Source organism: Streptomyces sp. NPDC059169 (genome assembly GCF_042755225.1).
Taxonomy (GTDB): domain Bacteria; phylum Actinomycetota; class Actinomycetes; order Streptomycetales; family Streptomycetaceae; genus Streptomyces.
In genome coordinates, this window is the sequence record NZ_JBHZCF010000025.1 from 55,905 (window position 1) to 108,667 (window position 52,763).

General features: G+C 69.1%; 48 protein-coding genes (1 of these 48 only partly in view). 21 read left to right on the forward strand and 27 right to left on the reverse strand.

Features of this window, described 5'->3' with window-relative positions; translation table 11 throughout:
- From ACFXOM_RS32990 to ACFXOM_RS33040, 11 genes are all read left to right on the forward strand, one after another.
- Positions 1-730, forward strand: the 3' portion of a protein-coding gene (locus ACFXOM_RS32990) for a WD40/YVTN/BNR-like repeat-containing protein (RefSeq protein ID WP_385040961.1). The gene continues 161 nt to the left of window position 1, outside the view; only the last 730 of its 891 coding nucleotides appear in the window; its start codon lies beyond the left edge, outside the window; it ends in the stop codon at positions 728-730.
- 286 nt (positions 731-1,016) lie between these two features.
- Positions 1,017-1,589, forward strand: coding sequence for a WD40/YVTN/BNR-like repeat-containing protein (locus ACFXOM_RS32995; protein WP_384939652.1), 573 nt, complete (start codon positions 1,017-1,019; stop codon positions 1,587-1,589).
- 47 nt (positions 1,590-1,636) lie between these two features.
- Positions 1,637-2,260, forward strand: a complete 624-nt coding sequence (locus tag ACFXOM_RS33000) for an RraA family protein (RefSeq protein ID WP_384939550.1) — start codon at positions 1,637-1,639, stop codon at positions 2,258-2,260.
- 124 nt (positions 2,261-2,384) lie between these two features.
- Positions 2,385-3,359: an MFS transporter gene (locus ACFXOM_RS33005; protein WP_384939552.1), complete on the forward strand. Its 975-nt coding sequence runs from the start codon at positions 2,385-2,387 to the stop codon at positions 3,357-3,359.
- 319 nt (positions 3,360-3,678) lie between these two features.
- Positions 3,679-4,533, forward strand: a complete 855-nt coding sequence (locus tag ACFXOM_RS33010; RefSeq protein ID WP_385040964.1) for a HipA family kinase — start codon at positions 3,679-3,681, stop codon at positions 4,531-4,533.
- Positions 4,530-4,925, forward strand: coding sequence for a DUF3037 domain-containing protein (locus ACFXOM_RS33015; RefSeq protein WP_384939556.1), 396 nt, complete (start codon positions 4,530-4,532; stop codon positions 4,923-4,925). Before ACFXOM_RS33010 ends, ACFXOM_RS33015 begins: the two co-directional genes overlap by 4 nt.
- Positions 4,926-5,117: 192 nt before the next feature.
- Positions 5,118-5,879 (forward strand): 3-oxoacyl-ACP reductase FabG, encoded by a 762-nt coding sequence (fabG, locus tag ACFXOM_RS33020; protein WP_384939558.1) that lies wholly within the window; start codon positions 5,118-5,120, stop codon positions 5,877-5,879.
- A gap of 16 nt (positions 5,880-5,895) precedes the next feature.
- Positions 5,896-6,669 (forward strand): SDR family oxidoreductase, encoded by a 774-nt coding sequence (locus ACFXOM_RS33025; protein ID WP_384939560.1) that lies wholly within the window; start codon positions 5,896-5,898, stop codon positions 6,667-6,669.
- Between the two features lie 118 nt (positions 6,670-6,787).
- The gene (locus tag ACFXOM_RS33030) at positions 6,788-8,368 is read left to right on the forward strand and encodes an ABC transporter substrate-binding protein (RefSeq protein ID WP_384947930.1); all 1,581 of its coding nucleotides are present in this window, start codon (positions 6,788-6,790) and stop codon (positions 8,366-8,368) included.
- Positions 8,369-8,481: 113 nt separating this feature from the next.
- On the forward strand, positions 8,482-9,165 hold the full coding sequence (ung, locus tag ACFXOM_RS33035; protein ID WP_385040967.1) for a uracil-DNA glycosylase: 684 nt from the start codon (positions 8,482-8,484) through the stop codon (positions 9,163-9,165).
- A 59-nt stretch (positions 9,166-9,224) separates the two neighbouring features.
- Positions 9,225-9,749, forward strand: a complete 525-nt coding sequence (locus tag ACFXOM_RS33040; RefSeq protein ID WP_384947933.1) for a hypothetical protein — start codon at positions 9,225-9,227, stop codon at positions 9,747-9,749.
- An 83-nt stretch (positions 9,750-9,832) separates the two neighbouring features.
- Here the strand turns inward: ACFXOM_RS33040 and ACFXOM_RS33045 are convergent, their stop codons facing one another.
- Positions 9,833-10,477, reverse strand: coding sequence for a TetR/AcrR family transcriptional regulator (locus ACFXOM_RS33045; RefSeq protein ID WP_384939568.1), 645 nt, complete (start codon positions 10,475-10,477; stop codon positions 9,833-9,835).
- 81 nt (positions 10,478-10,558) lie between these two features.
- On the opposite strand from ACFXOM_RS33045, the gene ACFXOM_RS33050 reads away from it, so the two are divergent.
- Both ACFXOM_RS33050 and ACFXOM_RS33055 read left to right on the forward strand, forming a co-directional pair.
- Entirely contained in the window at positions 10,559-11,776 is a 1,218-nt protein-coding gene (locus tag ACFXOM_RS33050) for an FAD-dependent monooxygenase (protein WP_384939570.1), read from the forward strand.
- Positions 11,777-11,794: 18 nt separating this feature from the next.
- Positions 11,795-12,700 (forward strand): Gfo/Idh/MocA family protein, encoded by a 906-nt coding sequence (locus ACFXOM_RS33055; protein ID WP_384939572.1) that lies wholly within the window; start codon positions 11,795-11,797, stop codon positions 12,698-12,700.
- Here ACFXOM_RS33055 and lnt read toward each other — a convergent pair.
- The 8 genes from lnt to bioB form a co-directional block, all read right to left on the reverse strand.
- Positions 12,624-14,252, reverse strand: a complete 1,629-nt coding sequence (gene lnt / locus ACFXOM_RS33060) for an apolipoprotein N-acyltransferase (RefSeq protein ID WP_385040970.1) — start codon at positions 14,250-14,252, stop codon at positions 12,624-12,626. The genes ACFXOM_RS33055 and lnt overlap by 77 nt on opposite strands.
- An 85-nt stretch (positions 14,253-14,337) precedes the next feature.
- Complete coding sequence (locus tag ACFXOM_RS33065; RefSeq protein ID WP_385040973.1) at positions 14,338-14,799, reverse strand: nuclear transport factor 2 family protein; 462 nt, start codon at positions 14,797-14,799, stop codon at positions 14,338-14,340.
- A 49-nt stretch (positions 14,800-14,848) separates the two neighbouring features.
- Complete coding sequence (locus ACFXOM_RS33070; protein ID WP_385040976.1) at positions 14,849-16,861, reverse strand: APC family permease; 2,013 nt, start codon at positions 16,859-16,861, stop codon at positions 14,849-14,851.
- The gene (locus ACFXOM_RS33075) at positions 16,800-17,159 is read right to left on the reverse strand and encodes a hypothetical protein (protein ID WP_385041051.1); all 360 of its coding nucleotides are present in this window, start codon (positions 17,157-17,159) and stop codon (positions 16,800-16,802) included. The genes ACFXOM_RS33070 and ACFXOM_RS33075 overlap by 62 nt, the downstream gene beginning before the upstream one ends.
- 72 nt (positions 17,160-17,231) lie before the next feature.
- Positions 17,232-17,885: a transcriptional regulator gene (locus ACFXOM_RS33080; protein WP_385040979.1), complete on the reverse strand. Its 654-nt coding sequence runs from the start codon at positions 17,883-17,885 to the stop codon at positions 17,232-17,234.
- A 432-nt stretch (positions 17,886-18,317) separates the two neighbouring features.
- The gene (gene bioD, locus ACFXOM_RS33085; protein ID WP_385040982.1) at positions 18,318-19,082 is read right to left on the reverse strand and encodes a dethiobiotin synthase; all 765 of its coding nucleotides are present in this window, start codon (positions 19,080-19,082) and stop codon (positions 18,318-18,320) included.
- On the reverse strand, positions 19,079-20,371 hold the full coding sequence (locus tag ACFXOM_RS33090; protein WP_385040985.1) for an adenosylmethionine--8-amino-7-oxononanoate transaminase: 1,293 nt from the start codon (positions 20,369-20,371) through the stop codon (positions 19,079-19,081). Before ACFXOM_RS33090 ends, bioD begins: the two co-directional genes overlap by 4 nt.
- Positions 20,371-21,549 (reverse strand): biotin synthase BioB, encoded by a 1,179-nt coding sequence (gene bioB / locus ACFXOM_RS33095; protein WP_385040988.1) that lies wholly within the window; start codon positions 21,547-21,549, stop codon positions 20,371-20,373. Before bioB ends, ACFXOM_RS33090 begins: the two co-directional genes overlap by 1 nt.
- A gap of 150 nt (positions 21,550-21,699) precedes the next feature.
- Between bioB and ACFXOM_RS33100 the strand changes: the two genes are divergently transcribed.
- The 4 genes from ACFXOM_RS33100 (at position 21,700) to ACFXOM_RS33115 (ending at position 27,668) form a co-directional block, all read left to right on the forward strand.
- Positions 21,700-22,842, forward strand: coding sequence for an 8-amino-7-oxononanoate synthase (locus ACFXOM_RS33100; protein ID WP_385040991.1), 1,143 nt, complete (start codon positions 21,700-21,702; stop codon positions 22,840-22,842).
- 136 nt (positions 22,843-22,978) lie between these two features.
- On the forward strand, positions 22,979-24,493 hold the full coding sequence (locus ACFXOM_RS33105; protein ID WP_385040993.1) for a PucR family transcriptional regulator: 1,515 nt from the start codon (positions 22,979-22,981) through the stop codon (positions 24,491-24,493).
- Between the two features lie 237 nt (positions 24,494-24,730).
- Complete coding sequence (locus tag ACFXOM_RS33110) at positions 24,731-26,347, forward strand: purine-cytosine permease family protein (RefSeq protein WP_385040996.1); 1,617 nt, start codon at positions 24,731-24,733, stop codon at positions 26,345-26,347.
- A gap of 91 nt (positions 26,348-26,438) precedes the next feature.
- Entirely contained in the window at positions 26,439-27,668 is a 1,230-nt protein-coding gene (locus ACFXOM_RS33115) for a cytochrome P450 (protein ID WP_385040998.1), read from the forward strand.
- Positions 27,669-27,783: 115 nt separating this feature from the next.
- Here the strand turns inward: ACFXOM_RS33115 and ACFXOM_RS33120 are convergent, their stop codons facing one another.
- Complete coding sequence (locus ACFXOM_RS33120; RefSeq protein WP_385041001.1) at positions 27,784-29,853, reverse strand: SpoIIE family protein phosphatase; 2,070 nt, start codon at positions 29,851-29,853, stop codon at positions 27,784-27,786.
- 39 nt (positions 29,854-29,892) lie between these two features.
- Between ACFXOM_RS33120 and ACFXOM_RS33125 the strand changes: the two genes are divergently transcribed.
- Positions 29,893-30,030 carry a hypothetical protein gene (locus tag ACFXOM_RS33125; RefSeq protein WP_385041004.1) on the forward strand — a complete coding sequence of 46 codons (138 nt, stop codon included), beginning with the start codon at positions 29,893-29,895 and terminating at the stop codon, positions 30,028-30,030.
- Positions 30,031-30,378: 348 nt separating this feature from the next.
- Here the strand turns inward: ACFXOM_RS33125 and ACFXOM_RS33130 are convergent, their stop codons facing one another.
- The 8 genes from ACFXOM_RS33130 to ACFXOM_RS33165 all read right to left on the reverse strand — a co-directional run bounded on the left by ACFXOM_RS33130 (position 30,379) and on the right by ACFXOM_RS33165 (position 39,277).
- Positions 30,379-30,594 carry a biotin/lipoyl-binding carrier protein gene (locus tag ACFXOM_RS33130; RefSeq protein ID WP_385041007.1) on the reverse strand — a complete coding sequence of 72 codons (216 nt, stop codon included), beginning with the start codon at positions 30,592-30,594 and terminating at the stop codon, positions 30,379-30,381.
- 9 nt (positions 30,595-30,603) lie between these two features.
- Positions 30,604-31,968, reverse strand: a complete 1,365-nt coding sequence (locus ACFXOM_RS33135; protein ID WP_385041010.1) for an acetyl/propionyl/methylcrotonyl-CoA carboxylase subunit alpha — start codon at positions 31,966-31,968, stop codon at positions 30,604-30,606.
- A complete protein-coding gene (locus ACFXOM_RS33140) occupies positions 31,965-32,732 on the reverse strand; it encodes a LamB/YcsF family protein (RefSeq protein WP_385041013.1) in 768 nt (255 codons plus the stop codon). The genes ACFXOM_RS33135 and ACFXOM_RS33140 overlap by 4 nt, the downstream gene beginning before the upstream one ends.
- On the reverse strand, positions 32,732-33,718 hold the full coding sequence (locus ACFXOM_RS33145; protein ID WP_385041016.1) for a 5-oxoprolinase/urea amidolyase family protein: 987 nt from the start codon (positions 33,716-33,718) through the stop codon (positions 32,732-32,734). Before ACFXOM_RS33145 ends, ACFXOM_RS33140 begins: the two co-directional genes overlap by 1 nt.
- Positions 33,718-34,680 (reverse strand): carboxyltransferase domain-containing protein, encoded by a 963-nt coding sequence (locus ACFXOM_RS33150; RefSeq protein WP_385041018.1) that lies wholly within the window; start codon positions 34,678-34,680, stop codon positions 33,718-33,720. The genes ACFXOM_RS33145 and ACFXOM_RS33150 overlap by 1 nt, the downstream gene beginning before the upstream one ends.
- A 12-nt stretch (positions 34,681-34,692) precedes the next feature.
- Positions 34,693-36,213: a purine-cytosine permease family protein gene (locus ACFXOM_RS33155; RefSeq protein WP_385041021.1), complete on the reverse strand. Its 1,521-nt coding sequence runs from the start codon at positions 36,211-36,213 to the stop codon at positions 34,693-34,695.
- A gap of 562 nt (positions 36,214-36,775) precedes the next feature.
- A complete protein-coding gene (locus ACFXOM_RS33160) occupies positions 36,776-38,278 on the reverse strand; it encodes a PucR family transcriptional regulator ligand-binding domain-containing protein (protein ID WP_385041024.1) in 1,503 nt (500 codons plus the stop codon).
- A 276-nt stretch (positions 38,279-38,554) separates the two neighbouring features.
- Complete coding sequence (locus ACFXOM_RS33165; RefSeq protein WP_385041027.1) at positions 38,555-39,277, reverse strand: NUDIX domain-containing protein; 723 nt, start codon at positions 39,275-39,277, stop codon at positions 38,555-38,557.
- On the opposite strand from ACFXOM_RS33165, the gene ACFXOM_RS33170 reads away from it, so the two are divergent.
- Positions 39,260-39,577 carry an NAD(P)-dependent oxidoreductase gene (locus ACFXOM_RS33170; protein WP_385041030.1) on the forward strand — a complete coding sequence of 106 codons (318 nt, stop codon included), beginning with the start codon at positions 39,260-39,262 and terminating at the stop codon, positions 39,575-39,577. The two genes, ACFXOM_RS33165 and ACFXOM_RS33170, sit on opposite strands and share 18 nt — an antisense overlap.
- A gap of 65 nt (positions 39,578-39,642) precedes the next feature.
- Here the strand turns inward: ACFXOM_RS33170 and ACFXOM_RS33175 are convergent, their stop codons facing one another.
- The 8 genes from ACFXOM_RS33175 to ACFXOM_RS33210 are packed head-to-tail and all read right to left on the reverse strand — an operon-like array spanning position 39,643 to position 48,320.
- Positions 39,643-40,140 (reverse strand): flavin reductase family protein, encoded by a 498-nt coding sequence (locus ACFXOM_RS33175; protein WP_384943109.1) that lies wholly within the window; start codon positions 40,138-40,140, stop codon positions 39,643-39,645.
- A gap of 48 nt (positions 40,141-40,188) precedes the next feature.
- Positions 40,189-41,436, reverse strand: a complete 1,248-nt coding sequence (locus ACFXOM_RS33180) for an ATP-grasp domain-containing protein (RefSeq protein ID WP_384943110.1) — start codon at positions 41,434-41,436, stop codon at positions 40,189-40,191.
- Between the two features lie 44 nt (positions 41,437-41,480).
- Positions 41,481-42,737 carry a methylaspartate mutase gene (locus ACFXOM_RS33185; RefSeq protein WP_384943112.1) on the reverse strand — a complete coding sequence of 419 codons (1,257 nt, stop codon included), beginning with the start codon at positions 42,735-42,737 and terminating at the stop codon, positions 41,481-41,483.
- 1 nt (position 42,738) lies between these two features.
- On the reverse strand, positions 42,739-44,241 hold the full coding sequence (locus tag ACFXOM_RS33190) for a PqqD family protein (protein ID WP_385041032.1): 1,503 nt from the start codon (positions 44,239-44,241) through the stop codon (positions 42,739-42,741).
- Complete coding sequence (locus ACFXOM_RS33195) at positions 44,238-45,479, reverse strand: acetyl-CoA carboxylase biotin carboxylase subunit family protein (RefSeq protein ID WP_385041034.1); 1,242 nt, start codon at positions 45,477-45,479, stop codon at positions 44,238-44,240. The genes ACFXOM_RS33190 and ACFXOM_RS33195 overlap by 4 nt, the downstream gene beginning before the upstream one ends.
- A complete protein-coding gene (locus ACFXOM_RS33200) occupies positions 45,479-45,967 on the reverse strand; it encodes a cobalamin B12-binding domain-containing protein (protein WP_384943118.1) in 489 nt (162 codons plus the stop codon). Before ACFXOM_RS33200 ends, ACFXOM_RS33195 begins: the two co-directional genes overlap by 1 nt.
- The gene (locus ACFXOM_RS33205; RefSeq protein WP_385041036.1) at positions 45,964-47,214 is read right to left on the reverse strand and encodes an MFS transporter; all 1,251 of its coding nucleotides are present in this window, start codon (positions 47,212-47,214) and stop codon (positions 45,964-45,966) included. The genes ACFXOM_RS33200 and ACFXOM_RS33205 overlap by 4 nt, the downstream gene beginning before the upstream one ends.
- Positions 47,211-48,320 carry an LLM class flavin-dependent oxidoreductase gene (locus tag ACFXOM_RS33210; RefSeq protein ID WP_385041039.1) on the reverse strand — a complete coding sequence of 370 codons (1,110 nt, stop codon included), beginning with the start codon at positions 48,318-48,320 and terminating at the stop codon, positions 47,211-47,213. Before ACFXOM_RS33210 ends, ACFXOM_RS33205 begins: the two co-directional genes overlap by 4 nt.
- 459 nt (positions 48,321-48,779) lie before the next feature.
- Between ACFXOM_RS33210 and ACFXOM_RS33215 the strand changes: the two genes are divergently transcribed.
- Both ACFXOM_RS33215 and ACFXOM_RS33220 read left to right on the forward strand, forming a co-directional pair.
- Positions 48,780-49,775: an asparagine synthetase A gene (locus ACFXOM_RS33215; RefSeq protein WP_384943123.1), complete on the forward strand. Its 996-nt coding sequence runs from the start codon at positions 48,780-48,782 to the stop codon at positions 49,773-49,775.
- Positions 49,772-51,046, forward strand: coding sequence for a glutamate synthase-related protein (locus ACFXOM_RS33220; protein WP_385041042.1), 1,275 nt, complete (start codon positions 49,772-49,774; stop codon positions 51,044-51,046). The genes ACFXOM_RS33215 and ACFXOM_RS33220 overlap by 4 nt, the downstream gene beginning before the upstream one ends.
- Before the next feature lie 93 nt (positions 51,047-51,139).
- Here the strand turns inward: ACFXOM_RS33220 and ACFXOM_RS33225 are convergent, their stop codons facing one another.
- Positions 51,140-52,060 carry a ketopantoate reductase family protein gene (locus tag ACFXOM_RS33225; RefSeq protein ID WP_384943126.1) on the reverse strand — a complete coding sequence of 307 codons (921 nt, stop codon included), beginning with the start codon at positions 52,058-52,060 and terminating at the stop codon, positions 51,140-51,142.
- Positions 52,061-52,763 lie beyond the last annotated feature (703 nt).

Genomic DNA, 52,763 nt, shown 5'->3' on the forward strand with positions numbered 1-52,763 from the left:
CGTCGGCCAGGACGGCACCGTCCTCACCACCACCGACCACGGGGCCGTCTGGCGCACCGGCACGGGGACCGACGGCCTCCTGCTCTGGTCCGTCCACGTCCTCGAGGACGAACGGCATGCCTGGGCCGTGGGTGCCGGTGGCGCGGTGCTGGTGACGGACGACGGTGGTGCGAGTTGGCGGCGGTGCGAAGTGCCGGTCGAGGCCGATCTGTTCGGTGTGTGTCTGGGGCCGGGCGGGCGTGTGGGGTATGTGGTGGGTGCCGGTGGCGCGGTGCTGGTGACGGACGACGGTGGTGCGAGTTGGCGGCGGTGCAAAGTGCCGGTGGGCGCGGACCTGACGTACGTGCACGCCGTCGACGACGACACCGCGTGGGCCGTAGGACGGACCGGCACCCTGCTGGCCACCCGGGACGGCGGAGCCACCTGGTCACCGCGGGACGCCGGCACCGACGCGGCACTGTGGGCCGTCACCTTCACCTCGCAGGGGGACCGCGGCTGGGCAGTCGGAGACCTCGGCACCGTACTCGCCACCGACGACGGCGGACAGGTGTGGAAGCCCCAGGACAGCGGAACCTCCGGCAACCTCAAGAGCATCTGGGCGTCCCCCGACGGCAGCCGGGCGCACATCGTCGGCGACGGCAGCCTGGTGCTCGCCACTTCGGACGGCGGCGCCTCGTGGACGCAGCAGTCGCCGGCACCGGCAAGAACCTGTACGGCGTCCGCATCCTGACTGACACGGGGCAAGGCTGGGCGGTCGGTGACGGAGGGACAATCCTTGGTTCGCGCGGTCTCGGCCGGTGGGCCCCGCAGCCCAGCGGCACCACGGCGAACCTGTACACCCTCGCGGCCGCCTCCCCGAAGACGGCATGGACGGTCGGCCGGGGCGGCGTCGTCCTGGTCACGCATGACGCGGGCGCCTCCTGGCGGCCGCAGGCGAGCGGCACCGACAAGGACTTGCTCGCCGTCAGCCCGCGGACGAGGCCGCCGCCTGGGACGCCGGCGACCTCGGCACGATCATCGCCACCCGGGACGGCGGCACGACCTGGCGCACCCAGCCCACGCCTTGCGGCGACGTCCTGTGGGGCCTCGACTTCACGGACGCGCACACCGGTTGGGCCGTGGGCCTCGGCGGCACGATCCTGCACACCCTCGACGGCGGGGACACCTGGCAGACACAGGACGCGGGCACCGACGACGACCTGTTCGGGGTGTACGCCGCCGACGGTCAAACCTGCTGGGTGGTCGGCGACCGGGGCGCGGTTCTGCACACCCGCGACGGCGGCCACACCTGGGAGCGAAAGCCGACCGACACCCAACAGATGCTCCACGCCATCGCGTTCACGCCCGACGGAGGCACCGCCCTCGGCGTCGGCCGCAGCGACACCGTCCTCATCTCCCGGGACGGTGGCGCCACTTGGCGTACCGGCTTCACCGGCACCGGTATGTCGCTGTGGGCCGCGCAGCCGACCACGGCGCACCGGGCATGGATCGTCGGCGACGAGGGGACCGTGCTCTCGACTTCGGACGGCGGTGCGACCTGGGACCGCCATCCCTACAGTCCGGAGAAGGACGCAGTGATCTACTGGTAGCGCGCACGGACACCCGGAGAGAAGAACGCCCAACACAGGAGAAGCGTATGAGCAGCATCGCCGCATTCGCGAACATCCCCACCACGACGCTCGCCGACATCCTGGGCCACGAGCAGGTCATGGACATCAGCATCCGCCCGCTGTGGCCGTCGATGCCCCGTATCGCCGGCCCGGCCTTCACGGTGCAGTGCCCGCCCGGCGACAACCTCATGCTGCACGCGGCGATCCACCGGGCCGCGCCCGGCTCGGTCATCGTTGTGGAGTCCGGCGACGTGGACTTCGCGCTCGCCGGCGGCAACGTCTGCGCCGTCGCCCAGCGCCGCGGGGTCGTCGCGTTCGTCGCCGACGGAGTGATCCGCGACATCGACGAGGTGCGCGAGGCCCGCTTCCCCGTACACGCGCGCGGAGTTGTCCCCATCCCCGGGGCGAAGAAGGTTGTCCGGCCGCTGAACGAGCCGGTGCGCTGCGCCGGTGTCCGGGTCGAGGCCGGTGACGTCGTGGTCGCCGACGAGGAAGGCGTCGTCGTCGTACCCGCCGCACGCCAGGAGGAGGTGCTGCGCACGGCGGAGGCGAAGCTGGCCAAGGAGGCGGACGAGACCCTCGACGCCTGGGAGGAGGCGCACCGCACGCGCATCGACAAGATCCTTGCCGAGTCCGGCTTCGAGAGCTGATCGGCGGTCCTCCTCAGATGCTCAAGCGTGGCCTCTCGGCGCTCAAGGGCGCCGTCCCCGAACATCCCCCGGTCCGTACCTTCCTCGGAATCGTCCTGCTCCTCACTCTGGACAGGGACTGTGGATGGCGCTCAACGCCGTCTACGCGACCACCATTCTCGGCCTGTCCCCAGGCCAGTTCGGCGTGGGCGTGGGGATCGCCGCCGGTGTGGCGCTCGCGCTGAGCACTCCGGCCGGCCACCTCGCGGACCGGATCGGCCCGCGCCGCGTACAGATGTGGTCCCTGGTGGCCATGGCTCCGCTGTCGGCCGCGCTCCTGCTGGTATCCGGCTACTCCGCCTACCTGGTGGTGATCAGCGTCCAGGCGGTGGCCTACAGCACCAGCCGCAGCGCCCGCCTGGCGATGATCGCCGGGATCGCCCCACCCGACCAGCGGGTCGCCGTGCGGGCGTACGTGCGGACGGTGAGCAATGTCAGTGCGATAGCGGGGGCCGCCCTCGCGGGCGTACTGCTGACCGTGGGCAGCGAGACGGCTTACAGGTCGGCCGTGCTCGTCGTCGCGTTCGCCTATCTGGCGAGCGGACTGCTGACGCTGCGGCTGCCCGCCGTGTCCCCGCGGCCGGCCAAGCCCGGTCCGGCCCTCACCGTGCTTCGAGACCGTCCGTTCCTCGCCTTCGTGGTCCTGGACGGCCTGCTGTCGATGCACAATCTCCTGCGCGAGGTCGTCCTCCCGCTCTGGGTGCTGCACCGCACCGGAGCACCGCGCTGGGTCATCGCGGGCGTACTGCTTCTCGACACCGTGCTCGTGGTGGTGCTGCAGGTGCGGGCTTCGCGCGGCACCGACGAACCGGGCCCTGCGGCCCGCGCGGCGCGCGGCGGGGCCCTGTGCATCGCCGTGGCCTGCGTGGTCTTCTCCCTGACGGAGGGCGTCTCCGCCGTCACCGCCTCCGTGCTGCTGTTCCTGGGTGCGATCGCCCATGTGCTCGGCGAGGTGCGGCAGGCGGCGGGCAGTTGGGGCATCTCCTTCGGCCTCGCCCCGAGGACGCCCAGGGCCAGTACCAGGGCACCGCCTCCATGGGTGCCGACATCGGCAGAATGATCGCCCCCGCGGTGCTCACCTGGCTCGCGATCGAGTACGGCACCTTCGGATGGCTCGTCATGGCCGTCGGCTTCGCCGCGGTGGGAGCGGCGCTGCCACCCGTGGGCGATCACCCTCGGTTACTATGCTCACTTCATGCCGGAAGCTGGCAGCAAGGGGCGCGGCACCATCGACGGTCTGCTTGGGGAGCGGGGAGACCGGCCCGCCGGCCGAAACTCCCCAGATTCTCCCCAGCGCCGTTGACCCGTGATTCCTGCCTCTACGCCCCGGAGAAGTCGTCCATGGATTGTAAGGCTGAAGAGATGGGTGGCCTGGGAAAGTGCTGGAAGAGGTCGTAGCGACCCGCTACGTCACGCCTTTGCGTGAGGGCGGTTCGCTCCCGGGCATCGTCGAAGCCGACGATCTCGGCACGTACGTCATGAAGTTCACCGGGGCGGGCCAAGGGCGCAAGACCCTCGTCGCCGAGGTCATCTGCGGTCAAGTGGGGCGCCGGCTGGGGCTGCGTGTACCGGAGCTGGTGCAGATCTCGCTCGACCCGGTCATCGGGCTCTCCGAGCCCGATCAGGAGGTGCAGGAGCTGCTGAAGGCGAGCGGGGGACTCAACCTCGGCATGGACTTCCTTCCCGGCTCCATCGGCTTCGATCCGCTCGCGTACGAGGTGAGCCCCGAGGAGGCCGGCCGGGTCGTCTGGTTCGACGCCCTGATCAACAACGTCGACCGGTCCTGGCGCAACCCCAACATGCTGGTATGGCACGGGGACCTCTGGCTGATCGACCACGGTGCGACCATGATCTGGCACCACAACTGGCCGGGTGCGCACGCCTCCGCCGCCAAGCCCTACGACGCGTCCGACCACGCACTCGCGCCCTTCCGTCCCGACGTCACGGGCGCGGCCGCCCGGCTCGCCCCGCTCGTCACCGAGGAGCTGCTGACGCAGGCGGCAGCGGACGTTCCGGACGAGTGGCTGGTCGACGAGCCAGGCTTCGACTCCACCGATGCGCTCCGCCGCGCCTACGTGGAGGCCCTCCTGCGGCGCGCAGCCACCATCCACGAGCGGATCACGATGGACGCCCCCTCCGTGCCGCGGCCGTCGCAGGCCCCGGGGTGGCTGGCCGAGCGCCTCGCCCCCCGGCCGCACCCGACCCAGAAGAGCGTGAAGGGCGACGACCGGTGACCGATCACGACGTGCGACGAGACGTCTTCGAGTACGCGCTGCTGCGCGTCGTTCCGCGTGTCGAACGCGGTGAGTACGTCAACGCGGGCGTGGTGCTCTACTGCCGCGCCAGGTCCTTCGTTGCGGCACGTACGCACCTGGACGAGGCGAAGCTGCGGGCGTTGGACCCGCAGGCCGACGTCCTGGGAGTCCGCGCCGCGCTGCAGGCGGTGGAAGGCGTGTGCCGGGGCGGGCAGGACGCCGGCCAGGCGGCGCGCGACGACGCGGGACGACGGTTCCGCTGGCTCATCGCACCACGTTCCACCGTCGTCCAGCCCGGCCCGGTGCACACCGGTCTGACGGCCGATCCGGAAGCCGAGGTCGAGCGTCTGCTCGATGTGCTCGTGCGCTGATGGAGGGGCAGTGACCATGGGCACCCGGTGGGCCGTTGACACCGGGTGCCAGGGCTTCTAGCGTCTCGTCTGCTGAAGGTACTAAGCGGTCGCTCATCGATGGTCGTGCCGACGGACCGTACCGGGCCGACGGCGGGCCGCGGTGCCAGAGCGAGCCGTGTCCAAGGGATCCGAGGGCGAGGAGAAGCAACCATGTCCACCACCGAGCAGCGCGTCGCGATCGTGACGGGAGCGGCGCGAGGCATTGGCGCCGCCACCGCGGTGCGCCTGGCGGCCGAGGGCCGTGCCGTCGCCGTACTCGACCTCGACGAGGAGGCGTGCAAGGACACCGTCGAGAAGATCACCGCGGCCGGCGGGAAGGCCATCGCCGTCGGCTGTGACGTGTCGGACTCCGCCCGGGTCGACGCCGCCGTCGCCCGCGTGGCCGCCGAGCTCGGCGCACCGACGATCCTCGTCAACAACGCGGGTGTGCTGCGGGACAACCTGCTCTTCAAGATGAGCGAGTCCGACTGGGACACCGTGATGAACGTGCACCTCAAGGGTGCGTTCCTGATGGCCAAGGCGTGTCAGAAGCACATGGTGGACGCGGGCTTCGGCCGGATCGTCTCGCTGTCCTCCAGCTCCGCGCTGGGTAACCGGGGCCAGGCCAACTACTCGGCGGTCAAGGCGGGCCTCCAGGGTTTCACCAAGACGCTGGCCAAGGAGCTCGGCAAGTTCGGCGTCACGGCCAACGCGGTGGCGCCCGGCTTCATCGTCACGGACATGACCGCGCAGACGGCGGCCCGCGTCGGCATGGGCTTCGAGGAGTTCCAGACCGCCGCCGCCACCCAGATTCCGGTGCAGCGGGTCGGCCGGCCGGAGGACGTCGCCAACGCCATCGCCTTCTTCACCGGTGACGACGCGGGCTTCGTCTCCGGCCAGGTCATGTACGTGGCCGGCGGACCGCTCAACTGAACCGGAGGGTAGCGACATGACCGCACAGGAGCAGGAGCTCCCCCCGCTGTCCGGGAAGGTGGCCCTGGTGACGGGCGCCAGTCGCGGCATCGGCTACGGCGTCGCAGAGGCGTTCGTCGCCCGCGGTGACCGGGTCTGCATCACCGGTCGAGGCGAGGACGCGCTCAAGGAGGCCGTCGAGAGGCTCGGGGCGGACCGCGTGATCGCCGTCGCGGGCAAGGCGCACGACGAGGCGCACCAGGCGACGGCCGTGGAACGCACCATGGAGGCGTTCGGCCGCGTCGACTTCCTCGTCAACAACGCCGGCACCAACCCGGTGTTCGGGCCGATCGCGGAACTCGACCTCAACGTGGCCCGCAAGGTGTACGAGACCAATGTGATCTCGGCGCTCGGCTTCGCCCAGCAGACCTGGAAGGCCTGGCAGAAGGAGAACGGCGGGGCGATCGTGAACATCGCGTCGATCGCCGGGGTCTCCGCATCCCCCTTTATCGGGGCATACGGCATGAGCAAGGCGGCAATGGTCAATCTGACCCTCCAGTTGGCGCATGAATTCGCGCCGGCCGTGCGCGTCAACGCCATCGCCCCCGCGGTGATCAAGACGAAATTCGCGGAGGCGTTGTTCGAGGGGCGTGAAGCGGAGGCCGCGGCCGCCTATCCGCTGGGCCGGCTCGGTGTTCCTTCGGACATCGGCGGGGCTGCTGCCTTTCTCACTTCCGAGCAATCGGACTGGATCACGGGGCAGACACTCGTCGTCGATGGCGGTATTTTCCTCAATGCCGGAGTCCACTGATCCGGTTTGTGCCTGATTGGGCCGACATCACAGCAAGTGCCTCGCTGGACCTCCCCATCGGTCCGGCGAGGTGCTGCGGTATGGTTCGCCGACCCATGGCTGAACGAGGAGCGTGCACGTGTTCAACCGGACGATGCTGCAGGCGGCTGCAGCCCTTGCGTCCATATCCCTGGTGGCGGGATGCGGCCTGTTTTCGGACGATGACGCCGATGGGGCGCAGCAGATAGTCGTCGGCACGACGAGTGCGCCCAGCACACTCGATCCTGCCGCTTCGTGGGACGGCTCCTGGGAGTTGTTCCGGAACGTCTTCCAGACGTTGCTGAGCTTCCCGACCGGAAGCACCACCCCGCAGCCCGATGCGGCGGAGAAGTGCAAGTTCACCAGCCCGGCGAACACGGCATTCCAGTGCACGCTGCGCGAAGGCCTCAAGTTCTCCAACGGTCACGTGCTCGACGCGGCCGCGGTCAAGCACTCGATCGACCGCATCAAGAAGATCGACGTCACCGGTGGCCCCAACGGGCTCCTCGGCTCGCTCCGCAGCATCGACACGGACGGGAAGCTGACGGTCACCTTCCGGCTCACCAAGCCGGACGCGACGTTCCCGTTCATCCTCGCCACCCCGGCGATGTCGCTCGTCGATCCCGCGGAGTACCCGGAGGACAAGCTCCGCGAGGACGGCAAGCTCACCGGCTCCGGCCCCTACGTCCTGGCGTCGTACGAGGACGGCGCGAGCGCGGAGCTGAAGAAGAACAAGACGTACAACGGCTTCGCCGACCGCAAGAACGACGGCGTCACCATCCGCTACTTCAAGGACTCCGAAGCGATGGTGTCCGCGCTCAAGCGCAAGGACATCGACGCCACGTACCGCGGTCTCACGGCGGAGGAGGTCGTCGAAATCCAGGACAAGAAGAAGGACAGCGACGGTCTCCAGGTCGTGGAGACGACGGGTGCGGACATCCGCTACCTGGTCTTCAACCCCAAGGACCCGTCCGTCCGCAAGCTCCCGGTCCGCGAGGCGATCGCCCAGGTCGTCGACCGCGGCGCGCTCGTCGACAAGGTGTACCGCGGTACGGCCGAGCCGCTCTACTCGATGGTCCCCAAGGGCATCGCCGGTCACACCACCAGCTTCTACGACAAGTACGGCGAGCCGAACGCCGACAAGGCCCGCGACATCCTCAGGGACGCCGGCGTCGACACTCCGGTCCCGCTCACCCTCTGGTTCACCACCGACCGTTACGGATCGGCGACCGCGCCGGAATTCGCCGAGCTCAAGCGACAGCTCGAGTCGTCCGGCCTGTTCAAGGTCACGCTCCACAGCAAGCCGTGGAAGCAGTTCCAGGAGGGGTACAAGAACGGCGAGTACCCGGCCTTCGGCCGAGGGTGGTTCCCCGACTTCCCCGACCCGGACAACTTCATCGCGCCGTTCATCGGCAAGGAGAACGTGCTGGGAACGCCGTACGAGAGCAAGGAGATCACCCAGCAGCTGCTGCCCGAGACCCGGAAGCAGAGCAACCGCGGGGCGGTGTCCCAGCTCTTCGAGCGGGCGCAGAAGATCCTCGTGGACGACGTCCGGCTGCTGCCGCTGTGGCAGGGGAAGACCTATGTGGCGGCGGGCGAGGACATCGCCGGTGGTGAGCGGGCCCTGGACCCGCAGACGGTCATGCAGATGTGGGAACTGCGCCGCCAGACCAGCTGGTAGGCGCGTCGGTGGGAACGGCCTCCGTCCGGGTGCTCCGGCGCGCGGGAGCGGTTGTCAGTGGCCGCAGGTAGGTTCTGTGGTCGAGAACTGATCGCACACCGGAGGTTGTTGACGTGACCGACACCGACATGCTGCCCGAGTCCTGGCGCGGCGTCCTCGGCGAGGAGCTCCAGAAGCCGTACTTCAAGGAGCTCGTGGAGTTCGTCGAGGACGAGCGCGCCAGGGGGCCGGTGTACCCGCCGCGCGAAGAGGTCTTCGCGGCGCTGGACGCCACGCCCTTCGACCGGGTGAAGGTGCTGATCCTCGGCCAGGATCCGTACCACGGCGAAGGCCAGGGGCACGGACTCTGCTTCTCGGTGCGCCCGGGCGTCAAGACCCCGCCCTCCCTGCGGAACATCTACAAGGAGATGCAGGAGGAGCTGGGGCACCCGGTGCCGGACAACGGCTATCTGATTCCCTGGGCCGAGCAGGGGGTCCTGCTGCTCAACGCCGTGCTGACGGTGCGGTCCGGTGAGGCCAACTCCCACAAGGGCAAGGGATGGGAGAAGTTCACCGACGCGGTGATCACCGCAGTGTCCTCCCGGCCCGATCCGGCGGTCTTCGTGCTCTGGGGCAACTACGCGCAGAAGAAGCTGCCGCTGATCGACGAGGAGCGGCACGTGGTGGTGAAGGGTGCGCACCCCTCGCCGCTGTCCGCGAAGAAGTTCTTCGGCTCCCGGCCCTTCACCCGGATAAACGAGGCGGTGGCGGCCCAGGGCCACGATCCGATCGACTGGCGCATCCCCGACCTCGGCTGACGGTTCGCGCACCTGGCTGACAGGCTCGGGACCCGCCCGAGCCTGTACCGCATTCACCGATGGCTGCGGCTAGCGTCGGCACGACCCGTGTCGAGCGCTGGAGGACCGCAGTGGAGCAGCAGCAGGGGGCATCGGAGGTAGCCGTGACGACGAGGATCGGCCAGGCGATCATGCTGCTCCACGGAGGCGACCGAGAGGAGGCGGGCAACCGCTTCAGGGAGCTCTGGACGCAGATCGGTGAGAACGGCGACCCGGTGCACCGGTGCACCCTCGCCCACTACCTGGCGGACACCCAGGACGATCCCGGTGACGAGCTGGCCTGGGACCTGCGAGCGCTGTCGGCAGCGGAAACGCTGACGAACGGTGACCGGGCCCCGCGCGAGTCGCTGGCCGCGGTCCGCGGCCTGTACCCCGCCCTGCATCTGAGCCTGGCCGTGGACTATCTCAAGCTCCATCACCCGCAGGCCGCACGGATCCACCTGGAGCGGGCGCGGGAGGCGGTGGAGGTGCTGGCGGACGACGGCTACGGAGCCGGTGTCCGCGCGGAGATCGACCGGCTGGAGCGGCGGCTCGCACAGGAGTGAGCGGATGCGGTCGTGCATCGCCGCCGCCGATCGCCCCTCCGGTGCGCTCGCGCAACCGGCCCGCCCCTCCGCCGTGGGGCGGGTCAGTCCGGCGTCACGGAGCGGGCCTTCGGCGTGCGGAGGCCGTTCCCGAGCATGCCGGAGAGCAGTTCGGAGAACCCCGTGCGCAGTTCCGCCCGGGTCAGGGCCCGAGCGTGGTAGGTCCCCGCCACGCACGAGAACATGAGCCCCTCGCACCAGGCGATCAGGGAGAGCGCGTGCCGCTCCGGTTCGGTCGAACCGGCCCCCGCCATCAAGGCCACCAGCGGTTCGCGGAACACCCTGCCCGCCGTGTCGTAGAAGTCCCGCAGCTCGGGCCTGCGGGTGGCCTCCAGCGCCAGCTCGTACCGGGAGACGAGCAGCGGCCGGTGGTCGGTGAGGTAGCGGTGGAGCGCCAGCGAGAGGGCTTCGACCAGGACCTCCGTGCCGCCCCGGGGATCGGGCATCTCGTCGGGCGTGAGGACGCGTGCCTCGCGTTCGGCCTGGCGGTGCACCGCGGTCTCGAGCAGGGCCAGCCGGGTACGCGCGTGGTTGGACGTGGAGCCCTGGGGGAGCCCGGCCCGCTCGTCGACCGCGCGGTGCGTCAGTCCCCGCATCCCGCGCTCCGCGAGCAGGTCCAGGGCGGCGTCGGCGATCAGCTCGGCGCGGGAGGCGGTGCGGGATCCCGGGCCGTCGGTGCGTGCGGTCATGGGGACAACCTACCGCCGGCACTACAGCTGTAGTACGGTCACGGTGTCACTACAGATGTAGTTCCAGGGAGGGGTTCGCTCATGAACGGACACCGCGGTCGTCGGGCCGTCGTCGTCGGCGGCGGGATCGGCGGGCTCACCGCCGCCGTCGCCCTCCACCAACAGGGCTGGGACGCCACCGTCCTGGAGCGTGCCACCGGCCTCAGCCCGGTCGGCGCCGGCATCAGTCTCGCCCCCAACTCCCAGCGCGCCCTCGACACCATCGGCCTCGGCGACCGGATCAGGAGCCTCGCGGCCTGGCAGGGCGAGGGCGGGCTGCGCACCCCCGACGGCCGCTGGCTCAACCGGATGGACAGCACGGTCACGTCCGAGCGCTACGGCGGCCCCCTGGTGCTGCTCCACCGGGCGACCCTCGTCGACATCCTGGTCGACCGTCTGCCCGGCACAGCCGTACGCACCGGCTCCCCGGCCACCCTCGTGGACGCGGGCGACGCCGAACGCCCCGCCGTCGTGGGCACCCCCGACGGGCCACTCGAAGCCGACCTCGTCGTCGGTGCCGACGGCATCCACTCCGCAGTGCGCCGAGCACTGTTCCCCGGCCACCCGGGGCCCCGCTACTCCGGATTCACCACCTGGCGCACGGTGGTCCCCGCACCGGACCGACCCTTCACCCCGCACGAGACCTGGGGACGGGGTCGCCTCTGGGGTACCCAGCCGCTCAGGGACGGCCGCGTCTACGCCTACGCGGCGGCCTGCGCGCCGGCGGGCGCGCAGGCACGCGACGGTGAGCGGGCCGCACTGGTGCGCCTCTTCGGAGACTGGCACGACCCGGTGCCCGCGGTCCTCGCCGCCGCCGAGGGCCGAGTCGTGCGCCACGACGTGCACCACATGGCCGACCCGCTGCCGGCCTACCACCAAGGCCGGGTCGCCCTCCTCGGCGACGCGGCCCACGCCATGCAGCCCACCCTCGGCCAGGGCGGCAACCAGGCCATCGAAGACGCCGTCGTACTCGTCCACCACATAGGGCAGGCACCCGGAGCCGCCGTGGACGGTCTCGCCGCGTACACCGCGGACCGGTTGCCGCGCACCATGGCGGTCGTCCGTCGGGCCACCAGGACCGGGCAGCTGGCCATGCTGCGCAGCGCTCCGGCCGTGGCGCTGCGCAACCGGCTCATCGCCGCCGCATCCCGGCTCGGGCCCGGCGTGGTCCTGCGCGGCATGGACGGAATCGCGGACTGGCGGCCGCCCGGGCCCACGTATGCTGCCGGCACGGCGGCGGCGCAGGGTACGGCGCCATGACGGCACAGGGAGGCCCTCGTGAAGGTCGGCTGCATCGGGCTCGGTGACATCGCGCAGAAGGCCTACCTGCCCGTCCTCACCACCCGACCGGGGGTGGAGCTGCACCTGCACACCCGGACGACCGCCACGCTGGACCGCATCGCCGCGGCCCACCACATCCCGGCGGACCGCTGCCACACCACCCTGGACTCCCTGCTCGCCCGGCAGCTCGACGCCGCCTTCGTGCACGCCCCCACCTCCGTCCACCCCGAGATCGTCGCCCGGCTGCTCGCCGCCGGCGTGCCGACGTACGTCGACAAACCGCTCGCCTACCGGCTCGCCGACTCGGAGCAGTTGGTGGAGCAGTCGGAACGGACGGGGACCAGCCTCGCCGTGGGTTTCAACCGCCGCTACGCGCCCGGTTACGCCCACTGCCTGGACCACCCGCGCGAGCTCATCCTGATGCGGAAGAACCGGGTGGGCCTGCCGGAGGATCCCCGCACACTGGTGCTCGACGACTTCATCCACGTCGTCGACACCCTGCGCTTCCTGCTACCGGGGCCGGTCGAGCACACGGACGTGCGCGCCCGCATCCGTGACGGGCTCATGCACCACGTCGTGCTCCAGCTCTCGGGCGACGGCTTCACCGCGATCGGCGTGATGAACCGGTTGAGCGGCTCCACCGAGGAGATCCTCGAAGTGGCCGGACAGGACACCAAACGGGAGGTGCTCAACCTCGCGGAGGTCATCGACCACAAGGGGCAGCCCACGGTGCGGCGGCGCGGCGACTGGGTGCCGGTGGCACGCCAGCGCGGCATCGAGCAGGCCACGCTCGCCTTCCTGGACGCGGTGCGCGTGGGGAAGTTCCTCAGCGCCCGGGACGCACTGCTGACCCACGAGTTGTGCGAGCGGGTGGTGCGGGAGGCGTCGGAGCAGGCCGCCTGACGTACCGGACGCCGCAGACCGCGCAGAGGGCCGCGAGCAACGCCACCGCCCCGTACACCGGCCAGTCGCCGAACCGGACGTAGAGCGTGGAGCCCTCGGTGAGTGGGACCTCGTACACGGCCGCGGTGCTCTCGTCGGTGCCGAGGCGGGCCCCGATCGGCCGGCCGTCGGGGCCGTACACCGCGCTCACTCCGGTGAGGGTGGCGTGCACGGTGGGCCGGCCGGTCTCCGCCGCCCGCAGCGCCGCCAGTGAGGCGTGCTGTGCCGGTGCCCAACTGCCCTGGAACGTCGACGTCGCGGACTGGACGACGAGCAGCCGGGCACCGTCGCGGGCGAGCCGGCGGCTCATGTCGGGGAACGCCGACTCGAAGCACACCAACGGACCCACCCGCAGCCCCGGGCGCCCCTGCCCGCCGGGTACGGACATGACCACCTGGCGGTCGCCGCGCATCCGGTTCTCGCCCGCGGCCTTGCCCACGGAGGTCGCCCAGCCGAGTAGCGCACGCGCCGGGACGTACTCGCCGAAGGGAACCAGGCGCATCTTGTCGTACCGATCGCCGGTCGGACCGCCCGGACCCACCAGCACGCTGCTCTTGTAGATCCCGCTCGTCGTCTCCCGGCCACCCGGGCGGTCCTTCCGTCGCGCATCCACGTTGACGAGCACGTCGGCTCCCACGGCACGCGACAGCGCCGCGAGCCGTGCCGCGAGATCGGGCCGTGCCGAAAGGTCCGCCCCGACGCTGCTCTCGCCCCACACCACCAGGTCGGGGCGCGCCCCGACCAACTCCCGGGTCAGCTGCTCCCCCCGGGAGAAGCGCCGTTCCGCTCCGCCGACGCCGTCGATCACGCCCGGCTGGACGACGGCGACGCGCACCACCCGGTCCGTTCGCCCGGGACGGGGCGCCCACAGCCACACCGAGCCCACGGCGACCGCGCACAGGACCGTCCCGGCCGTGGCCGGGACGCGCGCCGCGGGAACCGACACCAGCACGGCGACCGCCGTGTTCACCGCGACCACCAGCAGGCTCACCAGCCAAACGCCGCCGACCGAGGCGACCCGCAGGGCAGCCGGGACCTGCCACTGGCTCGCTCCGAGCAGCCCCCACGGTCCGCCCAACGCCTCCCAGGACCTGACGAGCTCCACCACCAGCCAGCCCGACGGGACGACGACGAGCGCGGCCGACGCACGGGCCGCCGACGGCGATCCACCGAGCAGCCGGCGCACAAGCCACCCCCACGGTGCCCAGAGCACGCCGAGCAGTGCCGCGAGCAGAACGATGAACACGTGCAGGTTCGGCACCAGCCAGTGGTGCATGGCGATCATGAAGCCGATGCCGCCGAGCCATCCGTCCAGTGCGGCGCGGCGGCCGGTCGGAGCCGCCCGGACCAGCAGCAGCCACGGCACGAGCGCCACGTACGCCAGCCACCACAGCCCGGGCGCCGGGAACGCGAGCGCGGGTAGTGCGCCCGCAACCACCGCGGCCGCGCCGCGCCACCAGGGCGACGCCGACAGCCGCGTCAGCTGCTCCCGCCGCCCGCCCGGAACCCGCATGCCGCGCCTCCCCGAGAGCAGTGTCTTCCTCCAGTGTGGAGCAGCCTTCCCGGCCGCGACGGATCAGCCGTCGGCCAGCCGTCGCTCAGCCGGCGGCGGGGACGGGGAACGCCGCGTGCCGCCACTTCTCCCGCACGGTCACCGAGCGCAGCCGCCAGCCACCGTCCGTGCGGGTCAGGGCGAAGGCGTACCGGCCGCCGGCGACGAATTCCTCGCCCGACCCCAGCCGCATCGGATTCAGGTAGTCGGCCTGGACGTCCGCCCGGTCGCCGGGATAGCCGCCCAGGTCCTCCAGGTGCACCCGGCGGTTGACGATGAGGTGCTGCCGGACGGGGAAGAGCCGCATCGTCTCCGCCAGCCAGCCGGCGACCTGGTCCGCCGGACCCTCGATACCCCCCGCGCTGCGGTAGTCGGCGCGGCCGTCCTGGGCGAAGAGGGCCCGGTAGCCGGACCAGTCGGCATCGTCCACGGCCGTCGCGTACCCGGTGACCACGTCATCGATGGCCAACCGGTCCATCACCGTCGCGAGATCCACGCGCTGCGTCATCGGCCAAGTGTGGGGCAGCCGACGCGCCGCGCCAAGGGGCCGTGCACCGTCAGCGCCGGGTCCGGGCGGCGGGCTCCCCGCGGCGGACCGCACCGGGCGCCCGGGCGACGGGGTAGTCGGCGTGCGCGGACGAACTCAGCTGCCAGGGCACGCTGATGACCACGACCCCTGGGGAGAACAGCAGACGGCTCTTCAGCCACAGCGCCGACTGGTTGTGCAGGAGGTTCTCCCACCAGTGGCCGACGACGTATTCGGGGATGAACACGGCGACGACGTCCCGTGGGCTCTCGCGCCGGATGGAGCGGACGTACCCCAGCACCGAGCTGGCGATCTCCCGGTAGGGGGAGTCCAGTACCTTGAGCGGCACGTCGATGCCGTACTCCTCCCAGCGCCGTTCCAGGTCGGCCGCCGCGTCCCGGTCCACGGCGACGGTGAGTGCCTCCAGCCGGTCGGTGCGGAAGGCGCGTGCGTACGCCAGGGCCCGCAGGGTGGGTTTGTGCAGCGTGGAGACGAGGACGAGCGCCAGGACCCTGGGGGGCGGGGCCAGTTCGCGCCGGGCATCGTCCACTGCGAGCTCGGCCGCGATGGCGTCGTAGTGGCGGCGGACACCACGCATCATCACCCAGAGGACGACGGCCGCGAGCACGGCCAGCCAGGCGCCCTGGGTGAACTTGGTCAGGAGCACGACGATCAGCACCAGACAGGTCGTCAGCGCCCCGGTCGCGTTGATGATCCGGGCGGTGTGGTGGCGCCTGCGCACGGCCGGGTCCCGCTCGGTTCTGAGCTCTCGGTTCCAGTGCCTGACCATGCCCGTCTGGGAAAGGGTGAAGGACGTGAACACGCCCAGGATGTACAAGTGGATGAGACTGGTGACGTTCGCCTTGTACGCCCACAGCAGCAGCCCTGCCACGACCGCCAGGGCCAGGATGCCGTTGGAGAATGCCAACCGGTCCCCGCGGTTGTGCAGTTGCCGGGGCAGGTAACGGTTCTGCGCGAGGATCGACGCGAGCAGGGGGAAGCCGTTGAACGCGGTGTTCGCCGCGAGGATCAGCACGAGCGCCGTGGCGGCCTGGACGTAGTAGAAGCCGATGCTGTGCTCGCCGCCGAAGACCGAGGCCGCGAGTTGTGCGATGACCGTGCGCTGCGTGTAGCCCTGGCAGTCCGGCAGGCCCGTGAGGCGGCAGGCGTCGTCGGTGATGTGCACCTTCGCCACGATCGCGAGGGCGGTGACGCCGACGAACATCGTCACGGCGATGACGCCCATCACCGTCATGGTGGTGGCCGCGTTCCGCGGTTTCGGCTTGCGGAAGGCGGGCACCCCGTTGGAGATCGCCTCCACCCCCGTCAGTGCCGTGCACCCGCTCGAGAAGGCGCGGAGGACGAGCATCACCAGGGCCAGGCCCACGAGGTTCGCGTCGGCGGGGTCGGGCTCGATGCCGTACCGGGCGGTCGCGGCGACCGGGGGGTTTCCGAGCAGGTAGCCGATCAGACCCGCGGCGACCATGATCAGCACACCCGCGACGAAGAGGTACGTGGGGGCGGCGAACGCCCGCCCGGACTCGCGTACTCCGCGCAGGTTCATCGCCGTGAGCAGCGCGACGAACAGCAGCGCCATGAACACGCGGTAGCCGGCGAGCCCGGGCAGCGCCGAGATGATGTTGTCCACACCGGAGGCCACCGACACCGCTACCGTCATCACGTAGTCGACCAGCAGGGCTGCGGCCACCACCAGCCCCGCGGAGGGGCCCAGGTTGGTGGAGGCGACCTCGTACGAACCGCCGCCGCTCGGATAGGCGTGCACCACCTGGCGGTACGAGAGCACCACGACGGTCATCAACGCCACGACCGCGCCTGCGATCCACGGGGTGAAATGCAGGTAGGCCAGTCCGCCGAGGGTGAGCACCAGCAGGATCTCCTGCGTGGCGTAGGCAACGGAGGAGAGCGGGTCGGAGGCGAAGATGGGCAGGGCCAGTCGCTTCGGCAGCAGGGTCTCGCCCAGCTCATCGCTGCGCAGGGCACGGCCGATGACCAGCCGCTTCAGGACAGCCGTGACGTTGAACACGGCGTGAGCGTATGTGCGGCACCGGCATCGGCCCGGCCCCGCCGCGCCGATCCTGCGCAGACCGGGGCGGGACCGGAACGGCGGTGGGGAGGCGCACCGTGGGGCGTCGAGCACGCGCCCGGGCGTGCCCCGGCCACGACGGCGACGACGTCCCGACCGTCATCAGCGCGCGCCCGCCCGGCGCCAGCTGCTCCACGAGGGCCGTCGGTGCGCGGCGGACGGCGAAGGAGACGAAGATCCGGTCGTACGGGCCCCGTCGGGCCAGCCTGGACCCGAGAAGGTGCGCTCTGACCAGCAGAGATAGCGAACTGGAACTGGAAGAACTAGAAAAATCGACGCGCCGTCACAAAGGATCGAGGTTGAAGTCCTCTCAGATAGCCACGAAATTGACCAGCGGAGTGTTCGCGGAGGGGCCGACCAAAGTCCAGAAGCGATCCACGATGCCTTCAACGTATCGATCCCGGGCTCGCAGCATTTCGTTCTCCTTGACCTTGTCGACCCGTGCTTGCACAAAGCCGACCATCTGTGCTGGGCTCAGCGCCGCCAGTTCGTCCGCCATGCGGTGCAGCGCTTGGTTCACCCGATGGTGCGGAATCTCGGTCAACTCGGCGAGAGGAGCGACTTGCGGCTGCAGGCGGACCTGGACGGCGCTGAGGAGACGCTCGCGCAATTCCGGACCCCGTCCCGTGGCCACCACCAATTCGCACGCCGACAGTTGAAGAATTGTCACCAGTGCCCAGGTCTGCCGTTTACTTCCCTCCCACCGTTGTTGCACCTCCTGGATTGCATAGGTGTTCAGAGCCATCCCGATTCTGGAGGACAACTGTTCCTGGCTCAGCCTCCGGTTCAGGCGGAGCTCACGCAGCGTCGAGGGAGAGCGCCCTATGAGCACGGACAGGTCACACCACAAGGCATCGGCCAGCGCCACGAGTTGTGCTTCTGTGGGCACGGACCGGCCCTGTTCCCACATCTCCACCCATTGACCGAGAACGCGCACGCCGCAGGCCGCCATTGCTTCCGCCACCTGCTGTTGCTGGAACCCCAGAGCGATCCTCGCCGCTCTGGCGGCCGAAGGGGAGAACGGAGGAGGTCCCATCGTCGATGTCTTACGGTTCCTCATATCATCCAGCCTTACTGTGCGTGAGTCCGACGGATGGACGCGTCGTCGCCATGGCGAGTCAAGGAGAGACGGCATAGGCAAGCGACTGGAGCGGCCATGGTGGAAACAGGAGATCTCCGTGGAGGAGCCTGGATGTCGCATATCATCACGGTGACCCGGACGACGCCAATGCGCGAGGTGTACAAATGGCTTCGGCATTCCGTGGCCGTCCGTCGAATTCTCTCCACATGTATTGTGCCGCTGCCGGAATCGCACCAGGTCGGTGCCCGGCTGCCGCGGCGGTAGTTCCACGGGCGGGAGGGGGCAGACCGAGTAGCAGCTCGGTTCCGTCGTGATTCAGCGTCCGCTTCGCGGCCGCCGCGCGAGTGATGCGACGCCCGATCTTCCGTCCTGCGTCCGCATCGCGAACGCTTCGGCGTCCCAGCGGCCTCCGAGTACAGGCGCGAGCCAGTCGGTGGCGGCCGCTCGGAAAGCCGTGGGGGACAACCGGCCCGCGCCCTGCGGGACGGCACCGACAAGTGGTGCGGATCGTGTGTTCATGAGGTCGAGGACGTTGCAGCGCGCCGCGAGATCGGGGGCTGCGGGCCAACTGCCGATCACCACGCCTGCACATTCCAGCCTTCGCGTGCGCAGCGCCTCCAAGGTGAGTGCCGTGGCGTTGAGCGTGCCGAGACCGGCCGGGACGACCACGAGCACCGGCGCACCCAGCAGCCGCGCGGCGTCCGCAAGGGTCGTTCCCCGGTCGTCGAAGTGGACGAGCAGCCCGCCCGCCCCCTCGACCAGCACCAGGTCATGCGCGACGGACAGGTTCCGGATCACCACGGCCACGTCCGGTGCCGTGACAGGGTCCAGTCCCGCCCGGCGAGCGGCGGTCGCTGGCGCCAACGGCTCCGGAAATCTGGCGAGTTCGACGGCGGTGACAGGTCCCGCGAGTCGGGCTGCCTCTGCCGCATCGCCGAGTTCACCCGCGCTGACCCCCGTCTGGGCGGGCTTCACCACGGCCACGGTCCCATCACGTGCGAGAGCACCAGCGGCGACAGCCGCCGTAACCACGGTCTTGCCGACTTCCGTCCCAGTGCCGGTGACGAACAGAACCCTCACCCGGCCACCGCCGCGGCAGTCATGGCAGCCCCGATCCGGGCCAGGTCCCGGGCCCCGGTGACATAGGGCGGCATGGTGTAGATCAGGTCCCGGAACGGGCGAAGCCACACGCCCTGCAGGGCCGAAGCCTCGGTTGCGGCAGCTGTGTCGACCATGTGGTCCAACTGCAATACACCGATCGCGCCCAAGACACGGATGTCACGCACCCCCGGCACGCCGGCCGCCTGCGCCAGACCTTTCCGCAACCCGGACTCGATCCGCTTCACCTCGGCTTGCCAGTCCTGTCCGAGCAGGAGCTCGATCGAGGCGTGGGCGACGGCAGCCGCGAGCGGATTACCCATGAACGTCGGCCCGTGCGCCAGTACCGACGCCTCGCCCCCGCTGATCCCGGCTGCGACCGTCCCGGTGCACAAGGTCGCGGCCATGGTCAGATACCCGCCCGTCAGTGCCTTGCCGACGCACATCACATCGGGCGACACGCCCGCGTGGTCGGCGGCGAACAACTCACCCGTCCGTCCGAACCCGGTGGCGATTTCATCGAAGATCAGCAGCACCTCGTACCGGTCGCACAGGGTCCGCAGCAGCCGCAGATACGCGGGAGAGTGAAACCGCATGCCGCCGGCACCCTGCACCACGGGTTCCACGATCACCGCCGCCAGATTGCCCGCACAGCGCTCCATCAGCGCCTCAAGCGAACTCGCGTAATCCTCGTCGAGCGGAGCGTCGAAGCCAGCCGGCGGTTCTTCGGCGAACACCTGTTCCGGCAACACCCCGAGCCACAGGCGATGCATGCCGCTCTTGGGATCGCACACGGACATCGGGTGCAGGGTGTCCCCGTGGTAGCCACCGCGCCAGGTGAGCACACGACATTTACGCGAACGACCTAGCGACTGCCAGTACTGCACGCACATCTTCAGCGCAACCTCGACGGCGACGGAGCCCGAGTCGGCGAGGAAGACATGCTCAAGCGGCCCCGGTGTGATCTCGACCAGCTTCGCCACCAGCCGGATGGCGGCTTCGTGCGTGAGACCGCCGAACATCACATGGCTCATCCGTTCAAGCTGGTCACGCACTGCTCGGTCCAGTGCCGGGTGGCGGTAGCCGTGGATGGCCGCCCACCACGAGGACATGCCGTCGATCAGTTCGTGCCGCCCGGCGACCGGAGCAGCCAGCCGCAGCCGTGCCCCCGAGGCGGACTCCACCACATACGGGGTGGTGGTGCCGGGCATCGGGCTGTAGGGATGCCAGACATGCCTGCGGTCCAGGTCGAGCAGTGCACGGGTGTCCATCAGGCGTTCGGAGCCCGATCGGTGCCTGCACCGCGCAGGCGGACTTTCACCAGGTCGGTGCGGGCAGCGTCCTCCGGGCGTGAGTGGGTCTGCGGCGTTCCGTACGGTCCATGGGCATCGGCGTCCCGGGCGTGTTCCGCCACATCGGTGCTGTCTCCGCAAGATGCGGCCGCGGTGCGGTGCCGAGGCAGTGTCGACTCGTTCGCGTCCTCCACCACGAAGCCTGCGTCTTTGATCATGTCCAGGTCGGCCTGCCCGGCCTGCCCTTCGCTGGTCAGATAGTCGCCCAGGAAGATCGAGTTGGCGATGTGCAGACCCAGCGGCTGCAACGACCGCAGATGCACCTCGCGGCCGCCGGCGATCCGGACCTCGATGTCTGGGCACACGAAGCGGACCATCGCCAGGATGCGCAGGCAGCGCTGCGGGGTGAGGTTCCACTCCTGGGCGAGCGGGGTGCCCTCGAACGGAATCAGGAAGTTGACCGGCACCGAGTCCGAGCCCACCTCGCGCAGGGCGAAGACCACGTCGACCAGGTCCTCATCAGTCTCGCCCAGGCCGGCGATCAGGCCCGAGCAGGCGGACAGACCGGCGGCATGCACCTTCTCCACCGTGTCCACCCGGTCGGCGTAGGTGTGCGTCGTGGTGATCTGGCCGTAGGTGGTCTCGGAGGTATTGAGATTGTGGTTGTATGCGTCCGCACCGGCCGCCTTCAGCCGCTCGGCCTGATGGTCGGTGAGCAAGCCGAGGCAGGCGCAGATCTCGACGTCCCCGTTGACTCCCCTGATGGCAGAGATGGTCTCGGCAACCCGGTTGATGTCCGTGTCGGTGGGCCCGCGACCGCTGGCCACCAGGCACACCCTCTTGGCGCCACCCGCCACACCAGCTTCCGCGGCTTCGGCCGCCTGCTCGGGCCTCAGCCAGGTGTACTTAAGAATCTCCGCCTCGGACCCGAGCCGCTGCGAGCAGTACGAGCAGTCCTCCGGGCAGAGCCCGGACTTCAGACTTACCAGGTAGTTGAGCTTGACCCGGTGACCGAACCAGCGCCGGCGCACCTGTCCGGCAGCGGCGACCACGTCCAGCAGCTCGTCGTCGGTGGTGGCGAGAATCGCGAGGACCTCCTCGCGCGTGGGGATCTCCCTCCGCAGGCCCTTTGCGACCAAGGTGTTGAGTATTTCCATGGGCAAAGCCTTTCGTGCCGGAATGGCATCCGCCCATAGGACCAAAGGGCCAACTCGGTCCCATCGGGTTGTGCAACCCGCGCAGACCCTGCACACCCCGCTGTGCGGGTACGTTTCCGTAACTGCCGCCCGCACCCAAGGACTCTCCCCATGCCGAACGAACCCTTCGACTGGATCGGCGAGCACGCGGACGCACGCCGCCGGGTTGGGCTCACGAGGACGATTCAGCCGCGTCCCGTCCATCCTGCTTTGCTCGACCTGGCGAGCAACGACTACCTGGATCTGGCCCGGCATCCCGGCGTCACGGAGGCTGCCGCGGCCGCCGCACGCCGCTGGGGCGCGGGCGCGACCGGCTCCCGTCTGGTCAGCGGTTCCCTGGAGCTCCACAGTGAGCTCGAAGCGGAGCTTGCGGACTTCTGCGGCTTCGAGTCCGCCCTCGTCTTTTCCTCCGGGTACGCTGCCAACCTCGCCGTCGTCACCGCACTGGGCGATCACGGCTCAATGATCGTCTCGGACTCGGCCAACCATGCCTCGTTGATCGACGGATGCAGACTCTCCCGGGCGAGGACCGCGGTCGTGCCTCACAACAATCCCGAAGTCGTCGGAAAGGCACTCGAAGATCACGGCGGACGGGCCGTCGTCATCACGGAGTCGGTCTTCTCCGTGGACGGTGATGCCGCGCCGCTCCAGTCGCTCGCCGCCACCTGCCGCACGCGCGGGGCGGCGCTGATCGTCGACGACGCCCACGGCCTGGGTGTCCTGGGCGACGGCGGACGTGGCGCGCTGAATGCCGCGGGACTCTCGGGTGCGAAGGATGTGGTTGCCTCCGTCACCCTCTCAAAGTCACTCGGAAGCCAGGGCGGAGCGGTCCTGGGCCCGGCCAAGGTAATCCAGCACCTGGTCAACACGGCGCGGAGCTTCGTCTTCGACACCGGACTGGCACCGGCAGCCGCAGGTGCTGCTCTTGCAGGTCTGCGCGTGCTGCGGCGGGAACCCGAGCGAGCGGCCGCGGTTCGAACTGTCGCAGCCTCGATGCACGGACATCTGGCCGCCGCGGGCCTGAACAGCAGGCCACCGGAGGCCGCCGTGGTGTCGGTGCTGGCTCCGTCGCCGCAAGCGGCTGCGCGGTGGGCCGAGGACTGCCGTACAGCCGGATTGGCAGTGGGGTGTTTCCGGCCGCCGTCCGTGCCCGACGGCATCTCACGGCTACGGCTCACAGCCCGGGCAGCTCTGACAGAGGAGCAGGTGGCAAAGGCGGTGGACGTGGTGGTGCGAACGGCACCGGCCTTCTGATCAGCAGCCATCGACCGTGGGTTTCGTTCGTTGACGGCGAAGCCACTGGCCCACAACGCCCGATGCGTACGGCGATACACGAGATGATGAGAGCGATGCCTGAGAAGTTCGCCCCTCTGCACTCGGGAGGATGTTCATGCGGCTGACGCTGCGCTCGCTGGTCGCGCACGGCGAGCTGCGACTGAGACCGGTCGTCGCCTCCGAGCAGGACCGTCCGATCCGCTGGGCACACATCAGTGAGCTGGATGACCCGACGCCCTACCTTGAGGGGGGCGAGGTCCTTCTGACCATGGGCCTGCAGCAGCGCCAGGACGATCAGGACTGGGCCGACTATGTCGCCCGGCTCGTCCTCCGTGAGGTCTCGGCGCTGGGGTTCGGGGTCGGCACGCGGCACAACGAGATCCCGGCTGCTCTGGTGGCTGCCGCCCGTCGGACTGGGTTGCCCCTCTTCGAGGTGCCGGGGTCCACTCCCTTCATCGCGATCACCGAGGCTGTCGCTGGAGCCGTCGCCCGCGACGAGCAGTTGGCGTTGACCGACGCGCTGGATGCCCAGCGTGGTCTGATCAGGGCCGCCCTTGCGCCCCGCGGTGCACGCGAGGTCACCACCAGGCTGTCCCGCGCGCTGAAGTGCTGGGTCGTTCTGCTGGACCCGTGGCGCAGACTGCGTTGCTGCGCTCCGAAGTCTGCCCGCAAGCATGTCGGACGGGTGGTCATGGACATCGAACGCCTTGGGCTCGCCGACCCCCAGCGCAGCGCGGCACTGGCCATCGGCGCGGATACCGTCACGGTGGTCCCGCTCGTCGTCCATGGCGGCGTCGGCGGATTCCTGGTGACCGGCCGGCCGGCCGCCTTCAGCCAGACGGAGCGGTCGGTACTGACCACAGCGGTCGGCCTGCTGTCCCTGGACCTCTACAGCCACTGGGACCTCCGGGAGCAGGACCGGCGCACCCGGGCGGCTGTCCTCCATCTCGCCGTGACCGGGCACCCGGAACTGGCCATGCAGCTCGCCGAGATCCTCGGTCTGCCCTTCCCCGAGCCGCCGCTGCGCGTCGCGGCCCTGGATACGCACCAGAAGCAACTCCCTGACCTGCTCCGCTCGCTCGAGGAACACCAGGGCTTGCGTGCGGTTTCTGCGCTCATCGCAGCCCAGGAGCCGGACCCGGTGCTGGTACTGCTCTCCGCCGCCGAGGGCGACACCAGAAGCCTTGAGGAGGTTCTGGTGCAGGTGCCGGGCTCGCGCGGCGCAGTGAGCGGCCCGGTGCCCCTGAGTGAGTTGGCGGACGTCTGGCGCAAGGCACGGGCGGCCTTGCGCGCCTCCTCCACCACGACGCGGCTGGTGATCGCCCAGGATTTCGCCACCGCCGGGCTTCTCAGCCATCTGCGAACTCAGGATGCCCAAGGGTGGGCCAGTGCCCTGCTGGAGCCGCTCGACCGGTACGCCGGCCGCTCCAAGCTCGATCTCGTCGCGACGCTGCGCGTGTTCCTCGCGAACAACGGCCTAGTCGACGCGTCAGCCGTGATGCTCGGTATCCATCGCCATACCCTGCGCTACCGGCTCAACCGGATCGCCGAACTGCTCCGCTGCAACCTAGAAGACCCCACGGTCCGTGCGGAACTGTGGATCGCCCTGCGCATGCGCGATCAGTTCTGACCCCCGGCCTCCTTCCGAGACATCCGTGGCCATGTTCACGCTGCCCGTGCTGCCGCCGATGATTCCTGCGCTTCCCTCCCCGGGCCGACTCAGCCGTCCGACCGGGGGGAAGTCCCACTGGGCCAACCGCCCCGGCCGACATGTCCCAACCGCGCATGGTTCGCTGTAGTGATCCCCCCGACCCTTGGGGCACATCTCGCCGGGTCGGTCCCGGCGGACACGGGAAAGGGTCCCCAGGTGGTCCAACAGGCAAACCAGCGAGCAGAGCTGGACATCTCGTTCGTCGACGACCCGAGAGTGGTCAAGGAAGCCGCGACGGAGGACTACTCCACCCACGTGGTGCCCCGGTCGTGGCGCAGCGGCCGCCTTTCGCTGTCCATGGCCTGGGCGGCCCTGTGCAGTGCAATGTTCTGGCTGGTTGTGGCCGCCTCCGTGGCACTGGCTGTGGGAACCAGCGCGGCCCTCGTCGGTGTCGGCCTGTCGTTGGTCACGTACGGCGGGGTGAACTACGTACTGTCCCGCTATGCGTCGCGCACCGGGCTGACGGTCGCTCTGATGTCCCGCCGCCTGTTCGGCTATCTCGGTGCCGTACTCGCGCCGCTGATCTTTGCGGCAACCGCCGTCTACTACGCGGTTTTCGAGGGATCGGTCGTGGCGGTGGCTTTTCACCAGTACTTCGGCGGTATGGACATCAGGCTCTGGTACCTGGCAGTGGTCCTCTACAGTATTCCGCTGGTGTTCGGCGGTGTGCTCGCGTGGCTGGACAAGCTCAATGGATTCCTTCTGCCTTTCTATGTCGTCGGTCTCGTGGCGGCCGTGGTCTGGGCAGGCACCAAGTTCGGATTCAGCGGACACTGGCTGCACCTCGCCGCGACGACCGACAGTGCTCCGGCCGGAGTGCCAGGGTGGGTATTTGCCTATACCACGTACATGGGTGTGTGGATCATGATGCTGTACACCATTGACTTCGCCCGATTCGGCAAGGAGGCCGACGCCGGCTTCCACGGCGTGGTGACCTTCGGCCCGGTCTTCTACCTGGTGACCTTCCTGGGCAACGGCCTGGCCGGTATCTTCCTCGCATCGACGGTGCCGACTCGTGGTGGTCTCAGCGAGGTGTCCGTCGTCTACGCGATCGTGGGTCTCATGGGGCTCGCCGGCCTGGCGCTGATCTGGGTCAGTCAGACCCGCATCAACACCGCCAACTTCTATCTGGCCTCCACCAACCTGGACGCGTGCTTCTCCCGACTGTTCGGCATCAAACTGCACCGCACGGTGTGGACCGCAGTCGTCGGCGGGCTGGTCTACCTGATCATGCTGACGGACGTGCTGTCGTACATCCTGCAGGCACTACGGTGGCAGGGCGTCTTCGTAGTGGCCTGGGTGGGTATCGCCCTCACCCACATCACTCTGGTCGGAGACGACCGTGATGGCCTCCCGGAGTTCCGTCCGGGGCGTCTGCGGCTGGTGGCACCCGGGGCGGTGGTCTGGCTCCTGGCCTCCGGCGTCGGCATCTACCTGACCGAACGAGGCAGCGCCGTCGGCGCGGTGTGGGCCTCGCCCGTCACCCTGGTCCTGGCCGTCGTCGGCTACGCCGTCGCGGTAAACCTGTTGCCCAGCCCGGTGCTCACCCGCGGCCACGATCCCCGCGACGAGGTCCACGACATCTGGGAGGCGCGGATCCGCTGTCACGTGTGCGACAGGTACTACGTCGCCGTGGAGATGGACCGCGATCCCAGCGCCAGCCACGCGGCGATCTGCTCCGGGTGTGCCTCTCAGAGCACCCTCTTCTACCACGCCGCCCGGGCAGAGGCCGTACAGCGCACATCACAGCCCACCCCGCTCGAAAGCGCCTGAGGGGCTGTTCAGCTCCCCACCCATGGACCCTGGCAGCCGGGGCGGCTGCCAGGGTCACCCGCATCTGCCACCGCTGCAAGGACTGATTCCCGTGCTCGACCCCCTGGACCCCGCGTTCGCACGCGACCCGTACCCGTACTACGCATCTTTGCGTTCACGCGGTCCCGCCGCCCGCGTGCGCCTTGCGAACGGCACTCACGCGTGGCTCATCACCGGCTATGAGCAGACCCGCGCCGTGCTCGCCGACCCACGGTTCTCGAACGTGCCTGCACAGCATGCGGGCCGCCGGAAAGCCGATTCGCCCGCCCAGCGCGCCCGCGCCTGCCTAGCCCAGCACATGCTCAACTCCGACGCTCCGGAGCACACCCGGCTTCGCCGCCTGACGGCCGCCGCCTTCTCTCCGAGGCGGGTCGACGCAATGGGGCGCCGCATAGAGGAGTTGTCGACCCAACTGCTCGCCGGGCTCGCCAAGCGGCTGAAGGAGGACGGCACGACCGATCTCGTGGACGAGCTGGCCTTCCCGTTGCCCGTGCTCGTGATCGGAGAGGTGCTCGGAGTCCCCGAGAGCGACCGGAACGATCTGCGTGACTGGACCTATCGCGTCGGCTCGCCGACCGATGCGTTCGAGCAGGGAGTGGTCGACGACGCCTGGATTCGACTTCGTGACTACTTCACGGCGCTCATCGCGGACAAGCGACGGTTCCCGGGTGACGACCTGTTCAGCGTGCTCATCCATGATGCGACGGACGGCGGGCTCGACGACGACGAGCTGCTGGCCATGGCGTTCCTGCTGCTCTTCGCCGGTTACGAGACAACCATGAGCCTTCTCGCCTCCGCCTCTCTGCTGATGCTCACCCACCCGCAGGAGCTTGCTGCGGCAATCAGCCATCCCGAGCGCTGGCCGGCAGTGGTCGAGGAGACACTGCGCCACGCCAGCCCGTTGGAGGGTGCAACATGGCGGCGGGCAACAGAAGATGTGAACCTCGAAGGTGGACTGACCATACCCGCAGGATCCTCGGTGCTGACCGTCCTCGCCGCCGCCAACCGTGACCCCGATCACTTCCCCGATCCCGATGTGTTCCGGCCGGACCGTCATATGCCTGGCTCGCCAGGGCTGCGTGCCAGACCGCACATGGCATTCGGTCACGGCCCGCACTTCTGCGTCGGCTCCCGTCTGGCTCGGCTGGAAGCCCTGATCGCCCTGCCACGGCTCTTCGCGGCCTTCCCGGGCCTGAGGCTGGCGGCAGACCCCGCCGACCTTCCATACCGACCTGGGTTGCTGGTCCGCAGCCCGAGGCTGGTGCCGGTGACGACTGAGTGACGTGACCACTCGTTGCAGTCCGCTTGTCCCGGTGCTCGTATCCGGGGCACCTTCGCCGCTGCCGACCGGCTTGCCAGCGGATGCTCACACGGAAACGCCAAGGTGAACGGGAAGCTCATCTGGCAGAAGCCTCTTGGGGCAGGAACTGCTCGCACCAGATGGTTTTCCCGTCACGTGTCTGACGTGTGCCCCAGCGTTGGGTGAGTTGGGCGACAAGGAGGAGCCCCCGTCCTCCTTCGTCGGAGAGTCGCGCGCGGCGCATGTGGGGGGCGCTGTTACTGGCGTCGGACACCTCACAGATGAGCGTTCGCTCCCAGATCAGCCGCAGCTGAATGGGGGTGTGCGCGTAGCGAATGGCGTTGGTGACCAGTTCGCTGACCACCAACTCGGTCACGAAGCTCTGGTCCCCCAGCGCCCACGCGTCGAGTTGGCCGCTGGCCCAGGAACGGGCGAAGGCCACCATCGCGGGATCTGCCGGCACGTCCAGGACAGCGACCTGGTCTGCGTTGAGGGCTCGCGTGCGAGCAATGAGCAAGGCGACGTCGTCGAAGGGACGCTCCGGCAACAAGCTCTCGATTACGCTGTCGCACATCAGCTCCGGCGACAGCGCGCGCCGGGCGAGCGCGGACTGCAACAGTTCGAGCCCCTCGTTGACGGGGCGATGTCGAAGGTCGAGCAGGCCGTCGGTGTAGAAGACGAGCAGACTGCCTTCGGGTACTACCAGCTCAGCGCATTCGAAGGGCAGGTTGCCCACCCCGAGTGGGGGGCCTGCGGCAAGCTCGAGAAGTTCGACCGTACCGTCCGGCGTGACCAGGGCCGGCGGAGGATGACCGGCACGAGCCATGAGGCACTTGCGGGAGACGGGGTCGTAGACCGCGTACGTGCACGTGGCGCCGAGGTCAGCCCCGTCGGTCCTCGCGTCGTCCTCTTCGGCAGCACGGTGGGTGACCAGGTCGTCCAGGTGCGTGAGCAATTCGTCCGGGGGCAGGTCGATGTCGGCAAGGGTGCGCATCGCCGTCCGCAGCTGACCCATGGTGGCGGCAGCGCCGATGCCATGGCCGACGACGTCGCCGACGACCAGCGCCACCCGTGCCCCTGACAGCGGGATCACGTCGAACCAGTCACCGCCGAGGCCTGACTCGCCGCTCGCAGGGAGATAGCGGGACGCGGTCTCGACAGCCGCCTGCGCGGGGTGCCGTTTCGGGAGCAGGGTGCGCTGGAGGGTGAGAACGGCAGTACGCTCCCGGGCGAAGCGTCGGGCGTTGTCGAGGCAGACAGCAGCGCGTGCAACGAGTTCTTCGGCCAGAAGGCGGTCCTCGTCCGTGAACGGCTGTGGGGTCCGCCTGAGAAAGATGGTCACGCCCAGGATCATGCCTCGCGCTTGTACCGGGACTCCCATGATCGACTGGAAGCCATGTGTGCGGAAGCTGGCTGCGCGGGCGGGGTCATCTGCCAGCCAGGCGCCCGTGGCGGGATCGCTGACCCGTCCCATGACCGATCGACCCGCCGCCATGCAGCGGACCGCAGGAGAGTGCGCCGGATAGACGTCGACTTCTCCCGTCTGCCGCAGAGCCTCTGGTGCTCCTTCGTGGATGGACTGGTTGGCCACCCGGCGCAACGCCACGCTCCCGGTGAACGGTCCTGGTTCGTCGCCCCTCAGCAGGGTGTCCACCAGGTCCACATTGACCCAGTCGGCAAGAGAGGGGACAGCCACTTCGGCGAGTTCCTGAGCGGTCCGCATCACGTCCAGGGTGCTGCCGATGCGGGTGCTGGCATCGTTCAGCAGCTTCAGCCGCTCCAGGGCGCGCGGCCGAAGGGCGTCCTCGTCCTGCAGCGGTGGGAACTGTCCGAGCAAAGAAGCAGCGAGGAGCCACGCCGGTCGGCCGTCGTGGCCTGCCATCCGGCAGCCGAGTACGGACAGTCGCAGAATGCGGCCATCGTGGTGCCGCACCTGCATGTCACCCGCCCAGTTGTGCTGCTTCATCGGAAGTGTCCGGAACGGTGATGGAGCGCCGGAGGCCAAGTCCCCGATCAGCCGCCCGACGACATCCTCGGCGTCATAGCCGAGCAGTTGCCGAGCTCCCGGACTCCACCCCGTGACGACATCCTGCTCATCGATCATGAGCACTGCCACGCCTGGAGGGGTGAGTCCGGACGGGCCAGGAACGGTGTCGTAGGCGTTCATACCGCTCGTCTCGCTCCCCCGAACACTGGGTTGCGCACCGTGTTGATCACCAGCGGCTACAAGACCAGCATGCTCCCTGTTCAGGTGATCTTCAACAGGACCTTCGACCCGCGCGGTATCGAATCGATCGACCGCCCCGAGCCAAGACCTGAGGGGCTCATCGGTCGCTGGGAGTAGGTCCTGCGCCGCAGGCACGCACACTCATGAGCAGCCGGCTCAGGTCGCGGCTCATCGCTCCGCACCCTGGGCACGTGGGTCCTTCTCGCGCTTTCGTATCCCCGGGTTTGGCCGGCGGGCTGGCCACGCGGACGGACGGCGCGGGAGGAGTTCGCGGTGTCGGCGGTCCGGGCCTCCGGTGCAGGCCGCCGCGACTGGCGCCCTCGAACATGGCATGGGTGAGAGTGATCGTCGGACCACTCTCACCCACCGGGCCTGCAGAGTCGTTGAGCACGTGACCAGAAGGCGTGGTTCAGGCCGTTAACCGGGAGCGTCACCGCATGGAAGACCTGGTTCGGAACGTGCGGCTCAGGAGATTTCGGCGATCAGAGCGCCCTCGTCGAGAACGTCTCCCTCACTGATGGTGAGCTTGGTGACGGTGCCCGCCGTGCTTGCGTCGACCGGGATCTCCATCTTCATGGACTCGAGTATGGCCAGTGTGTCTCCGGCGGCCACCTGACTGCCCTCGGTGACCAGAACCTTCCATACGTTGGCGGCCAGGTCGGCGGTGATCTGCTGGGTCATGCTGGGCTCCTAGGACTGGGACGGTCGAGGCGCGCGCATGCGCGTGACGACGCTCGTCGTGTACGCGCCGTCCAGGAACACCGGCTCGTCGAGGAGTTCGGTGAAGAACGGCAGGTTGTTCTTCGGGCCTTCGATCGTGAACGATGCCACCGCGCTCCTGACCGCCGCCAGGGCCGCTTCCCGTGTCTCGGCGTGCACGATCAACTTGGCCATCAGCGAGTCGTAGGCCGGAGTGACCGTGGTGCCCTGGGCGTAGCCCGCGTCGACGCGAATACCGTTCCCGACAGGTTCGACCCAGGCCGTGATGGCTCCGGGACCGGGCAGGAACCGGATCGGGTCCTCGGCGTTGACACGGCACTCCACGGCATGGCCATGCGGCCGGACACCGGTGAGGTCCACCGACGGCGGCAGGCCGGAGGCGACACGTAGCTGCTCCTCCACCAGGTCGATGCCGTACACCGCCTCGGTGACCGGATGTTCGACCTGCAGCCGGGTGTTCATCTCCAGGAATACGAAGTCCTGGGCACCTGCCCCGCCGTGGACCAGGCATTCGACGGTGCCTGCGTTGCGGTATCCGACGGCCTTGCCGAGCTGGGCGGCGGCGGTGAGCATGCGCTCGCGCAGATCAGCGTCAAGAGCGGGTGACGGGCTCTCCTCCACGAGTTTCTGGTTGCGGCGCTGGACGGAGCAATTGCGTTCGCCGAGGGCCACGACGGTGCCGTCGGCCAGTCCGAGGATCTGCACCTCGATATGGCGGGAGTCGGGGTAGTAGCGCTCAAGGAGGACTCCTGGGTCCCCGAAGACGCGGTCGGCGAAGGCGGAGACCGCCGCGTACTGCTTGCGCAGTCCTGCCTCGTCCTGGGCGATGCCCATGCCCATGCCGCCGCCGCCCGCCGACGCCTTGACCATGAGCGGGTAGCCTATGTCCGCCGCGGCCTCGCAGGCGGCGGCCTCGCCGGTCACCGGTTCGACGGTGCCCGGCGCAACGGGCACACCCGCGGCGCTGGCCGTGTTCCGGGCGTTGATCTTGTCGCCCATCAGCTCGATGATCTCGGGGTCCGGGCCGACCCAGACCAGGCCCGCCTCTCGTACGCGGCGGGCGAAGTCGGCGTTCTCCGAGAGGAAGCCGTAGCCGGGATGGACGGCCGCGGCAGCTGTGCGCCGGGCGGCTTCGAGGACGCGGTCGGCGTTGCGGTAAGACTCGGCAGGGGCGGCCGGGCCGATCTCCACCGCTTCGTCGGCCTCGGTCACGAACGGCAGTCCCGCGTCAGCATCACTGTGGACGGCAATCGTACGGATGCCGAGGCGGCGTGCGGTACGGATGATGCGGCGGGCGATTTCACCCCGGTTGGCAATCAGCAGGGACTCGATCACGGGGCTGCCACCAAATCGGCCAGAGGGGTGAGTGTGATGCCGTGCCGGTTGAGAGCCGCGTGCACGGCCACTGCCGTGTCGACGGCATTGGGCGCGTCCCCGTGCAGGCACAGGGAGAGCGCTTCGACGTCGAGTTCGGTGCCGTCGTTGGCCTCGACCTTCCGTTCCAGCACCATGCGCACGGCCCGGCCGGCGACGAGGTCCGGATCCCAGGCGCGTTTGATCGGCTCGATGATGAGGTCTCCGGATCCGTCGTAGTGCAGGTCGGGGAAGGCCTCGGGGACCAGGGTGACGCCCTCGGCCGCGACGGCGTCCGTGGTGTCGCGGTTGAGCAGCATCAGCGGTACCCGGGTGCCTGTCTTGGCCACGGCGCGGGCGACGGCGGCAGCAAGCTGCGGGTCCTGGGAAGCCATGACATACAGGGCGCCGTGTGGCTTGACGTGGGCCAGGTGTCCGCCCGCCGAGCGTATGAAGGCATCCAACGCGCCGAGCTGGTAGAGGCAGTAGTCCTCCAGGTCTTCGGGCCGGACGGCCATCCGGCGGCGCCCGAAGCCCATCAGGTCGGGCAGGGCCAGGTGGGCGCCGATGGCCAAACCGTGCTCCAAGGCCGCAGCGACGGTGCGGCGCATGGTGGGCGGGTCGCCGGCGTGGTAGCCGGTGGCGATGTTGACCGAGGTGAGGTAAGGCATCATGCCGAGGTCGTCACCAAGGCTCCAGCGACCGAAGCTTTCACCCATGTCGCAGTTGACGTCGATCCTGGCCATCACATTTCCTCGTAGTGCTGGGGGTCGATGGTGTAGCACACATGGGTCACCAGCGAGAGTGCCTCGTCCATGGAGATCTCGCGGAAGCGGATGGTGTCCCGGCCCGGTCGCAGCTGGCCGATCTTCCACAGGCCCGCCTGTACGACCGTGCCGATCACAGTGAAGCCGCCGGCGGTCGGCCCGTCCGGGCCCAGAATGACGGGGACGTCACCGTTGGTGTTGATGCCACCGACCGGGTAGCTGCCGTCGAGCACGTTGGACGGGTGTCCCCCGGCGACACCCCCCGAGGCGCGGGCCCACTGGAAGCGGTGGGCCTGGAGGCGGGTTCCGACGCGGTTGGCGTTGAGGTCGACCTTCCACTCACGGCCGAGCAGGTCCTTCCAGTCCTGTTCGGTGAGGAAGTCGGGGTCGGCGTGCGGGCCGCGCATCACCTCTATCTCCCAGTCGTTGGCCAGCACCGGCCGCAAGGACGCCGGCACGCGCAGCTGTCTGGGCGCCCGTGCCGGAAAAGCGTGCAGCACGTCTCCCTTGGCCAGGGCACGCCCCTCGACGCCGCCGATGCCCCCCATGGTGTAGGTCGCCCGAGAGCCGAGCACCAGGGGCACGTCGATGCCGCCGGCCACCGCCAGGTACAGCCGGAAGCCCGGCCCCTTGACGATCGCGCATTTGATCTCGTCACCCGGGACGACCCGGACGGTCTCCCACATCGGCATCGGCACATCGTTGAGAGTCAGTCCCGAGCTCTCGGCTCCGGTGACGGCCACCCACGTCTCAGCGAGCACCCGCAGGGTGAGGCGGCCCATGGGGACCTCCAGGGCTGCCGCGCCGGCGTCGTTTCCGACAAGGGAATTGGCCACGCGGAAGGACAGGTGGTCCATCGGCCCGGCTGGGAAGAAGCCCTTGGACTGCAGGCCCTGGCGGCCTGGGTAGTCCTGCACCAGGGTCTGTAGCCCCGGCGCGATCACATCGAGGACGGCATTCGTCATTACGGCACCTCCGTACGGGCGGCCGCCGCCTCGCGGGCGGAGCGCAGTTTGTCGGCCGTGGCACGCACCCCTTCGGCGCGCTCGAGGTAGTCGGCCACCGAGAACGGATCGTCTTCAATCATGTACTCGTACTGGTTCTCCAGCACGTCTCGGCGGGCGGCGAGCAGCTGGTCCTCGCCGACCCGAAGGAACCTCACCCGGTCGCCGGGGCGGATCAGGATCGGGTCATCACGGAAGACGTCGTGCCGGGCGAGGATGTCGTACACCGGCACGGTCCGGCCGAACAGCTGGTAGCCGCCGGGCGACTCGACCGGGTAGATGGCCACGCATGGACCGCCGATGCCGATCGCGCCCTCGGCGGTCCAGGTACGGGTCGGGTTGTACTTCGGCACATTGATGGCGTTGCGCGGATCCAGTGGGAACATGAACGGCAGGCCCGGGAAGAACCCCGTGTACGCGTTCCACCACTCGGTGCCGGTGATCGTCCCGTACAGCTCCTCGGGCCCATCGAGCCCGTTGTACTCCACGATGTAGTCGATGTTGGAGTTGTCCCGGACGTTGGGGGCGTCCTGCCGGATCGTGGTGGCGTACCGGCGTACGGCTTCACGGCTCTCGGCGTCATCGAAAGCGATGGGCAGAGTGATCAGCCGGCTCGGGATGGTCAGAGAACGCACGGATTCCTGTGCGTCGTGCACCTCCTCCACGGCCGTGATGAGATCCTTGCGGGCGATGGCCGAAGGCTCGAAGTGCAGGAGCAGGGACCGGAAGCCGGGGGCGGCCTCCACCAGACCGGGGACCGGATGCTCGGCGAGGCGGGCGGAAACGGCGGTGACGAAGAAGTTGAGCTCCAGGTCGAGCGCCATGTCGCCGTACTCGACAAGCACGTACCGGTCGCCGGCGGCGCGGTAGGTGATGGCGGGCTGGTCCCGGTGGACGGCCCTCCTGTGGATGATCGCGGTCATGGTCCTCTTCTCTCAGTGGCTTTCTGCCGCGCACGCGGAACAGACGACCGTTGCCGTGGGGGTGCGGTCCATCTCGACGGCGACGTACGACCGACTGCAGTCGTGACAGCGCACTCGGGCCTCCCAGATGTCCTCGACCTCGTCGCGCGGGTCGTCATCGGTCCTGCGCACGGCGTCGGGGGCGAACGTGACGGCCAGCCAGTACAGTCCGGCCGCCAGGACGACCGTGATGAGCGGAGCCAGCTGGGCGAGTACACCGCTGTCCGTCTGCTCGGTGAGTGCGATACCAGCGACCGAGGAGACCACCCAGGCCCCGGCACCGGCCGTAACGGGGGCGAGCCGCAGGGGCCGGAACTCGGGTAGACCGTCCCGGTCGGCGCCGCGTACCGCGATGTGGACCAGAGCGATCGCCACCCAGGCGGTGACGAATACGCCCTGCCAGGCCAGGGCGTGCAGCAGGTAACTGAGCACATCGGTGAGCATCAGGAGGTAGGCGATGACCCCGGCGACCACGACCCAGACGGCACGCGGCAGCTTCAGGCGCAGGACGCGGGCGGCGAAGGCCTCCAGGTTGGTGGAGGCGAGGTAGTAATTGGCGGTGTTGATCCGAGTTTGGGACACGAAGATCACCGCGACTCCGGCGAGCCCGAGAGTGTTGATGAACGCGTCCACAACGCCGGTCTCGGAGCCTGCGATGTTCCAGGCGCGCAGCAGGTAGATGCCGATGAGGCCGTTGACGGCGAAGGTGAAGAAGTAGAACACCCAGCCGAAGGTGACGGTGCTGTGGAACCTCTGGTCCTCGGCCTTGCCGAAGCGGGCGAAGTCGATCGTGTACATCATCATGATCCACACGCCCATGTAGATCAGGTACGACGTCAGCCAGCCCGGCAACTGGCCGGCGGCAGCCGCGGAGTGCAGCCAGTCGTGCGGATAGCCCTGCTTGACCGTGGCAGTGACGACGACGGCGATCAGCCCGATCACGTACAGTGGCAGCAGCACGCCGTTGAGCTTGTCCAGCCAGGTCCGCACCCCGCCGACCACCAGCGGCAGGGCGTACAGCACCACGACGAGGTACCAGACCTTCATCTCGCCGCCGAAGTACTTCTGCAGAGCCACGGCGATGATCGAGCCCTCGAAGACGCCGTAGTAGAGAGCCGTCGCGGCGAAGATGAGGGGCGCCAGCGCCGACCCGAGCGTGCCGAACAGGCGTCGGGACAGCAGGGCCACGGTCAGGCCCGTGCGTGCGGCGTACCGTGACAGCACCAGATTGACCGCTCCGTAGGTCGCGACCGAGAGGGCCATACCCACGATCGTCGCCGGAGCACCGACCGCGTCTGCCGAGGCCACGGCGACGTACAGCCAGAACATGGCCGAGAACAGAGCCCCCCAGGCCATCGTCAGCGACCAGCGGCCCGATCGCCAAGAGAGGGGGACGACATGAGTGGAGTAGTCCTCAGTGGCGGCCTCCTTGACGACTCTGGGGTCATCTGTGAAGGAGACCTCGAGCACAGGTCGCGCGGAAGTCGTGGACATGAACGTCTCCAGAAGGGCGTGTGAGCGGGGGGGTGGAGACAAAGGTGCGTCGGTGCACCCGGGCCGACCAATACGCGATGTGTGCAATCAGATATTTTATTTGCACCATCTGCGGTCTGTTGGGTAACCCGATTCCAGCCGCAGGGGGCATGGCCGGCTCAGAGCGGGCTGTTTCGGCTCACGACCGGCCCCGACGCGGCACAGGCCGTGGGTGGACGTCCGAGGGCGGATGCGAGGGCCTATCGGCAACGGGTGAAACGAGGGCCACGTACGGCGGATGAAGAGTGAGCCACCCTGCGATCTCTTGATCATCCTGACTTCACTGGTCTGGGGGAAGCGAGGGCGATCGACGTGGAGGACTGGGCTGAGATCCGCCGGATGCACCAGGTTGAGGGGCTGCCGGCGAGGGCGGTGGGCCGGCAGCTGTGGATCTCCAGGAACACCGTGTTGCGGGCTCTGGCCTCGGACCGGCCGCCGCAGTGCCAGCGGACTCGCTGCGCAGGACGTCGGTGCAGACACCTCAGGGCGCGGGCGTCTCGCCCGGGGCGCGAGTACGGCGGATTCAGCGGTCCCTGGCGGTGAAGGCCATCCAGAGTTCCGCTCGCAGCGCGGGATCGGAGAATCGTCTGCCCAACAACGTCTCGGCACGGTTCAGGCGGTAGGCGAGGGTCCGGCGATGGATCTCCAGGGCTGCCGACGCGGCTTCTGTGTTGCCGTTGTGTGCCAGGTAGGTACGGACGGTCGTCAGCAGGTCGATGCGCCGAGCGTCCTCGGACTCAAGGGGAGCAAGTGTGGCGAACGCCCAGCCATCGGCCTCGGCCTTGCTCACGTATGACAGCAGACCCACGTCTGCGACATCCTTGGTGGACAGCAGCCGACCGGTCGCCGAGGACGGAAGGGTGTCGGCGAGCGCCACGATCTTGGGCCATACCTTCGCCAGCCCGCCGAGGTCGACGGGCTCGCTGATGACGCCCGCGCTCCCTCTCATCCTGCTGATGATGGTGTGCATGACACCCGTTTCACCTTCGACCGCGGGCAGCACCACCGCGACACGTCCCCGAGATTCGCACGCCACCAGCGCCGATACGATCTGCAAGCCGCCCGTGTTCTCCAGCAGCTCCAGTAGATCGTCCCGCCGCGCTGCATCGGTCGTGAGGACGGCAATGCGCACGGGTGGCTCCGGCAACGGGATACCCAAGGCATCGGCCGCGTCAGTGGCCGCAGCGACGCGATCCGAGAGGAGCATGGACAGCACCGTGGTGCGCTCACGGCGTTCGCTGTCGAGCAACTCCGCCGCCTGTGCCACGCCGAGAGAAAGCAGATCGACCGCGACGTCGACCACTCCTCGCTCATGTACACCCAACGGAAGGGTACGACCGATGGCCAGTACTCCCGCCGGACGCGATCCCTGGCCCACCGACAGCAGGATCACCCGGGCGTCGCCGTGATCGAACGCTGCCGCGTGCCACGACCGGGTACGGGAGACCTCCAACCGGACCCGCTCGGCGTATCGGCGGGCGTGGTCCGGCGCTCCGGCCAGCAGGTTGCCCTCCCGAGACAGCAGCAGCACCCAGGCGTCGAGCAGTCCCGCGAGTCGGGTGACTATCGACCGGTGGGGAGGGGGTATCAGTGCTGCCCTTACCAATCCGCGATAGCGCTCCATGGAGGCACTCTGCTCGGCACGCTCCTCGGCCATCAGGCCGTCCGCCACCATGCGCACTACGGAGCTGAACGGCGTCGGTTTCGGCACCTCGACCACGCTCAGGCCGCGCTGTACCGCTGCTGAGATCAGTGGCTCTGGAATCTGTGCGTGCCGCAGTCCGACCCCGAAACCCACGCCCGGCACCCCGGCCCGAGCCAGCCGGTCGACATACTCCGGCCAGCGCCGGCTGGTCCGTCCCAGGCTCAGCCCTGTCGTCAGCAACAGGCTGCCCCGGTCCAGGTAGGGCGTGGGGTCAACCAGGTCGCTGACGTGCGCCCAGTGCACGGCCACGTCGGCTCTGCCCGTTCGCAGCTTCAGACCGAGGTTCGGGTTGGCTAGCAGGCGCCCCAGAGTGTGGACCACGCGACCAGAGTACCGAGGGTCGCCGCCGATGATGTCCTGCACACATCAGGTAACAGGACCCGTGAAGACTCTCGGCGGGGTCGTGATCACCGCCAGGACCCGGGCGAACAGGAAGCACCCGAACGATGTGATGAAGTGGGCCTCCGCCAACTTGAAGTCGCAGGTCAAAGGGCTGGTGTGACCGGCTCTCGGGACGCTCACGCTGGTCAGGGGCGGCAGTCTCTGCAGTAGATCTTCCGTCAGGCCGCGCCCTGCCTGACGGAGGCCCACCAAGGGCTATGGAACGGGTGCTTCCAGGGGTCGGAGGTCTGAGTACAGCTCATCGGGCGCGAACCAGCGCAGCAGCACACCCTCGTGTAGGCGGAGCCGGTCCGGGTTGCCGCGCCACTGGCCCGCGAAGACCCGGACCGGGACGCTGAGGCTGTCGATGCTGGTGGCGGCCTCCACGGCGTAGGGCTGTACGCCCTCGAGGCGAAGGTCGGGCACCTCCTCGGACAGCTCCCGCAGCAGCGTGCCCTCAAGGCTCTGGCCGTCGTGCTTCCGGCCGCCGCCGAGAAGGGCGAACGCCCCCGACTGCCAGATGGCATCGGGCTTATGGTCGCGCAGATGAAGCAGGTAGCGGCCGGCCCCCTCGTGGATCAGCGTGGAAGCGTTCACCGGCTCCGGTCGGCCGTCCAGCCGCGCGGCGAGAAGCCTTGCGCGCAGTGTCGGCGAGGTGACCTCCGACTGCGAGAGCCACTGGGCGCCGGACACCTCCTCGTCCTGCAGCGCGATCGTCGGCGGCTCCTCGCCAGCGAGGTAGAAGACGTAGCGGAAGTCGGAGTGCCGGTGGGCCGGTTCACCCTTGGCCGGGCTGGCGTCGATGTCGTGGACGTCGATGTCGATCGGAGAACCGAGCATCTGCCGGGTCAGACACGGGGAGCCCGGCGCGATCCCGGCCTCCTCCGACACTTCGCGCAGCGCCGCGGTGAGCTGAGCCGGATGAAGCCCGGTTCCCACCTGGTCAACGCGGCCCGGGGGCGGCTCGTCGACCCGGAAGGACTGCACCGGGCGCTCCGTGAGGGCTGGATCGCCGGCGCCGGCCTGGACGTGTTCTCGCCCGAGAACCCGCATCAGGACCCCCGCTGGCACCCCGTCCTCGCCCACCCGTCGGTGGTCGTCACGAGCCAACGGGCCTGCCTGTCCGAGGAGGCCGAGGCGAGCAGCCGGCGACGCGTCGCCGAACTGGTCCGCGCCGCACTGGACGGGCGCACCCACGGGCTGGTCGGGAAGGTGGACCCGCCCGACGGGATCCGGTGACCGCCTCCACCGCACCCGTCCCACTCGGCCGCCGCACCGGATCCGGTGCGGCGGCCGAGTGCCGCCTACACCGCGGCGGGCAGGGGCCAGGTGCTGTAGGCCCCCTGGCAGTACAGCAGCGGTTCGCGGGGCAGGACGGTCCCGGCGTCGACCCGCGCGACGATCAGCCAGTGGTCACCGGCCTCGACCGTCGTCTCCGTGCGGCACTCGGCGACGGCCAGGGCGACGTCGGTCAGCACGGGTGCGCCGCCCGCCACCGGGGACGGCTCCCACGGGATGCCTGCGAACTTGTCCTGGCCCTTGCCTGCGAAGGTCTGGGACACCTCGGCGCCCGACGCGGCGAGGAAGTTCACCGCGAAGGCACCGGAGGAGAGGATCGCCGGAAGGGTCTGGGACTTCTTGTCCACCCCGATCAGCAGCAACGGCGGTGAAGCGGACACGGCGCAGACGGCGTTGCAGGTGAATCCCCGGGGCTCACCGTTCTCGTCCATCGCCGTGATGACGGCGACGGCCGTCGGGAAGGAACCGAAGATCTCGCGGAACTGCTGGGAAGTGACGGGCATGTGACTCACCGCGTTTCATAGGTGGGGAACCGCAACGAGCGTGCGATGTCAGAGGAGTTCGTGCTCCATCGCGCGCAACGCCTGGTAGGAGCGTTCGATCTCGGCGTCGTCCCGGTGGACGAGGAAGACCGCCCCGGGGGAGGAGTTGAGGTCGACCGTGCGGCTGGTGAGCGCGCCGTCGGCCTTGCGGAAGCGGACGCTCTGGAAGGCCGGGAGTCCCTCCAGCACCTCCCGTACGGCCTGTTCCGCCAGTGGGACCGCCCGGTGCGCGATGAGGTTCGCACAGCGCGCCGATTCCAGCCGTGCGTAGCGCACCGGCCGGCGGCTCAGCTCCGGCGCGTCGGCCGTGTAGCAGTCCAGCGTGAGGCTCACCTGGTCGGCGCCCGTGCACTGCTGGAGGGCGGCGGGATTGGCCAGTCCCGAGATCCGGGCACCGGTCTCCAGCAGCACGGGACCGTCCGGCGTGAGGATCAGTTCGGTGTGGGCCGGTCCGTTGGCGATACCGAGTGCCGCCAGGACGTCGCTCACGTATGGCAGGATCTCGTCGAGGCGCGGGTCGTCCGGTGCGAGCAGGTCCTCGTAGTCGTAGATCTTCCTGCTCTCGTCCACGACCGCCTTGCGGCTGATCCACACGTCGGTGAACCGGTGCGTGCCGTCCCTGCTGACCGAGTTGATGATGTACTCGTCACCGACGAGGTACTCCTGCCCCAGGACGGCTTCGTTCGCCCGCAGCATGAGGTTGGTTTTGCCGATGACGGCCCCGACCGCATCCTTCACCTCCTGGTCGGTGTCGCACGTGAAGACGTCCTCGGAGCCGGCGCTGTCCAGGGGCTTGACGACGACGCGGTCGATGCCGTGCACCCGCCGCCACTCCAGCACCTCGTCCGCGTCCGCCGTCTCCAGCTGGCGGGGCGTGCGTACGCCCGCCGCTGCCAGGGCCTCCATCATGAGGGCCTTGTTCCGGCGGGCGGACGAGAGCGCGGGGTCGTTCCCCCGCAGGCCCAGCGCCGAGGCGAGTTCGTCGGCGGTCTCGACCCCGAACTCGCTCGCCGGGATGACGGCGACCGGTCCGATCTCGGCGAGCCGTCGCCGCACGTCCTGTTCGTTGCCCGGGTAGGTGAGGTCCTCCTCGAACAGTCCCGCCGGCAGGCTGGCGGCGAAGGTCGTCGGGAGCTCGCGGCGCGAGCGCACGTGAATGAGGCGGCAGCGGCCGGCGGCCTGGTGCGCCAGCAGGGCTCCGGTGGAGAACGCGTCCACCAACACGACGGCGGGCTGTTCGGGCACTTCTGGGGTCACTGGTGTTCGTCTCGCCAACTGATCGGAATCTTAAGGTGGTTGAGTCACGCCTCGGCGCGAGCCGCAGTGCGGTCGTACCGGTCGGCGACGTGGTTGAGCATCGTGTGGAGATGGCCGGAGCTGAAGCCGTGGAAACCGCGGCTCCCGGACACGGCGTGCAGCGGCAGGTTGCCGCGGGAACCCCACACCAGCGCCCCCCGGTCGTCGATGACGGAGGTCACCGCGCCGGCGTTGTCGGGGTGCAGGCCGAACGGGATGTCGAGGATCCCCCGTTCGAACGCCTTCGTCAGCGCGGCGCCGACATCGGGATCGAGGCCGAGCACCGTGTCGACGAGCAACCTCGCCTCTTCCAGCACCTCGTCGTGGAAGGCGTCCTCCAGCGCGGTGGACGCCGCCGGGGTTCCGCCCGACGCCTCCGCGGACTCGCGCAGCGCGGCGAGGTTCTCCGCGACCGTGGGGATCTGCCACGCCTCGGAGACCGTCTTGACGATCATCCGCTCGCACCCGGAGTCGCGGGCGAGCCGGGCGCTGTCGCGGATCAGGGCGGTGGCACCGTCCGGCGTCTTGGGGAACAGACCCATGTACGTGTAGAGCACGACGTGCCAGCTCACCCCGGACAGGTGCTCCGCGGCGAGGGTGCGCAGTGCCCGCAGCGCGCCGCGGTCCTGCTCGGTGAGCACCCCCTGGGCGAAGCTCAGGGACATGTGGCGCAGGCCGTGCTGCCGGAAGAAGCAGCCCTCCAGAACGGAGGTGGCCACCAGCAGCGAGGGCGGGCAGAGCTGGCCCAGCAGACACCCGCCGAAGCTCTCGATGTGACCGGACTCGGTCTCGCCGGCCAGGAACCGGCAGCTCTCCGCCCAGGCCGCGACGGCGCGGGCGAGGGGCAGTCGGCTGTAGGGGAGGCAGTAGGAGACCGGGCCCCCCTCGGTCGCGTCGAGTCCGACGTCGACCAGCTTCTGGAAGACCCGCAGCGGAAGCGCCGTGCCGTGCCGGACCTGGACCGGGAACCCCGGCCCGTAGAGCCCGTCGAGCAGGGCTTCGGTGGCCTCCGCCGGATGGGAGACGAGCGGATACCCGTTCACCTCCTCACCCGCGGCCAGCCGCTCCAGGGGCGTGGTGTAGTCGCCCACCCTGGTGTAGCTGTCGAGCGTGAGCGTCCCCACGGCCGGGAGCCCGAGCGAAGCGACCTGGGACAGCCCGTCCCGCATCGCCCGGAGGCTGCCGAAGCCCATGCGCGGCTGAACGACCACCCTGCCCCGGTCGCGGCTTTCGGTGATGAACCGGTCGAAGTGTCCGGTCACGTCACCGACCTGATATCAGTTCGAGAACGGGCAGACCGGTGGCCGGGTCGACCGTCTTCACCTGAGCCTTGTGCGGGTCGCCGGCGCGCACCCGGGACATCATCGACTGCGATGCCGTGAAGTCCACCAGGGCGCTGCGGTACAGCGTGCGCAGGTCGGTCATGGACAGCGCGGACACCTTCTCCAGCCACTCGGCCGCCTCGTCCGTGCCCGCCTCGCCGCGCAGCGCGGCGTGCAGGCGGTCGGTCCGGCCGGTCATCTCCGGGTGGCAGGTCGCGACGAACGCCTCCAGCCGGGCGCCCTCGTCCGTGAAGGGCGAGAAGACCATGGCGACGAGGGAGTCCTCGCTCAGGCCGAACACGTCGCGGGCGTAGGCCGCGGCGAGCTCGCGCCGCTCCGCCTGCTTCGCCGGCGAGTCGTAGCGGCTCAGCGCCAGCCGGATGAGGTTGTCCGGCATCTCCTTCTTGCGCATCATCGTCTCGGCCAGCTCCAGGTACTCGGCGATGCCCGCCTCGTAGGTACGGCCTTCGGCGTACTGGGCGCGCAGACCCCGCAGGTGGGCCATCAGGGTCGGGTTGGCGCAGTCCGACTCGGTGAAGCTGAACGCGAGGTCGTCGAACCGGAAGCCGAGGAAGTCGACGATCAGGTCCCAGTGGTCGTGGACGCGGTAGCTGACCATGTCGTAGATCGAGACGAACTCGGGCTGCATCGAGCGGTCCCCGGTGGAGACGCTGCGCTCGGCGATCTCGGCCTCGCGGTCGGCGCCGAAGAGCTCGCGGAAGTACGCGTCACCGATGCCGCGAAGGGCCGTGAGCAGGCCCTGGAAGCCCATCCGGCGGCATTCCTCCACGTCGATGCCGCTCGCCTTGGCGAGACGCAGGATCCAGGCCGAGTAGAGCGCCTGTTCGCGGCGGGAGTCGCCGGTCATGATCACGTCGACACCGCCCTGCCACCAGGCGGCGCGACCGTAGAAGTCGGCCACCGCCAGGTTGCAGCTGTTGCAGAACGTCGGCCGTCCGTCACCCGCCGACCGGTGGCCGTTCATCAGCACGTCGAGCCGGTTGAGGTCGACCAGACGCTCGGGGAGCGGGAGGTCGACGCGGAACCGGCGGATCTCGGTGTGGTCGATGGTGAGCAGCTCCGCCCGCTCGTCGTCGAGCAGACCGAGGGCGTCGTACACCCGGTGGATGTTCTCCATCACGGCGAGCGGCACACCGGCGTGCCGCATGTTGGCGACGCGCAGGACGAACGTGCGGCCGTGGGTGAGCTGGAGGTGCAGCTGGACGGCCCGGACGAAGGCCACCACGTACGTGCTGTCCTTGCCGCCGCCGTAGGCCACCATGACCTTGCGGTCGGGCAGCAGGGCGGGGCCGCCCACGGCCTCGACGAGACGGTCTCCGACGGCGGCGATGCCCTTCAGCTCAGTGCCGCTGAGGAAGGCGGCCAGCTGCTCGTAGCGTTCGTGGTCGCCGAGGGGCAGGGCAGGGGTCGGCTGGTCGTTCACGGTGCTGTTACCTCGAATTCGAAGGTCTCGATGATGCGGTGGATGTCGGCCTCCACCTGCTCCTGGTCGTCGTGCAGCAGGATGAAGCGGCCCGCGTGCAGGGCGTCGTAGGCACCGCCGGGTTCCAGGACCTCGCCCACGGCGGGCAGCAGCTCGCGCCACACGCTGGGGACCGTTGCCCGTACGGAGGAGGCCTTGAGGACCACCGCCGGAAGGTTCGCCGGCTTGGGCACGACCAGCCAGCCGCCGGACGGGTCGCCCGGCCGGGGGGCCGGCGTGACCGGGTCCCCGCAGGCGGCCCGCAGCCAGACCTCGAAGAGGTTGACACCGAACAGCTTGTTGAGGAGGTGGGGCACCTCGCTGCCGCCGACGCGGCCGCCGATCTCCAGGAAGACGATCTCGTCCTCGGGCGTGACGAACAGCTCCAGGTGGAACGGCGTGCCGGTCATGCCGAGGGTGCGGACGCAGTCGCGGGTGAACTCCTCGATCCGGTCCCGGAGGGCGGAGTGCTGGAGTACGACCGATCCCAGCGGTTGACCGCTGCCGAAGGACAGGCAGTCGTTGACGTACCGCGACGCGACCTGGAACCCGACCTCGGAACCGGCGCCGGTGAAGCCGTCCACGTGGTGGATGGTGCCGGTGACGAACTCCTCGATCTCGTAGCGCTCCAGGTCGACCGTCGCGAGGAGCTCGATCAGGGCTGCCTCGTCGTCCACCCGGTGGACGCCGATGCTCGCGGCACCGTCCACCGGCTTGAGGATCACCGGATACCCGCACGAGCGGGCGAAGGCGAGTCCGGACTCGACGTCGGTGCACGCGGCGAACCGGGGGACGCGGACCCCGGCCTCGGCCAGGATCTCCTTCATCCGCACCTTGTCCCGGTAGACCGCGACCTCGGCCGTGGTCGGGCCGGGCAGACCGAGGTCCTCGCGGACCTTGGCGGCGATCTCGAGGGTGAACTCGGACAGGGCGATCAGCTGGTCGACGGGGCCGACCTTCTCGATCACCTCGGCGACGGCCGCGCGCAGCGAGTCGACGTCGTTGACGTCGTCGACCTGCACCAGGTGCGCGATCTTCGCCGGATCGGCGAGCACGCCCTCGGTACCGAGCCGGTCGACCACGTAGCTGACCCGGTGGGCGTCGTGGTCGATGAACTCCTCGTAGCGGGTGAGCTCGTTGTCCCACCGTACGTCGTCTTCCTTGAACCGGGGCCACCGGTTGACGATGACGATGTGCATCAGCGCACCTCCATGGTGCTGAGTCCGGCGAAGTCCCACGGCGGGATGACCGCCGCGTCGGCCTGCCAGGCGGAGAAGCCTTCGGTCTTGCCGAAGTGCAGGAAGGTGAGGAAACGGTCGATGGCGTCCTCACCGGTGAATACGTCGGTGTAGCCGTGGGCGAGCAGCGCGCGGCGGGTTCGATCGTTGTCCGACTCGGCGGTGGTCAGCTTGCCGCCCACGACGCTCGGGACGTCGAGCCGCTGCTCGCGCAGGGCCGAGAGCAGCTCACGCGCCCCGTGCAGGCCGTGACCGTTGACGCTCGACACGACCAGCAGGTCGGGCCGGTTCTCGGAGACAGCCTGCACGACTTCGGCTACGGGTGTGCACGCGCCCAGGTTCTGCACCTCGGCGCCGTTTTCCTCCAGGAGCTTTTGCAGATAGACGAGGTTCCAGATGTGGGAATCGGACTCGACGGTGCTCAGGAGGCACCTGAAGGCTTGACTCATGCCGGGACTCCTAGAGTGACCTCGTCGTTGCGTCGGGCGATTGCCTTGTGGAAGCTGCGGATCGTCAGAGGCAGCAGGACGGCGCCGATGAGGCACAGCAGCACCGAGAGCACGGTGACGAGCTGCTGCGGGCCGACCGACGGCCCGATGCCGGCGACGAGCAGGCCAGCGATCGGGAAGGAGAGCAGGTTGAGGAGGTAGAAGGGGCCCATGATCTTCCCCAGGTGCTCCTCGGGGATCACCTTCAGCCGCTGCGTCCGGTTGAAGACGTTGTAGTAGGCGTCTCCGATGAGCATGGCCACGAACGCTGTGCCGTAGACGGCGAAGGACGGGGCGAACCCCGCCGCGATCAGCGCGGCGCACAGCAGGGTGAAGCCGATGACCCCGAGCGCGCTGACGCTGGCCCTTCGCAGCAGGAACGGGATCACCATCAGGTTGAGCAGGCCGATGACGCCGACCATCGTGTTCAGCAGCCCGAACGACGAGTCGGGGGCGTCGAAGACGTCGGTGACCAACGCCGCGTTGACGCTCAGCACGCTCGCCATCACGAAGTTGATGGTGAAGTTGAGGATTCCCAGCAGCAGAACGGGCCTGTTCCCGATCAGCAGTCGCCAGCCGAGGCCGAGTTCGGCGAAGATCTGCCGCGTGCTGGCGGCCCCGGCCGTGGCAGGGGCGCGCAGTCCGCGGGGCAGCGGCAGCCAGGTCACCGAGGAGAGCGCGAAGGCTCCGGCGGCGATCAGAAGCAGCCACACCTTGTCCAGCGCGGACGCGGCCAGGATAGCCAGCGCGGGCCCGAGAGCCATGGCCAGCAGCTCCATGTTCTGGACCAGGGACTGGGTGCTCGCCACCTTGTCGCCCTTGGCCAGCTGCGGGACCATCTTCTCCACGGCCATCCGGGTCGGCGCCATGAAGACCGAAAGGAAGGCTCCGCCGGCCATGAGCGCGCCGGTCGTCCAGGACGGCTGGGTCAGACACATGACGAGCACGCTCACCAGCACGGCGGCTCGGGCCGCCGACACGAGCGAGAAGAGCCGGGCGCCGCCATCGCGGTCGGCGATGAGCCCTGCGAAGGGATAGGCGACCAAAGCAGGCAGCCATTCGAGTGCGAAGGCAAGACCCAGACTGGCCACCTGATGGGTGTCCTGGTAGATCAACAGGGGCACCGCGAACATCACGACCTGTTCCGCGATGAGCCCGAGCACCACCCCGGAGGCGAAGAGACCCCGGTGCAGCCGATTGTCGGTCATGCCGTCCGCTCATTCTGTTCGTGTTCGTGTTCGCGGATCAGCGGGAGTACGTGCGTGTAGAAGGTGCGCATCTCGTCGCGGGTAGGCCAGCCGGAGAAGATGAACTCGCTGACGCCTGCTGCCTTGTACGAGTGCAGGTAGGAGGCTACTTCCTGGTAACTGCCGACCACGCAGAGAGCGGGGCCGCCGCGATACGCCACGGCGCCGGAGTACAAGACCGGAGAGAGCCAATCTCCATCGGCTTCCTCGGCCAGTCGGAAGGAGTTCTTCACGGCCTCGGAATCCGAGGCCGCGACGAACTTGGTGACCCACTCGCGGTGGTCCTCGTCCGGGTCGTGCATCATGTCCGCGAGGTCGGCGAGCGCCTCGGCGCGGGTCTCGCGAGCCAGGACGTGCATGCGGATCCCGAGCCGTCCACCCTTGGCCAGAACCGGTTCGGCGGCCTTGGCGATGCCTTCCGGGGTGTCGCCGTAGCGGAGCCAGCAGTCGCCGTGCTGGAGCGCGGTCTCCTGGGCCGGACCGGAGGCACCGCTGATGTAGACCTCCGGGCGCCCGCCGCCGAGATATCCGAGACCGAGCTGGGCCTCCTCGATGCGGTAGTGCTCACCGGTGTGGGAAAGCGGGGTCTCTTCGCGCCAGAAGCGGTGGAGGATGTCGAGGAATTCGTTCATGCGGGCGTAACGGCCGTCGTGTGCGACGAAGTCCCCGTAGTACGCCTGCTCGGCCGGGGAAATACCGGCGACGAGATTCAGCGATATGCGGCTGTCGGACATCCACGAGACAGTGTTGACGATCTGGGTGAAAAGCGTCGGGGAAAGAAGCCCAGGGCGGTAGGCAAGAATGAATTTCACACGCTCGGTTTCCCGGACCAGGGCGCCGATCATCGGCAGCGGGTCGGGCATGTGGTAGCTGATTCCCATCAGGAGGGAATCCACTCCGAGACGATCGGCTTCCTTGGCGAAATCAACGATTCCGTCGAAGTCGAGGTGGCCGCTCTGGTACTTCTCCGTAGCCTTCTGCTGGCCGCTGTCCAGGGGGGAGCACCAGTGGAACCGCAGCTCCTCTGATCCCGGTTCGCGCTGGTCGAAAGGAGTGGGCAAACCCATGGGGCAACCTCCGGTTGTGTGACGCACCTGACTGTCTCGGCACACGGCCGGCCGGCCGGCGGGGAGACTCCACCGCCTCCGGTCAACTCTCTCGTCGATTTGGCTCAGCTGTTCCTGCGGAATTCACAGCATGTTCGGCCGAGGTCGTGAAATTGCGGGCATAGCAATCCCGTGGCCATTGCTCCGTGCCGGAGGGATCTTGACACGGCTGCTCCATATGAGTCAAGATCAATTCCTGGGTGGCGCCGCCTTGTGGAGTGGCGACAAGGTGTGCGTCGAAGCCTTTTCTGCCTCTGTGATCCCGGCCACACTTCTCAGTGTGATGGATATGGAATATGGAATATGGAATTCCAGATTCGACACTGCGGTGCATTGCCCGAATTCTCCCGGCTTCGGGCGCGTCCCGGAGCCGGGCCCCCAATGACCCACCTCGCCACAGCACTCGAACGGAACGAGAGATTGTCCGCAGAGAACACGGGGGCCGTGCTCCCGACGCCACGCGCGCACCTGACTTCGGAGCGCACCCGCGCCGCACTGCTCGTGCAGAACCGGTTTCTGGCCGGAGCGCGCGAGTTCCTCACGGGTGAGGGCTTCACCGAGCTGCTGCCGCCGACCATCGGCCCCGTGACCGACCCGGGTGCCCGTGGTGCCAAGCAGGTCGACATCGACTACTACGGTCACCGCTACAAGCTGATGACGAGTGGCATCCTCTACAAGCAGGCCTCCCTGCTCAGCTTCCCCAAGATCTTCCACGTCGCCCCGAACGTCCGGCTCGAGCCGCTCGAGACGACGGTGACCCACCGTCACCTGACCGAGTTCCACCAACTGGACGTCGAGATCGCCGGGGGCTCGCGCGAGGACGCGATGCGCGTCGCGGAGGACCTGACCCGGCACTGCGTCGACCACGTCCTGCGCACCGCCCAGCGGGAGTTGGAGATCCTCGGCCGGGACCTGGAGGGGCTCAAGCGCGTCCTCGACGCTCCGTACGGCCGCAAGAAGCACGCCCAGGCCGTCGCTGAACTGATCGAGGGCGGTTACGGGCAGGCGGAGAACACGGAGATCGAGTGGGAGGGCGAGGAGATAGTCTCCGCGGCCGCCGAGCAGCCGTTCTTCATCACCGACTACCCCAAGGGCTCGCGGGGCTTCTACGACAAGGAGAGCCCCGAGGAGCCGGGCGTCCTGCGCAACTTCGACCTCATCTTCCCCGGTGGCTTCGGCGAGATGATGAGCGGCAGTGAGCGCGAGTCGGACTACCGCAACCTGATGATGCGGATCCGCGAGACCGGCGAGAACCCGGCGAAGTACGAGTGGTACCTCACCCTGGCGCGCGAGGGGATCCCCTCCAGCGCGGGCTTCGGTCTGGGCGTCGAGCGGTTCACCCGCTTCCTGGGCGGACTCGACGCCGTCTGGCAGGCGACGGCCTACCCGAAGCTGCCGGGCGAGCTGCGCCCGTGAGCGGGCTGACGGCTCCCGGGTTCCCGGAGCAGCAGGTACGGGCCCGTGCCCGGTACGGCGAGGCCGCGGCCTTCCCGGAGAGCGGGACCTACGGGACCACGCTCTACGGCGAGCACGGCGCCCAGGCCGCCCAGCCCGTGGACGCGATCGACCGGGCCAGGCTCGTGCCCCCCGTGTTCGTGCCGCGACGAATGGAGAAGCTCTTCGACCTCGGTCGTGAACCGGTCTGTGGCGACGTCGATCTGGCCACCGAGATCGGCGGCTTCAGCTCCACCCTCCCCGTCTTCATTTCGGCGTTCGGATCCACCCGGGTGGCCAGCGGCGACCTCGGCGAAGCCGTCGCCCGGCAGGCCGGAAGCCTGGGCATCCCCATGGTGATCGGCGAGAACATCGTCCCGGTGTCGGGCTACGGCCGGGTCGCCGAGGAGAAGGAGAGCTCGCTGCTGCGCCGCATCACCGAGTACGCCTCGGCGGCGCCGGACGGGCTCGGCGGTGTGGTCGTCCAGCAGAGCACCGAGGACGCCGACGCCGAGGTCTGGAACCTGGTGTACAGCGACCCCTCGGCACGCCCTCTGTTGGACAGCGGTCGGCTTGCCTTCGAGTTGAAGGTGGGGCAGGGCGCGAAGCCGGGAGTGGGCGGCATGACGCTGGTCCCGCGTGACCGTGCGACCCAACTGGCCGCCCAGTACGACGTCCTGGACATCTACGATCCCGCCGAGGACTCGGTGCTGCGCTGCAGCAGCCCGGGAACCTTCACCGAGGAGATCCTGCGCCAGCAGATCAGGCTCATGCGCAACAACTACCCCCGCTGCCGGGTGTGGGTGAAGCTGCCGCCTTCGCGGGACGTCCACCTGGCGGCAGCGGTTGCCTGGGCCGCCGGTGCGGACTCGGTCACCGTGGACGGGGCGGAGGGCGGCACCGGCTGGGCCCCCCGCGCCTTCCTGCACCACGTGGGTCTGCCTCTGGCGGAGTGTCTGGAGAGGCTCGGCACGCACGACAACTCCCTGCTGGTGAGCGGCCGTATCTGGGAGGGGGCCCGCGCGGTGAAGTGTCTGGCCCTCGGGGCGTCCGCGGTGGGCCTCGGGCGGGCCGCCCTGGTCGCCTCGGACGAGGACCCGAAGGCGGGCCTGACCAACTTCGTCGACTGCCTGGCGCTGGAGATGCGCCTGCTGATCAGCGCTCTGGGCAAGTACCGGGTCGCGGAGGTCGGCGCGGAGGACATCTGGACCGACTCGCGATCCGAGGAGGGTGTCGCCCCCCGGAACGCGTGACCGGTCGGTCGTGTACGCGTGCGGGCCGGTGCCACCGGGCAATTCCTCGGTGACACCGGCCCGTACGGTCCTCCGGTGGTGACACCGGACTGCTCAGCCTGTGGTGAGCTCGGACATCAGCCGGGCGGCGATGGGCACGGGGACACCGTGCCGCTCGGCCGCCCGCAGGAGGGCACCGCCGATGGCGTCGAGTTCCAGCGGGCGATCCGCCTCCGCGTCGCGCTGCATGGACGACTTGCTCTGCGCCGGGAACGCGTCGTACAGCGCCAACGCCTTCGCGGGGTCGGCCGGGACGCCGCAGGCGCGGCTCACGGCGGCGGCCTCCTCGACGAGGGCCACCAGTTCCTCGCGTCGATCGGTGCGCACCTCGCCGATGGCGAGGCCGTAGCGGGTGGTGAGGAGGGCGAAGGGGGCGAGGAAGGCGAGCTTGGTCCAGAGCGCGGAGCTCTCGCCCTCGGACACGCGCGTCTCCACGCCGGCTTCGGCGAGCAGGGCGGCCAAGTTGGCGAGGCGCTGCTGGGTTCCGGCCAGGTCGATCTGCGTGAACGGGCTGCCGTGCTCGATGGTGCCCGGCGCCGTGCGGGTCGACTCCACACGGATCACGCCCGCCGCGACATGCTGCGCGCCGTAGCGCTCGCGCAACACCGACGGATGCTCGACGCCGTTGAGCAGGGGAACGATCAGGGCCTGGCCGATCACGTGTGGCGGTACGCGCTCCAACGCCTCGTCGAGCGCTGTGTGTTTGACCGTGACCAGACACAGGTCGACGGGCTCGCGCAGCTCTGTGTCCGCTTCGACCGGCGCGGCGAAGTCACCGAACTGCATACTGTGCACTCGGATGCCGTCCTGACGCAGCGCACGGACGGTGTCCTGCCCCGCCAGGCAGATGACCCGGTGCCCGGCCCGGGAGAGCAGGCCTGCCAGCAGACCGCCCACTCCTCCGGGGCCGAGGACCGCGACGGTCCACCGGAGGGTGGGGTCGGCATCGGCGAGCTCGGATGATGGATTGACCACGTGTGTTTCCTCTCGGGTGCGGCTTGGGCCATCGAATCATCTGCTCCGCCCCGGGTCTGCACGCAAGATCATGTGCCCAGAATCACGGAGCTCCTTTGCGATCAGGGGCTCGTGGGTCGGGAGTTGACGGTTCGTCGGCCGGGACGAGGCGGGCCTGAGTCGTGCCCTTCGCCGTGGCGCTCGTCGTGCGCCGCACTCCGGGCGCACGCACCCTCCGGGGCCGGGCTCGACTGGGTCGTGTGGACGTCGGTCAGTCGTGCGGAGAATGCCCCGCAGCTCCGCGACCCGGTCGTGTCGACCGCCTCGTCTCTTGCGTCCGTTTTGCGTTTCGCGCGCCGCTGACCTGCGGTTTTCTTTAACCTGTTTTGGCTCTGCATGTTTGCGATGATGCATCACGTGGAGTGGTGGCGATCTTGGAGCCGGGCGCAAAGGGCTCCTGGTCTGCGGTTTTGCCCCTGCATGTCACGTGCGGTATGGGCATTACAGGCGATATCTTGACGCTGAAATGACGCTCGTGACGCTCGTTCTGATGGCGTGTCGGGTGCGCCGGCGGGCTGACTGGTCAGGCCACTGGAAGAGCAGTGTCGGCGAGCGAGGAGCTCTTCTTTTCGAGTAATCGTCAAGACCTGTGGACAGGTGGGTTAGAAGAAGCCGATCGTGTCCTTGAGGAGCCGGAGGGCCTTTGCGTGGATTGTCGCGTTAT

Bases quoted from the DNA above. Each gene is read 5' to 3' on its own strand.
- ACFXOM_RS33000 (WP_384939550.1), top strand. From the start codon at position 1,637: ATGAGCAGCATCGCCGCATTCGCGAACATCCCCACCACGACGCTCGCC.
- ACFXOM_RS33005 (WP_384939552.1), top strand. From the start codon at position 2,385: ATGGCGCTCAACGCCGTCTACGCGACCACCATTCTCGGCCTGTCCCCA.
- fabG (WP_384939558.1), top strand. From the start codon at position 5,118: ATGTCCACCACCGAGCAGCGCGTCGCGATCGTGACGGGAGCGGCGCGA.
- ACFXOM_RS33025 (WP_384939560.1), top strand. From the start codon at position 5,896: ATGACCGCACAGGAGCAGGAGCTCCCCCCGCTGTCCGGGAAGGTGGCC.
- ACFXOM_RS33040 (WP_384947933.1), top strand. From the start codon at position 9,225: ATGGCTGCGGCTAGCGTCGGCACGACCCGTGTCGAGCGCTGGAGGACC.
- ACFXOM_RS33045 (WP_384939568.1), bottom strand. From the start codon at position 10,477: ATGACCGCACGCACCGACGGCCCGGGATCCCGCACCGCCTCCCGCGCC.
- ACFXOM_RS33050 (WP_384939570.1), top strand. From the start codon at position 10,559: ATGAACGGACACCGCGGTCGTCGGGCCGTCGTCGTCGGCGGCGGGATC.
- lnt (WP_385040970.1), bottom strand. From the start codon at position 14,252: ATGCGGGTTCCGGGCGGGCGGCGGGAGCAGCTGACGCGGCTGTCGGCG.
- ACFXOM_RS33065 (WP_385040973.1), bottom strand. From the start codon at position 14,799: ATGACGCAGCGCGTGGATCTCGCGACGGTGATGGACCGGTTGGCCATC.
- ACFXOM_RS33090 (WP_385040985.1), bottom strand. From the start codon at position 20,371: ATGGACACCCGTGCACTGCTCGACCTGGACCGCAGGCATGTCTGGCAT.
- bioB (WP_385040988.1), bottom strand. From the start codon at position 21,549: ATGGAAATACTCAACACCTTGGTCGCAAAGGGCCTGCGGAGGGAGATC.
- ACFXOM_RS33100 (WP_385040991.1), top strand. From the start codon at position 21,700: ATGCCGAACGAACCCTTCGACTGGATCGGCGAGCACGCGGACGCACGC.
- ACFXOM_RS33105 (WP_385040993.1), top strand. From the start codon at position 22,979: ATGCGGCTGACGCTGCGCTCGCTGGTCGCGCACGGCGAGCTGCGACTG.
- ACFXOM_RS33120 (WP_385041001.1), bottom strand. From the start codon at position 29,853: ATGAACGCCTACGACACCGTTCCTGGCCCGTCCGGACTCACCCCTCCA.
- ACFXOM_RS33130 (WP_385041007.1), bottom strand. From the start codon at position 30,594: ATGACCCAGCAGATCACCGCCGACCTGGCCGCCAACGTATGGAAGGTT.
- ACFXOM_RS33140 (WP_385041013.1), bottom strand. From the start codon at position 32,732: ATGGCCAGGATCGACGTCAACTGCGACATGGGTGAAAGCTTCGGTCGC.
- ACFXOM_RS33145 (WP_385041016.1), bottom strand. From the start codon at position 33,718: ATGACGAATGCCGTCCTCGATGTGATCGCGCCGGGGCTACAGACCCTG.
- ACFXOM_RS33150 (WP_385041018.1), bottom strand. From the start codon at position 34,680: ATGACCGCGATCATCCACAGGAGGGCCGTCCACCGGGACCAGCCCGCC.
- ACFXOM_RS33155 (WP_385041021.1), bottom strand. From the start codon at position 36,213: ATGTCCACGACTTCCGCGCGACCTGTGCTCGAGGTCTCCTTCACAGAT.
- ACFXOM_RS33170 (WP_385041030.1), top strand. From the start codon at position 39,260: ATGAAGCCCGGTTCCCACCTGGTCAACGCGGCCCGGGGGCGGCTCGTC.
- ACFXOM_RS33175 (WP_384943109.1), bottom strand. From the start codon at position 40,140: ATGCCCGTCACTTCCCAGCAGTTCCGCGAGATCTTCGGTTCCTTCCCG.
- ACFXOM_RS33195 (WP_385041034.1), bottom strand. From the start codon at position 45,479: ATGCACATCGTCATCGTCAACCGGTGGCCCCGGTTCAAGGAAGACGAC.
- ACFXOM_RS33200 (WP_384943118.1), bottom strand. From the start codon at position 45,967: ATGAGTCAAGCCTTCAGGTGCCTCCTGAGCACCGTCGAGTCCGATTCC.
- ACFXOM_RS33205 (WP_385041036.1), bottom strand. From the start codon at position 47,214: ATGACCGACAATCGGCTGCACCGGGGTCTCTTCGCCTCCGGGGTGGTG.
- ACFXOM_RS33210 (WP_385041039.1), bottom strand. From the start codon at position 48,320: ATGGGTTTGCCCACTCCTTTCGACCAGCGCGAACCGGGATCAGAGGAG.